Annotated in this window: 59 protein-coding genes (2 of these 59 only partly in view); 7 read left to right on the top strand and 52 right to left on the bottom strand. The window is 50.8% G+C overall.

Features of this window, described 5'->3' with window-relative positions; translation table 11 throughout:
- From recN to spoIIIAA, 19 genes are all read right to left on the bottom strand, one after another.
- Positions 1–504: the 5' end (the start) of a DNA repair protein RecN gene (recN, locus tag HJV72_RS00810; RefSeq protein ID WP_208067906.1), read on the bottom strand. 1,188 nt of this gene lie to the left of the window's left edge; only the first 504 of its 1,692 coding nucleotides appear in the window; the start codon lies at positions 502–504; its stop codon lies beyond the left edge, outside the window.
- A gap of 8 nt (positions 505–512) precedes the next feature.
- Entirely contained in the window at positions 513–962 is a 450-nt protein-coding gene (gene argR, locus HJV72_RS00805) for an arginine repressor (protein WP_066575736.1), read from the bottom strand.
- Between the two features lie 4 nt (positions 963–966).
- Positions 967–1,800 (bottom strand): NAD(+)/NADH kinase, encoded by an 834-nt coding sequence (locus tag HJV72_RS00800; RefSeq protein ID WP_208067904.1) that lies wholly within the window; start codon positions 1,798–1,800, stop codon positions 967–969.
- 23 nt (positions 1,801–1,823) lie between these two features.
- Positions 1,824–2,633 (bottom strand): TlyA family RNA methyltransferase, encoded by an 810-nt coding sequence (locus HJV72_RS00795; protein ID WP_208067902.1) that lies wholly within the window; start codon positions 2,631–2,633, stop codon positions 1,824–1,826.
- Positions 2,630–4,504, bottom strand: a complete 1,875-nt coding sequence (gene dxs / locus HJV72_RS00790) for a 1-deoxy-D-xylulose-5-phosphate synthase (protein ID WP_208067900.1) — start codon at positions 4,502–4,504, stop codon at positions 2,630–2,632. The genes HJV72_RS00795 and dxs overlap by 4 nt, the downstream gene beginning before the upstream one ends.
- A 15-nt stretch (positions 4,505–4,519) precedes the next feature.
- Positions 4,520–5,422, bottom strand: coding sequence for a polyprenyl synthetase family protein (locus HJV72_RS00785; protein WP_208067898.1), 903 nt, complete (start codon positions 5,420–5,422; stop codon positions 4,520–4,522).
- A complete protein-coding gene (gene xseB, locus HJV72_RS00780; protein ID WP_208067896.1) occupies positions 5,412–5,636 on the bottom strand; it encodes an exodeoxyribonuclease VII small subunit in 225 nt (74 codons plus the stop codon). The genes HJV72_RS00785 and xseB overlap by 11 nt, the downstream gene beginning before the upstream one ends.
- On the bottom strand, positions 5,629–6,837 hold the full coding sequence (gene xseA, locus HJV72_RS00775) for an exodeoxyribonuclease VII large subunit (RefSeq protein ID WP_208067894.1): 1,209 nt from the start codon (positions 6,835–6,837) through the stop codon (positions 5,629–5,631). Before xseA ends, xseB begins: the two co-directional genes overlap by 8 nt.
- A 17-nt stretch (positions 6,838–6,854) precedes the next feature.
- Positions 6,855–7,253 carry a transcription antitermination factor NusB gene (gene nusB / locus HJV72_RS00770; RefSeq protein ID WP_208067892.1) on the bottom strand — a complete coding sequence of 133 codons (399 nt, stop codon included), beginning with the start codon at positions 7,251–7,253 and terminating at the stop codon, positions 6,855–6,857.
- Entirely contained in the window at positions 7,254–7,637 is a 384-nt protein-coding gene (locus HJV72_RS00765) for an Asp23/Gls24 family envelope stress response protein (protein WP_208067890.1), read from the bottom strand.
- A gap of 100 nt (positions 7,638–7,737) precedes the next feature.
- Positions 7,738–9,339 (bottom strand): peptide chain release factor 3, encoded by a 1,602-nt coding sequence (locus HJV72_RS00760; RefSeq protein ID WP_208067889.1) that lies wholly within the window; start codon positions 9,337–9,339, stop codon positions 7,738–7,740.
- A 206-nt stretch (positions 9,340–9,545) separates the two neighbouring features.
- Complete coding sequence (locus HJV72_RS00755) at positions 9,546–10,184, bottom strand: SpoIIIAH-like family protein (RefSeq protein WP_066575694.1); 639 nt, start codon at positions 10,182–10,184, stop codon at positions 9,546–9,548.
- 28 nt (positions 10,185–10,212) lie between these two features.
- Positions 10,213–10,818 carry a stage III sporulation protein AG gene (locus HJV72_RS00750; RefSeq protein WP_208067887.1) on the bottom strand — a complete coding sequence of 202 codons (606 nt, stop codon included), beginning with the start codon at positions 10,816–10,818 and terminating at the stop codon, positions 10,213–10,215.
- Positions 10,805–11,164, bottom strand: coding sequence for a stage III sporulation protein AF (locus tag HJV72_RS00745; RefSeq protein ID WP_208067885.1), 360 nt, complete (start codon positions 11,162–11,164; stop codon positions 10,805–10,807). Before HJV72_RS00745 ends, HJV72_RS00750 begins: the two co-directional genes overlap by 14 nt.
- 9 nt (positions 11,165–11,173) lie before the next feature.
- Complete coding sequence (locus tag HJV72_RS00740) at positions 11,174–12,391, bottom strand: stage III sporulation protein AE (RefSeq protein WP_208067884.1); 1,218 nt, start codon at positions 12,389–12,391, stop codon at positions 11,174–11,176.
- Positions 12,388–12,774 (bottom strand): SpoIIIAC/SpoIIIAD family protein, encoded by a 387-nt coding sequence (locus HJV72_RS00735; protein WP_208067883.1) that lies wholly within the window; start codon positions 12,772–12,774, stop codon positions 12,388–12,390. Before HJV72_RS00735 ends, HJV72_RS00740 begins: the two co-directional genes overlap by 4 nt.
- A gap of 21 nt (positions 12,775–12,795) precedes the next feature.
- Entirely contained in the window at positions 12,796–12,990 is a 195-nt protein-coding gene (gene spoIIIAC / locus HJV72_RS00730; protein WP_208067882.1) for a stage III sporulation protein AC, read from the bottom strand.
- Between the two features lie 11 nt (positions 12,991–13,001).
- Complete coding sequence (locus tag HJV72_RS00725; protein WP_208067881.1) at positions 13,002–13,520, bottom strand: stage III sporulation protein AB; 519 nt, start codon at positions 13,518–13,520, stop codon at positions 13,002–13,004.
- 6 nt (positions 13,521–13,526) lie between these two features.
- Positions 13,527–14,477: a stage III sporulation protein AA gene (gene spoIIIAA / locus HJV72_RS00720; RefSeq protein WP_208067880.1), complete on the bottom strand. Its 951-nt coding sequence runs from the start codon at positions 14,475–14,477 to the stop codon at positions 13,527–13,529.
- 154 nt (positions 14,478–14,631) lie between these two features.
- Between spoIIIAA and HJV72_RS00715 the strand changes: the two genes are divergently transcribed.
- Positions 14,632–15,810 carry a metallophosphoesterase gene (locus tag HJV72_RS00715; protein ID WP_208067879.1) on the top strand — a complete coding sequence of 393 codons (1,179 nt, stop codon included), beginning with the start codon at positions 14,632–14,634 and terminating at the stop codon, positions 15,808–15,810.
- A 14-nt stretch (positions 15,811–15,824) separates the two neighbouring features.
- Here HJV72_RS00715 and HJV72_RS00710 read toward each other — a convergent pair whose 3' ends face one another.
- The 14 genes from HJV72_RS00710 to HJV72_RS00645 all read right to left on the bottom strand — a co-directional run bounded on the left by HJV72_RS00710 (position 15,825) and on the right by HJV72_RS00645 (position 33,018).
- On the bottom strand, positions 15,825–16,622 hold the full coding sequence (locus HJV72_RS00710) for an ABC transporter permease subunit (RefSeq protein ID WP_208067878.1): 798 nt from the start codon (positions 16,620–16,622) through the stop codon (positions 15,825–15,827).
- On the bottom strand, positions 16,619–17,518 hold the full coding sequence (locus HJV72_RS00705) for an ABC transporter ATP-binding protein (RefSeq protein ID WP_208067877.1): 900 nt from the start codon (positions 17,516–17,518) through the stop codon (positions 16,619–16,621). The genes HJV72_RS00710 and HJV72_RS00705 overlap by 4 nt, the downstream gene beginning before the upstream one ends.
- Positions 17,505–18,137 (bottom strand): TetR/AcrR family transcriptional regulator, encoded by a 633-nt coding sequence (locus tag HJV72_RS00700; RefSeq protein WP_208067875.1) that lies wholly within the window; start codon positions 18,135–18,137, stop codon positions 17,505–17,507. The genes HJV72_RS00705 and HJV72_RS00700 overlap by 14 nt, the downstream gene beginning before the upstream one ends.
- Before the next feature lie 203 nt (positions 18,138–18,340).
- Entirely contained in the window at positions 18,341–19,111 is a 771-nt protein-coding gene (phnX, locus tag HJV72_RS00695; RefSeq protein ID WP_208067874.1) for a phosphonoacetaldehyde hydrolase, read from the bottom strand.
- The gene (locus HJV72_RS00690) at positions 19,111–20,220 is read right to left on the bottom strand and encodes a 2-aminoethylphosphonate--pyruvate transaminase (RefSeq protein WP_208067871.1); all 1,110 of its coding nucleotides are present in this window, start codon (positions 20,218–20,220) and stop codon (positions 19,111–19,113) included. The genes phnX and HJV72_RS00690 overlap by 1 nt, the downstream gene beginning before the upstream one ends.
- 30 nt (positions 20,221–20,250) lie before the next feature.
- Positions 20,251–21,246, bottom strand: coding sequence for an extracellular solute-binding protein (locus HJV72_RS00685; protein ID WP_208067870.1), 996 nt, complete (start codon positions 21,244–21,246; stop codon positions 20,251–20,253).
- Positions 21,164–22,885, bottom strand: coding sequence for an ABC transporter permease subunit (locus tag HJV72_RS00680; protein ID WP_208067869.1), 1,722 nt, complete (start codon positions 22,883–22,885; stop codon positions 21,164–21,166). The genes HJV72_RS00685 and HJV72_RS00680 overlap by 83 nt, the downstream gene beginning before the upstream one ends.
- A gap of 3 nt (positions 22,886–22,888) precedes the next feature.
- Positions 22,889–23,665: an ABC transporter ATP-binding protein gene (locus HJV72_RS00675; protein ID WP_208067868.1), complete on the bottom strand. Its 777-nt coding sequence runs from the start codon at positions 23,663–23,665 to the stop codon at positions 22,889–22,891.
- 902 nt (positions 23,666–24,567) lie between these two features.
- Positions 24,568–25,563, bottom strand: a complete 996-nt coding sequence (locus HJV72_RS00670; RefSeq protein ID WP_208067867.1) for a glycosyltransferase — start codon at positions 25,561–25,563, stop codon at positions 24,568–24,570.
- A 36-nt stretch (positions 25,564–25,599) separates the two neighbouring features.
- Positions 25,600–26,499, bottom strand: a complete 900-nt coding sequence (locus tag HJV72_RS00665) for a ketopantoate reductase family protein (protein ID WP_208067866.1) — start codon at positions 26,497–26,499, stop codon at positions 25,600–25,602.
- Positions 26,500–26,606: 107 nt separating this feature from the next.
- Positions 26,607–28,694 carry a polyribonucleotide nucleotidyltransferase gene (locus tag HJV72_RS00660; RefSeq protein ID WP_208067865.1) on the bottom strand — a complete coding sequence of 696 codons (2,088 nt, stop codon included), beginning with the start codon at positions 28,692–28,694 and terminating at the stop codon, positions 26,607–26,609.
- Between the two features lie 266 nt (positions 28,695–28,960).
- Positions 28,961–30,643 carry a [FeFe] hydrogenase, group A gene (locus tag HJV72_RS00655; RefSeq protein WP_208067864.1) on the bottom strand — a complete coding sequence of 561 codons (1,683 nt, stop codon included), beginning with the start codon at positions 30,641–30,643 and terminating at the stop codon, positions 28,961–28,963.
- Positions 30,644–30,655: 12 nt separating this feature from the next.
- On the bottom strand, positions 30,656–32,542 hold the full coding sequence (nuoF, locus tag HJV72_RS00650) for an NADH-quinone oxidoreductase subunit NuoF (protein ID WP_208067863.1): 1,887 nt from the start codon (positions 32,540–32,542) through the stop codon (positions 30,656–30,658).
- 2 nt (positions 32,543–32,544) lie between these two features.
- Positions 32,545–33,018: a complex I 24 kDa subunit family protein gene (locus tag HJV72_RS00645; protein WP_208067861.1), complete on the bottom strand. Its 474-nt coding sequence runs from the start codon at positions 33,016–33,018 to the stop codon at positions 32,545–32,547.
- A 183-nt stretch (positions 33,019–33,201) separates the two neighbouring features.
- Here HJV72_RS00645 and HJV72_RS00640 point away from each other — a divergent pair, with 183 nt between their 5' ends.
- Together HJV72_RS00640 and HJV72_RS00635 are read left to right on the top strand one after the other, a co-directional pair.
- Positions 33,202–33,819, top strand: a complete 618-nt coding sequence (locus HJV72_RS00640; protein WP_208067859.1) for a helix-turn-helix domain-containing protein — start codon at positions 33,202–33,204, stop codon at positions 33,817–33,819.
- A 134-nt stretch (positions 33,820–33,953) separates the two neighbouring features.
- Positions 33,954–34,613, top strand: coding sequence for a phosphatase PAP2 family protein (locus HJV72_RS00635; RefSeq protein WP_208067857.1), 660 nt, complete (start codon positions 33,954–33,956; stop codon positions 34,611–34,613).
- A 73-nt stretch (positions 34,614–34,686) separates the two neighbouring features.
- On the opposite strand, the gene rpsO is transcribed toward HJV72_RS00635, so the two are convergent.
- The 15 genes from rpsO to gpr all read right to left on the bottom strand — a co-directional run bounded on the left by rpsO (position 34,687) and on the right by gpr (position 51,829).
- Positions 34,687–34,953, bottom strand: coding sequence for a 30S ribosomal protein S15 (gene rpsO, locus HJV72_RS00630; RefSeq protein ID WP_006444064.1), 267 nt, complete (start codon positions 34,951–34,953; stop codon positions 34,687–34,689).
- Positions 34,954–35,097: 144 nt separating this feature from the next.
- Positions 35,098–36,747, bottom strand: coding sequence for a Na/Pi cotransporter family protein (locus HJV72_RS00625; RefSeq protein WP_208067855.1), 1,650 nt, complete (start codon positions 36,745–36,747; stop codon positions 35,098–35,100).
- Between the two features lie 17 nt (positions 36,748–36,764).
- Positions 36,765–37,697, bottom strand: a complete 933-nt coding sequence (locus tag HJV72_RS00620; protein WP_208067853.1) for a bifunctional riboflavin kinase/FAD synthetase — start codon at positions 37,695–37,697, stop codon at positions 36,765–36,767.
- Positions 37,698–37,707: 10 nt separating this feature from the next.
- Complete coding sequence (gene truB / locus HJV72_RS00615) at positions 37,708–38,625, bottom strand: tRNA pseudouridine(55) synthase TruB (protein ID WP_208067851.1); 918 nt, start codon at positions 38,623–38,625, stop codon at positions 37,708–37,710.
- 30 nt (positions 38,626–38,655) lie between these two features.
- Entirely contained in the window at positions 38,656–39,597 is a 942-nt protein-coding gene (locus tag HJV72_RS00610) for a DHH family phosphoesterase (RefSeq protein WP_208067849.1), read from the bottom strand.
- The gene (rbfA, locus tag HJV72_RS00605) at positions 39,587–39,967 is read right to left on the bottom strand and encodes a 30S ribosome-binding factor RbfA (protein ID WP_132275097.1); all 381 of its coding nucleotides are present in this window, start codon (positions 39,965–39,967) and stop codon (positions 39,587–39,589) included. Before rbfA ends, HJV72_RS00610 begins: the two co-directional genes overlap by 11 nt.
- 34 nt (positions 39,968–40,001) lie before the next feature.
- Positions 40,002–42,782: a translation initiation factor IF-2 gene (gene infB, locus HJV72_RS00600; RefSeq protein ID WP_208067847.1), complete on the bottom strand. Its 2,781-nt coding sequence runs from the start codon at positions 42,780–42,782 to the stop codon at positions 40,002–40,004.
- 14 nt (positions 42,783–42,796) lie between these two features.
- Entirely contained in the window at positions 42,797–43,120 is a 324-nt protein-coding gene (locus tag HJV72_RS00595) for a L7Ae/L30e/S12e/Gadd45 family ribosomal protein (protein WP_208067846.1), read from the bottom strand.
- Entirely contained in the window at positions 43,107–43,361 is a 255-nt protein-coding gene (rnpM, locus tag HJV72_RS00590; protein ID WP_208067844.1) for an RNase P modulator RnpM, read from the bottom strand. The genes HJV72_RS00595 and rnpM overlap by 14 nt, the downstream gene beginning before the upstream one ends.
- A 33-nt stretch (positions 43,362–43,394) precedes the next feature.
- Positions 43,395–44,585 carry a transcription termination factor NusA gene (nusA, locus tag HJV72_RS00585; RefSeq protein ID WP_208067842.1) on the bottom strand — a complete coding sequence of 397 codons (1,191 nt, stop codon included), beginning with the start codon at positions 44,583–44,585 and terminating at the stop codon, positions 43,395–43,397.
- 21 nt (positions 44,586–44,606) lie between these two features.
- Positions 44,607–45,074 carry a ribosome maturation factor RimP gene (gene rimP / locus HJV72_RS00580; RefSeq protein WP_066575590.1) on the bottom strand — a complete coding sequence of 156 codons (468 nt, stop codon included), beginning with the start codon at positions 45,072–45,074 and terminating at the stop codon, positions 44,607–44,609.
- Positions 45,075–45,249: 175 nt separating this feature from the next.
- Positions 45,250–47,490 (bottom strand): DNA gyrase/topoisomerase IV subunit A, encoded by a 2,241-nt coding sequence (locus HJV72_RS00575; RefSeq protein WP_208067841.1) that lies wholly within the window; start codon positions 47,488–47,490, stop codon positions 45,250–45,252.
- A 14-nt stretch (positions 47,491–47,504) separates the two neighbouring features.
- The gene (locus tag HJV72_RS00570) at positions 47,505–49,427 is read right to left on the bottom strand and encodes a DNA gyrase/topoisomerase IV subunit B (RefSeq protein WP_208067839.1); all 1,923 of its coding nucleotides are present in this window, start codon (positions 49,425–49,427) and stop codon (positions 47,505–47,507) included.
- A gap of 110 nt (positions 49,428–49,537) precedes the next feature.
- Positions 49,538–50,725, bottom strand: coding sequence for a stage II sporulation protein P (gene spoIIP / locus HJV72_RS00565; protein ID WP_243765470.1), 1,188 nt, complete (start codon positions 50,723–50,725; stop codon positions 49,538–49,540).
- 150 nt (positions 50,726–50,875) lie between these two features.
- Entirely contained in the window at positions 50,876–51,829 is a 954-nt protein-coding gene (gene gpr, locus HJV72_RS00560) for a GPR endopeptidase (RefSeq protein ID WP_208067837.1), read from the bottom strand.
- 185 nt (positions 51,830–52,014) lie between these two features.
- On the opposite strand from gpr, the gene rpsT reads away from it, so the two are divergent.
- Positions 52,015–52,278, top strand: coding sequence for a 30S ribosomal protein S20 (gene rpsT, locus HJV72_RS00555; protein ID WP_132275076.1), 264 nt, complete (start codon positions 52,015–52,017; stop codon positions 52,276–52,278).
- Positions 52,279–52,426: 148 nt separating this feature from the next.
- Here the strand turns inward: rpsT and HJV72_RS00550 are convergent, their stop codons facing one another.
- From HJV72_RS00550 to ilvN, 4 genes are all read right to left on the bottom strand, one after another.
- Positions 52,427–53,068 (bottom strand): phosphoribosyltransferase, encoded by a 642-nt coding sequence (locus HJV72_RS00550; protein WP_208067835.1) that lies wholly within the window; start codon positions 53,066–53,068, stop codon positions 52,427–52,429.
- Positions 53,069–53,109: 41 nt separating this feature from the next.
- Positions 53,110–53,751: a phosphoribosyltransferase gene (locus HJV72_RS00545; RefSeq protein WP_208067833.1), complete on the bottom strand. Its 642-nt coding sequence runs from the start codon at positions 53,749–53,751 to the stop codon at positions 53,110–53,112.
- A 161-nt stretch (positions 53,752–53,912) separates the two neighbouring features.
- Positions 53,913–54,926, bottom strand: coding sequence for a ketol-acid reductoisomerase (gene ilvC / locus HJV72_RS00540; protein WP_208067832.1), 1,014 nt, complete (start codon positions 54,924–54,926; stop codon positions 53,913–53,915).
- 69 nt (positions 54,927–54,995) lie between these two features.
- A complete protein-coding gene (gene ilvN, locus HJV72_RS00535; RefSeq protein WP_049728187.1) occupies positions 54,996–55,493 on the bottom strand; it encodes an acetolactate synthase small subunit in 498 nt (165 codons plus the stop codon).
- 227 nt (positions 55,494–55,720) lie between these two features.
- On the opposite strand from ilvN, the gene HJV72_RS00530 reads away from it, so the two are divergent.
- The 3 genes from HJV72_RS00530 to HJV72_RS00520 form a co-directional block, all read left to right on the top strand.
- Positions 55,721–56,386, top strand: a complete 666-nt coding sequence (locus tag HJV72_RS00530; protein WP_208067830.1) for a response regulator transcription factor — start codon at positions 55,721–55,723, stop codon at positions 56,384–56,386.
- A 91-nt stretch (positions 56,387–56,477) separates the two neighbouring features.
- Entirely contained in the window at positions 56,478–57,392 is a 915-nt protein-coding gene (locus HJV72_RS00525; protein WP_208067829.1) for an ABC transporter ATP-binding protein, read from the top strand.
- Positions 57,385–57,512, top strand: the 5' portion of a protein-coding gene (locus tag HJV72_RS00520; RefSeq protein ID WP_208067828.1) for an ABC transporter permease subunit. The gene runs 706 nt beyond the window's last position; only the first 128 of its 834 coding nucleotides appear in the window; it begins with the start codon at positions 57,385–57,387; its stop codon lies off the right edge, out of view. The genes HJV72_RS00525 and HJV72_RS00520 overlap by 8 nt, the downstream gene beginning before the upstream one ends.

Here is a 57,512-nt window from a genome sequence, read left to right as displayed (position 1 = left end):
CTTGTAAGTATGATACGCCCGGGCCGTCTCGTCCTTCACAGAGCCGATATAGTCTCTTGCAAATGCGTCTACAATCTCCAGGTGATTCTTCTTGTAGAGCAGCGACTGGTGCTCGTGCTGCCCATGGATATCAATCAGGATAGAGGACACTTCCTTTAGAAGTCCCATCTGCACGGTCTCACCGTTGATTCTGCTCACGCTTCTCCCCGCCATGAGACGCCTGCTCAGCACGACCATTCCCTCCTCCGGAACTATGTCAAGCGCTTTCAGCTTTTCTGCCTGCCGCTCATTCTCCACAACAAACGCAAGCTCTACAAATCCATAATCCGCACCCGCACGTATGATGTCTTTCGTGTACCGGCCGCCGAGCGCAAGGCTTACAGACCCGAGAATAATAGACTTTCCGGCCCCAGTCTCTCCTGTAAGTATATTAAGCCCCTCTTTGAAGTCCACTTCAATCTCATCAATGAGGGCAAGGTTTTTCACATGTAAATTCTGTAACATACTGCCTCCTACAAGACAATCTTGCTTATTTTGTCCATAACACGGACCGTATCATCCACACTGCGGATTGCGCACATAATCGTGTCGTCTCCCGCGATGCTTCCCACCACCTCATTCCACTTCATCGCGTCAATGGCGGCACACACGGCCATCGCCATGCCGGCCACCGTCTTGATGACTAGAATGTTCTGTGCCATATCCATAGAGACATAGCCGTCTTTGAGCACACGCATATATTTTTCACTCATGCCGCTCTGGGCGCTCTGGTGGATTGCATAGCGCTGCTTTCCGTTCTCGGAGGGAACCTTGGTAAGCTTAAGGTCACGTATATCCCTGGAAACGGTAGCCTGCGTAACCTTGAAGCCCTCGTTCGTGAGGTAATCCGCCAGCTCTTCCTGTGTCTCGATATGGTATTTGTTGATAAGTTCAATAATCTTCGCATGTCTGTTTACTTTCATGATGTTAGTTTCCTTTCATCTTTCTGCGCAGCGTTTCTAAAAAACTCACCTGGCTCAGCTTTACAATCTGCGTGACAGCTTCCGACTTCCTGATTGTAACGCTGCTTCCTGTATCCAGATTCACCGTGTCCGCCCCGTCGAACGTGACGAACACTTCCTCTGTCGTATCATGCCTGCCCTTGCCGATCTCAATCACGATCTCATCTTCAGCGGACAGCACGATGCTTCTCGTATTAAGCGCGTGCGAGCATATCGGCGTAATCACGATCATAGAAGCCGTCGGCTCTACGATAGGCCCGCCGGCCGACAGATTATACGCAGTGGACCCCGTCGGCGTGGAGATAATCACACCGTCCGCCTCATAGGCATTGAGCAGCTCTCCGTTCACATACAACCTGAAATGGATGACCCTGAGCTCCCCTTTTCTGGATACGACAATATCATTGAGGGAGACATCGCTGCTCCCATCTTCAAATATTCCCTCCAGCATCATTCGTTCTTCTTTGGCATAGTCGCCCCGCAGAATCTGCCGCATCGCATCGTCCAGATGGCAGAGCTCTACTTCGGTAAGATATCCGAGCGTCCCCATGTTGATGCCGAGAACCGGTACATTCCGGTCTCTGAGTAGCCTCGCGACCTCAATGAGGCTTCCGTCTCCACCTATGACGACCGCACAGTCAATGGCATCCGGCACACTCTCCGGAATAATCACTTTCTGCTCATCTTTCTCACACAATATACAAGTCTTGCCGCCAGCTTCCAAAAGCCGTTTTACTTTTCCTGTAACATGGCGGTCCGGATCCTTTCCATCGTTCGTCACTATATAAAATCTGTCCATACGTACCCTCAAGTATTCTTATATTAACCTTTGGCCAGCAGGTCAAAAGCCTGTCCCACCGTCTTTTCAATATCTATCGTATCAGAAATCCGGTCTGTTTCCCCACACTTTTCCAGATGGACAAGATATTCAATATTGCCCTCCGGCCCCTTGATTGGAGAGAATTCCAGATTCAGCACTGCAAATCCTATGGCCATTGCATACCGGATTACTTTTCCAATCACCTCGATGTGCGTGTCAGGGTCTCTCACAACTCCCTTTTTCCCCACCTTATCTCTTCCCGCCTCAAACTGAGGCTTGATGAGGGCGACAATCTGCCCGTCATCCGTCAGATAATTACGAATCGGCTCCAGCACCTTTGTCAGAGAGATAAAAGACACATCGATGGAGGAGAACTCTACCGGCTCCCCGATGTCTTCCGGCGTTACATACCGGATGTTCGTCTTCTCCATGCATACGACCCTCGTATCCTGTCTGAGCTTCCAGTCGAGCTGCCCCCTTCCGACATCGATGGCATATACCTTCACCGCACCGTTTTGAAGCATGCAGTCTGTGAAGCCGCCTGTGGAGGACCCCACATCCGTACAGACCTTGCCGTCCACACTTACCTCAAAGTTCTGAAGCGCCTTCTCAAGCTTCAGCCCGCCCCTGCTCACATACGGAAGCGTGCTGCCCCTCACCTCTATCTGAACCTCTTCCGGAAATGTAGTGCCGGCCTTGTCTTCCCGCTGGCCCTCCACGAACACGCTGCCAGACATGATGACTGCCTTGGCCTTCTCCCTGGATGCCGCCAGATTCCTCTTTACAAGTAATACATCCAACCGTTCTTTCATATGCCTTCCACAACTTTCGTGTATGTTTCTATAATGCGTTCCGTTATCGACTGCCGGTCGATTCCCGTCTCTTTGCGCAGTACGTCTATATTGCCATGTTCCACATAATCGTCCGGCAGCGCAGCCGTCAGCACGTGAAGCGGAACCTTTCTTCTCGATACGTACTCGAGGACATGCTCGCCAAAGCCTCCGCTCTGCACATTTTCTTCTATCGTGACAAGCAGGCGGTGATTTCTGCCGAGCCGCTCCACCATCTCTTCATCCAGAGGCTTCACGAACCTGGCATTGGCAAGGGTGCACCGGTACCCCTTCTCTTTCAGCGACTTCCACACGCCCACCGCTTCCTCGAACATATGCCCCACGCTCAAGACTGCGATATCCTCTTCTTCATATATCATCTCACTCCTGCCATATACGACAGGCGCACGGAATTCTTCGTACCGGTCATAGGCTGTCCCCCGTGGGTAACGTACGGCTACAGGGCCGTCATATGCCACCGCAAAGCGCAGCATATCAGCCAGCTCCCACTTATGCTTCGGAGACATGACCACCATATTCGGTATGCTGCTCAGATAAGAAAGGTCAAATATCCCCTGATGCGTCTCACCGTCATTGCCGACCAGCCCCGCCCTGTCTACCGCAAATACGACCGGCAGGTTCTGGAGCGCGACATCGTGGATAATCTGGTCATAAGCTCTCTGAAGGAAGGAAGAATATACGGCAAATACCGGCTTTACCCCTCCCGCGGCCAAGCCAGCGGCAAATGTCACACCATGAGCTTCTGCGATACCCACGTCGAAGAACCTTTTCCGGAACATTCTCCGGAACCGGTCAAGCCCGGTGCCATCCGCCATGGCGGCCGTTATGGCAGCTACATCCGGATTATGTGCCGCTATGTCACAGATCACCTTTCCAAAGACATCCGTGTACGTATCTTTCCCCTTTTTCGACAGTGCATCTCCCGTCTCGATATCAAAAGGCCCGATTCCATGGAATTTCTCCGGAAATTCCTCTGCGGGACCATATCCCTTCCCCTTTTCCGTCAGGACGTGGAGCAGTACCGGGCCGTTAATCTTACCTGCTTCCTTAAACGCCTTGCACAAAAGAGGCAGGTTATGTCCCGGCACCGGCCCCAGATATGTAATCCCCATATCTTCAAAGAACATCCCCGGAACGACGAGCTGCTTGATGCTGCTCTTCGTCCTGCGGATCTTTTCAATCACAGAGTCCCCAACGACGGGCACTTTGTGAAGCGTGTTCGTAACCCCTCTCTTCAGTCCGGTATAGAAATCTGCCGTGCGCAGCTTGGCCAGATACTTGGACATGCCTCCGACATTTTCTGATATGGACATATGGTTGTCATTGAGCACGATAATAAAGTTCGTCTTCAGGTGGGACGCGTTGTTCAGCGCCTCATAGGCCATGCCCCCGGTAAGAGAGCCATCGCCGATAACAGATATGACGCTGTAGTCCTCCCCTCTGATATCCCTCGCCTCCACATAGCCGAGGCCCGCAGAGATGGACGTGGAGCTGTGGCCTGTGTCAAAGGCGTCACATTCACTTTCCTTCCGCTTCGGAAAACCGCTCATCCCGCCATATTTGCGCAAATCTTCAAAGCCGGCCTTCCGCCCGGTGAGAAGCTTATGCGTATAGGACTGGTGGCCGACATCCCAGATAATCTTGTCTTTTGGAAGGTCGAACATCAGATGCATGGCCATCGTAAGCTCCACCACCCCGAGATTGGACGCAAGATGTCCGCCCGTCTTGCTGATCTTCTCTATGAGAAACCGGCGGATCTCGCCGGACAGCTCATATAGTTCCTCTATATCAAGCTCTTTGATATCATTTTCTCTCTGTATGCGTTCTAACATAATCAGGCACCCTCTCTATTTGTCCCTGTGGATCAGCTGCATGAGCAGCTGCTCCAGATAGGCATTCTCGCCCGGAAGCTGATGCAGCAGGCCCACCGCCTTCTGTGACAGCTCTTCCACCGTCTTCGCCGCCTCCTTGATTCCAAGCAGCGTGACATACGTCGTCTTTTCATTCTTTTCATCACTGTGCACCGGCTTGCCGAGCACCTCGGATGAACTCACCACATCCAGGATATCGTCCTGAATCTGGAACGCGATTCCGACATTCCTCGCAATCTGTTCTACCGCTTTTACTTCTTCTTCCGAAGCTCCCCCCAGTATAGCGCCAATCATCATGGCGCTTTCGATCAGGGCGGCAGTCTTAAGCTCATATATCGTGTCGAGCACCTCTTTGGAGATCGCATGCCCCGTCTCTTTGACATCAATCACCTGTCCGCCGATCATCCCGTAGATGCCGGCCTTCTCCCCGAGCACGCCAAGCGCCCTTCCTATGAGCAGGCTGTCCTCCGGCTCTGTGACGAAAGCCTTGAATGCTGTCTCAAATGCGTAGTTGAGCAGAGCATCACCTGCCAGGATACCCATATCTTCCCCGTAGACTACATGGGTCGTCCTGCGTCCTCTCCGGTACTCGTCATTGTCCATGGCCGGCAGATCGTCATGCACGAGAGAATACGTGTGGATCATCTCGATCGATGCCATGAACGGCTCCAGCGCCTTCGACTTGCCGTCAAACAAGTCGTACGTCTCTTTCATGAGCATCGGACGGAGCCGTTTGCCACCCGCCAGAAGGCTGTAGGACATAGCCTCCATGATGATGCTCTGATACCCTTTCTGCTTCGGAAGGAAGTTCTGAAGCATCGTCTCTATCTCCTGCACCTTGCGTGTACTCTGTATATTAAAATCATTTTTAGAATTCATGCGTCTCTCCCTCTTCATCCAGTACGAGCATCTCTTTCTCAATCTTATCTACCTTGTCGCTGCACTTTCTGAGCATATCTATGCCGCTGTGATACAGGTGGAAGGAATCCTCAAGCGATACGTCTTCTGCTTCCAGACCTTTTATCACTTCTTCCAGCTCCCCGAAGATATCATTCAGCGACCGCTCCTTTGTCTCATTCTCTGCTTTAGCCATGTTCTTCCTCCTTCATCCCTTCTACCACCGCATATACGATTCCGTCCGTCACATAGACAGACAGCCTGTCCTCCTCTTCTACATCCCGGATACTCTTTACCGCCCTGCCTGATGCTCCCTGGACATACGAATAGCCCTGGTTCAGCTTACCGACAGGCGACAGTCCCTTCATCATCTCCACATATACGGCCAGCTTGTGCCGGGCGTCCATAAGCTTTCCTTCCATCCCCCCGCGAAGCCTGTCTTCCATATCAGAAAGCCTCTGCCTGAGATCTCTGAGCTTATGTTCCGGGTGCAGATACTTAAGCTTTGTCTGATATTCCCTCATCCGCAGCCTTTCCAACTGGATTTTCTGCCTCATAAGCCGGGACAGCCGCACCTTTGCCTCTGCAAGTTCCCCGCTCAGCTTCCCGTAATCATATACCGCAAGCTCTGCCGCGGCCGACGGGGTTGGTGCCCGCAGGTCCGCCACATAATCCGCAATCGTCGTATCCGTCTCATGCCCTACCGCAGATATGACCGGCACAGTGCAGTCGAAGATCGCCCGTGCCACTTCTTCTTCGTTGAATGCCCACAAGTCCTCGATAGAACCGCCGCCCCGGCCGACAATCATCACGTCCACTTCCGCCTGCTGCAGCATCCGGATGCCGCGCACGATGCTCTCCTTCGCTCCTTCTCCCTGCACCCTGGCAGGGTACAGGATAAGCTGTACGTATGGATTGCGCCGCCTGGCAATATTCATGATGTCCCTCACCGCAGCGCCGGTGGGCGCAGTGACGACGCCGATCCTCTGTGCATAGGCCGGAATCGGCTTCTTATATTCCAAAGCGAACATCCCCATCTCTTCCAGCTCACGCTTCAGCATCTGGAACTTCTCATACAGGACGCCCTCCCCGTCAAGCCGGATTTCCTTCGCATAGAGCTGATAGGAGCCGCTCCTCTCGTACACGTTCACGGCCCCCATCACGATAACCTGCTGACCTTCGCCCATACGAAAAGAGAGCCCGCCTCGCTGCCCTGCAAACATGACACAGGCAATCGTTCCAGACTCATCCTTTAACGAAAAATATATATGTCCCGAAGTGTGATATTTACAATTAGAGACTTCGCCCTTCACGTAGATGCGGCCGAGCATGTAGTCCTGGGTAAACATATTTTTAATGTATGCGTTCACTTGCTTTACTGTATATACATTCTGCATCGTCCACTTACTCCCGGTTAATCAGCCAGCTTCGCAAGCACGCCATTGACAAATGCGGGCCCATCTTCGCTGCTGTATTTCTTCGCAAGCTCTACTGCCTCATCGATGGCAACTCCAGTCGGTACATCCTCATCCCATTTCATCTCATATACGGCGAGACGGAGAATGGTAAGGTCAACCTTGTTCATCCTGCCCGTCTTCCAGCCCGTGGCATGCTCATTGATAAGCCTGTCGATCTCTTCTGTCCTTGCCGCAATCTTCTTCGATTTGCCACTGATGTATTCCAAGTCTTCCTCTCCGGCACTCTCAAGCTGCCCCGTATAGAGCGCAAGCTGTTCCGGCATCTCCTCTTCCGGGCAGAAATCCATACAGAACACCATCTTGAAGATATGCTCTCTCAACTGTGTTCTCTTCACTTATGCTTCCTCCGGCATCTGTACTCCGGCCACGCGGATATTCACATCAGCCACGTCAAGGCCTGTCATGTTTTCGATTGCGGTCTTAACCTTGTCCTGTACCTTGCCTGTAACATCTTTGATGCTGTAGCCGTACTTCAGGTTCAAGGCAAGGCTGACCGTCACGATGCCTTCCAGCACATCCACCTTCACACCTTTGGAAAGGGACTTCATGCCAAGCTTCCCTATCAGCTCTCTCGTGGCATTGCCCGCCATAGACGCCACGCCTTCCACTTCCATCGCTGCGAGGCCGGCGATGATAGCCACTACCTCGTCGGCAATCTTCACTTCGCCCAGATTCTCATCTGCTTTTATCGTATATGCATCTCTCTCTTCTTTTCCCATAATCCATAAACCTCCTGTCTGGTTTTACGCTTCTTTTTATTATAACAAATTTGCACTTATTTGCAAACTATATTGAACATTTACAGACGAACAAGTGAGTTTAGCGGCCAAATTCGGAAAGTACCAGCCCTTCGTTGCGCTCCTGTGTCATGCGGATGCTCCATTCATTGACGAACAGAAGCAGCGGCCGGTCTCTTAAGTCCTTGACTTTCTTCATGTCAGACGTTCCCGTAAGCTTCGCCATATCTATATCCTCATTTTCTATCCAGCGGATATATTCATATGGCAGGCTGTCCATGCGGATTTCTACATTGTACTCGTTCTCCAGCCTGTACTTGAGCACATCGAACTGCAGCACTCCAACGACCCCGACGATGATTTCTTCCATGCCCGTATTATATTCCTGGAATATCTGGATAGCGCCTTCCTGGGCTATCTGGCTGATTCCCTTGATAAACTGCTTGCGCTTCATTGTATCCACCTGCCGCACCCGTGCAAAATGTTCCGGCGCGAAGGTCGGTATGCCTTCATATGCAAACCGTTTTGCGGATGTAGTCAGCGTATCTCCGATAGAGAAGATACCCGGATCGAACACACCTATGATATCTCCCCCGTATGCTTTATCGATTATCTTGCGTTCGCTTGCCATCATCTGCTGTGGCTGGGACAGACGGACCTTCCGGCCTCCCTGCATATGGTATACTTCCATGCCTGCCTCGAACTCCCCGGAGCAGATACGCATAAATGCAATCCTGTCACGGTGCGCTTTATTCATATTCGCCTGGATCTTAAAGACAAACGCTGAGAAATCCGGCTCCTCCATCGGGTCTATCTCACCTTTGTCCGCATTCCTCGGAAGCGGAGATGATGTCATCTTCAGAAAATGCTGAAGAAATGTCTCGACACCGAAGTTCGTAAGGGCAGAACCGAAAAACACGGGGGAAAGCTCCCCCCGGCTTACAAGCTCCTGGTCAAATTCCGCGCCGGCACCGTCCTGCAGTTCCATCTCCTCTTCCAGCTGCACCCTCTGGGAATCTTCTATAAGCCATGCAATCTCTGGGTCATTGAACTTTACCTTCCGCACTTCCCCCTGTGTCGTCCCCTTCTTCGTGTCAGAGAACAGCTCCACTTCCTTTTCTGCGCGGTCATACACCCCTTTGAAGTTCTTTCCCGAGCCTATCGGCCAGTTGACCGGACATGTGGCGATTCCAAGCTCCTGCTCGATATCGTCCAGAAGCTCAAACGTATCCATGGCCTCCCGGTCCATCTTATTGATAAATGTAAATATCGGGATATGGCGCATCGTACAGACTTTGAACAGCTTTCTCGTCTGTGCCTCCACACCCTTTGACGCATCGATGACCATGACGGCCGAATCGGCGGCCATAAGCGTCCGGTAAGTGTCCTCGGAGAAATCCTGATGCCCCGGCGTATCAAGTATATTGATGCAGTACCCGTCGTAATTGAACTGGAGTACGGATGAGGTGACCGAGATTCCTCTCTCCTTCTCGATTTCCATCCAGTCAGAAACCGCATGTTTCGAGGTCGCTTTGCCTTTTACGCTCCCCGCCGTGTTAATTGCCCCGCCATACAGGAGGAACTTCTCCGTAAGCGTAGTCTTGCCCGCATCCGGATGTGAGATGATAGCGAACGTCCGCCTCTTCTTTATCTCGTTTTTGATTTCATTATTCATCTGTGGCATATCTACACTCCTAATTTTAATCCGTTCCAAATGGATATATCGTAAGTATATCCCAATCAAACACCATTAGTCAGTATAACATACCCGCTTTTGATCTACAATTGAAATTTTCCGCTGCTTTGCCGAAGATACGGACAGCAAAATGGCATAGTCATGGCCGACTATGCCTCATGCTGCAGCAATACTTCTTCTTACCATGCCACCGGCTATTTACCGTCAGAGCGTACCGGTGTAATCACTATGTTCTGCGCGTCTATTCCCGTCTTGCGGGATACTATGTCTTCAATCTGTGCCCTGTTCGCGTCGCTTAATTCTTCCGCATTGACGACGACATCAGCGCTTTCTGCCGTAAGGCTCACGACCGCCTCGTTGAAGCCTTTGGATGCCAGAAGGGTTTCTGCTGCCGCTTCTTTTTCTGTCAGGTCCGTCATCTGAACCATCTGGTTCACGGCATCTTTTTTCTGCTCGTCGCTCAGCTTGTCATTGTCGATAATCTCCATGAGAGATTCCTTGTTTTTGGCACGCACCTGTTCTCTTGTCACTTTTGCCTCGGCAACTACCGCGCTGGCATCTCCGTTTGTGAGTACAGCCTCGCCGGGAGTGCCGTCTACGCTGCCGTCTTTCCCTTCGCTGTCACTGTCCTGGCTTTGGATGTCTCCCGACGCGCTTGCCAGGTCCTCATCTGAGATGTCCAGAAGCTCTTTATTAGCCAGCTCTCCGCTCGTCTCAGTGGTCTTATCCTTGTCATTGAATAATCTGCCGGAATAGTTCAGATATCCCGCAGCGGCAATCATAACAGCAAGAGCAGCAATAATCACCTGGTTTTTCCTAAATATTCGTTTCACTGTTCACCCTCCTAATTCACCACTTCTTTTAATTCTTCTTCATTATCTTAATTTTATGCGTGTCTACGCCAAATAATGCTTGAACTGCCTCAGTTATATTCTGAACGACGACCGCATTATTCCCGCCGGATGCCAGCACCACCACCCCCTCCACCTGCGGGCTTATCTCTTTGCTTATATAAGGAGACCCGTCCTGGGCGCTGCCACCGTCATATACGGTCGTCTCACCGCGGGTCGAATTCTGCGTCGTCCTGCTGCCGCCCTGGCTGTCCGACTCTGTCACCGACTCTGACTCTCCCTCTACATCCTTCTCCACCACCTTCTCGGAAGATGATTTGAGCGTTATCATCACCGTCACATCGCCTACCCCCGCCATCTGCGACAGCACTTCCTCCAGGTGCGCCTCCATTTCGCGCGCGTAGGAATCTCGCGCGGCATCCGAACCGTACGATGCCGAATCTGCGCTTCCCGACCGGCTGCTGCTTTTGCCCGTGCTTCCCGAGCCGGACGGAATAGCGATGACGAGCAGCAGTATGCCGGCCAGGAGTATGATGAGAATCTGGTCTTTCTTAAGCTTCCCTCCTGGAATCAGTTCCTTGATCTTCACCATCCATTTCTTTTTATCTTCCAACATGAATCTCCTCCACTTCTACCGTCCCCTTTCCGGTCTCCTCGTCTTCATCCTCTTCCTCCCCAGTGCCAAGATACTCGGATGCATCCACGTCATTAAGATATGTTGTAGAATCTTCTATCCGCTCTATCTCTTCTTTATAGGCTTCATTGTCATATACGTCTGCCAGCCTCCCATCCATTCCAAAAAGCTTGAATATCGGTGTCGCAAGCATCAGTATGAGCACCAACCCTGTAAAGAACCGTATGTATTTTTTGTAGCCCGTATTAGGGAGCACCTGTACGGCTGCCATGACAAGCACCATATAAAAAGCGATATTCTGGATCCATTCATATAGATATTGAAACATAATGCCTCCTTACACTCCACTCGTCACTGCCGATACGATGGCTATCGTCAGAAGGAACAGAAGTCCGACCGTGAACACGACGCGCATCAGAATCTGGCACCCGTCCCCCACGCTCTCTACACACCCCACGATCCGTTTGTCGGACACCGGCTGGATCAGAGCCGCCACAAGCTTATACATGATGACGACGATGCCGGTCTGGATCAGAGGAGCGACGCAGAGCGCAATGCAGATGACTGCCCCTGTCATGCCGATGCCGTTCTTTACGAGGACTGCCGTTCCGAGCACGACTTCTGTCACGCCCCCTATGGCGTCTCCTATCCCGGGGATTGCCTCGGCTCCCCGCGTGACGACGCTCCTTTTTACCGTGTCGATGGCCGGGCTTATAAGTCCCTGTATCACATTCAGCCCTATGATGCACGCAAGCAATGTCTTGAGCGTCCACACGATGACAACCTGCAGCAGTTCTGCCAGCCTGCTCAGATAATCTTCGGAAGACAGATAATTTATTACCTTGACCATGATATATATATGGACTGCCGGCAGCAGAAAATTCACAATCACCATCTCAACGAGATATATGAGGAACAGGACAAGGTTGAAAAATGCGATGGACGTCACGCTCCCTTTGGCGATTGCGACCGCCAGAAAGTAAAGCGGACAGAATACGCCCATGAACGAGGTCAGATTATCGATGCCCCCCTCTACCCAGTCGATGACAATTTCAAACGAGTTCAGGCAGAGCGCGATTAACAGCAGATACAGCATATAAAAGCTCACCTCTGATATCTGCCTGTTCTGGAATACGTTAGAAAAGTTCGTGAACACGGCTGCGATAATGGCAATGAGCAGTATATGTATGAGATTCGACTTGTTGCTGCGCACTACATAGGTAAGCTGATCTGACACGAGCCTGTTCAGCAGGTCTGCCGACAGGGACATGTCCCCGGAGATGACAGCCATAAGCGTCTCTTTAAAGTCGAGCCGCTCTTCCGGAAACAGTTCTTTTAGGGAATCATCGATATCATCAAAATCAAACTGGCTGATAATCTGCTTCTCGACCGCACCCGGGTCATCCTGCCCCCCGCTGCCGTCCTCTTCCTTTTCCTTCTGATCCGTGCCTTCCTGGCTTTCCTGGGCCTGTACTTCTTTTATGCTGCCGGTGCCGGCAAGGCCGCAAGCTGACAGCAGCAGCACGGCGAAAACTATATATATACATTTTTTCATGACAGAAATTCCTTTATCGTCTCCAGAAGAGCCATCAGAACCGGCATGCTCAGCACGAGCACCGCCAGCTTCCCGAATATCTCAATCTGCACCGCAATCGTCTGGTAACCTGCATCCTTGCATATGCCGGAGGAAAACTCCGCTACATATGTGATGCCGAGCATCTTGATCAGCGTCCCGATATAGGCAGTGTCCATATTGATATAGCTGCTGATCGTGCGCATCATATCTACGATGATGTTCAGCCTGCTGATGATGCAGAAAAAGATGAACAGGCTCAGCACCACGCTGATATAGATGCCATATTCTGATTTGCCGCTTTTGAACTGTATGGCAAGCAGCGTCCCTACTACCCCTATGACTCCTATCTGAATCATATTCATATGGCAACCCCTCTTATATATTTAAAGTGAAAACAGCTTCTTGATCGACTCGAACAGGTCATAGATATACGGTATGATCCAGAACAGTACGAGAAGCAGTCCTGCCAGGCTTGTCAGAAAAGCCTGCTCTTCCCTTCCGCTGTGCTTCAATACCTGGCTCAGTACCGATACCAGTATCCCGACAGCCGCAATTTTAAATATCAGATTAACACTCATACACGCCTCCTCTATATAAGCAGGACTGTCAGAAATATGCCGCTCATGACTCCAAGGCAGCGGCATAATCTCATCTTCGTCCTCATTCCTTCTCTTTTTTCCGACATGGAGACAGCCAACTGTTCCTGATACAGTTCCAGCGTCTTGACCTGCATATCCATGTCTGCCGCCCCAAGCCTTCCCCCCAGGGCCGCCAGCCGTCTTCTCTCCTCCTGCGGAAGCCCGGATACCGACAGATATGCCTCCGTCTCCGTCTCCCATATATCGGAGAACATTCCGCCTTCTCTTTTGTCCATGCTCCGGCTCATCTGGAAAAGCCAGCCCGCGTACGGTTCCCGGACCTGTTCCTTGATATGGAGGAACGCCTCACCGAGATAAGCTCTGCTGTAACGTATCTCGCTCTGCAGCATATAGATGATCTGCTGCAGATACTGCATCTGCCTGTACTCATCCTGAATTCCGGACGCCGCTCTCATCCCCATCAGCGTCGTCCCCGCAATGAGCAGCAGCCCGCCAGCTATCTTCAACATATCCGCCTACACCCCTTGTCCCGCCGGCTGCTCTTCATACAGAAGGGACCCCCGGCCGTCATATATTCCTTCTATCTGTCCGGGATGCAGGTGGCTGCCAAGCACGATGTACCGCTCAAACCTTTTTTCCTGTACGAGCCTGCCAAGCAGCGGCTTCTTCCTTATCTCCTCCATAGACGCGCCGTGTATGCTGGCAAGCATCTTGCATCCGCAGTGCATGGCATATTCGACAGCATGTACATCTTCCGCGGCCCCGATCTCATCCACCGCCAGCACCTCCGGGCTCATGGACCGTATGAGCATTATCATGCCTTCTGCCTTTGGACAGCAGTCCAGTACGTCCGTGCGCATCCCGAGATGGTTCTGGGCCACCCCCATATAGCATCCCCCGATTTCAGAGCGTTCGTCCACCACTCCGACCGACATCCCCCTCACCCATGCATTTCCGTCCGATATCTGGCGTATCATATCTCTGAGAAGCGTCGTCTTGCCACACCTGGGCGGCGATATGACGAGCGTATGGCATAGCTGCCTGTTACAAGAGACATAAGGGAATACTGCATCCGCACATCCCAGCACTTCATGAGCGATCCGCAGGTTCACGGAAGATACGTATTTTATATTTTTTACTTTACCGTCTTCTATGATTGCCTGTCCGGTCATTCCCACCCTGTGTCCTCCTTCGATCGTTATGAATCCCTGTTTCATCTCCTGTTCATATGCATACAGCGAGTAATTGCTGATATATCCCATCATTTCCCTGATATCCTCCTTTGTAACGATGTAGGGTCTGCCACGTCCCGGCCCTGCCATAAGCTCATCTCCCCGGTAAACCATAAGAAGCGGCTTGCCTGTCCTCAGTCTGATCTCCTGCAGATAGTCGAACTGGAGCTGTTCTTCATCGATGAGCCGGCGCACCTTCATGGGCAGCACCTTCAATATCCTGTCTCTTTGCATCTTTGTCCACCTCTTTACACAATATATGTACAGCCTTTCAATTTATTCCCAAATATGTTACAATCTTAATGCCCTCAGATGGCAGAGTATCCGTACCCTTGCCGGCTGAGGGCATTCAGCGAAAGATAAAATGAGAAAGAGAGGTACGCATATCATGATTGCTGTTTTTCTTGCTCCGGTCTATATACTTCTGAACATATATGTATTTTGCTGGCTCATCCGCTGGATGGGTGCCTGCACCCGCCATTTCAAGAAACGTCCGGTCCGGGCGGCCGTGCTTGTCGTCTACAGCTTCTTTGCCCTTTCCATCCTCCTTTCCTTTTTCTGGCCCGTGAGATGGCTCAAGACGCTCACGAACATCTGGTTCGGAACCGTGTGCTACATCCTGCTGACCGTAGCGGCCGCCGATCTTATCCGCATCATTCTGAAATATGTTGTCAAGGTTGACCGGCAGCGGCTCTCATCCCGCCGCACCTTTGTCACGGCGGGTACCGTCTGCATCGCGGTCATACTGTCTGTCAGCGTATACGGCTTCTTAAATGGGAAACATATCCGTACGACGGAATATGACGTGGCGATTGATAAAGATGCCGGAGATATCCATTCCATGAAAGTCGTGCTGACCGCCGACCTGCATCTTGGATACAACACCGGTAATTATGAGATGGAGCAGATGGTGAAAAAGATAAACGCGCAAGATCCAGACCTCGTCGTCATTGCCGGCGACTTCTTCGACAATGACTTCGATGCCCTGGACGACCCGGATAAAATCGCTACGACACTACGGGGCATCAAAAGCTCTTATGGCGTATATGCCTGCTACGGGAATCACGATGTACAGGAGAAGATCCTCGCCGGCTTTACGTTCAACCATGACGAAAAGAAAGTGAGCGACCCCCGTATGGACCAGTTCCTGGCCGATTCTAACATCACCCTGCTCCGGGACGAAGGGGTGCTTGTCGAGGATTCCTTCTATCTGTATGGCAGGGCGGATGAAGAGCGGCCCGGCAGGGGAATTGACGAGCGCAGGACTGCCGTGGAACTGACAGAAGGCATGGATATGGACAAGCCCGTCATCGTCATCGATCATGAGCCGAAGGAGCTGGATGAGCTTGCACAGGCAGGGGTGGATCTGGATCTGTGCGGCCACACCCACGACGGACAGATGTTCCCCGGCAACGTGACGATAAAGCTTATGTGGGAAAATGCATATGGATACTTGAAGAAAGGGAAGATGCACAATTTCGTCACCTCCGGTGTCGGCGTATTCGGCCCGAATATGAGGGTCGGTACGAAAAGTGAGATATGTGCCATTGATGTGTCCTTCCGATAACAGAGACCTGCCGCTTAAAGCGGCAGGTCTCTTCTGCTGAATCTAGCTATGCCGGCGGTCATCAGTACGATTCCCGCCACATACAGGGCAGCACACATCAGCCATGCCTCGCCGTCACCGGCGCTCAGCCCGTCGATATCGAACAGTGTCAATGGGGTGGCATATTTCAGGCTTTCAAACTTCTCTCCCACCCTGGATATCATCTGCAGCAGAAGGGAATATACTACGACAGCCGTGCTTATGGCGGAAGCATTCTTCGATTCATTACAGAAGCAGGAAGCGCACATCCCCGCCCCGCCGAAGAATACGAGCAGGCCCAGGAGGCCCGTATTGAGCCGCAGGAATGCTTTCATATCCATCTCGCCGGGAAACAGTACTTCGCTGACTATAAGAATCAGCCCGGTCGCAAAGCCGACCATGATGACAAGGCACAGCAGAAGGAACAGCGCCTGTGTCAGCATAATCTTCCACCTTTTCACCGGTGCCGCCAGCAGGTATGCCATGGAGCCGTTGTCTACATAGCGTGCTGCCAGCCTGTTTGCCAGGATTATGATAAAGACGCCCGGAAAAGCGACATACAGTACGCCGTACAGATAGCTTGCCACGAACTCGAGCAGGGTGGCTCCCACATTCGTCATTCCGAATGCCGCGAACATGCCCGGCATACTGTCTGCCATCGCACGAAGGCCGTCTCCCATCTTCGGGTCGAACATCATGGTAATCATGCTGCCATACATGCTGAGCACCGCCAGAAAGATGACGAGAAGTATCCAGTTAGACTTTATTTCTTTTTTAAATAACGTTGTATTCATGATTCCATATCCCCCTCTCCGTAGAAATGCAGGAAGAATTCTTCCAGGCTCTGCGTACGCACGTTCAGGTCGGTCACCGTATACATGCCGGCCTTTTTTATAAAGGTATCCAGATTCCGGCCGACTCTCGCGGTCACTGTCCTGGATCCGTCCTGACAGGCGGCCTTTGGAAAACCGGACGCGAATTCTGCCGCCATCACTGGTTCCAGAAAGGTGATTTCCACCGTCTTCTGCCTGCCCTCTCTCAGCTTCTCCATATCTTCCACCGCGACGAGCCTGCCGTCCCGGATGATTGCCGCCCGGTCACAGGTACGCTCAACTTCCTCGAACATATGAGAAGACATGAGAATCGTCCTGCCCCGTTTCTTTTCGGCGAGTATCAGCTCCACGAACCGGTTCTGCATGAGCGGATCCAGCCCGCTCGTCGGCTCATCAAGAATCAGGATGTCTGCCTTCGTGTCCATGAAGGCGCAGACGATTCCTATCTTCTGCTTCATCCCCTTGGACATCTTTTTCAGCTTTCCCGACGCGTTCAGCTCGAACAGCTCCATCAGTTCGTGTGCCCGGTCCAGCCCTTTCATCTTTTTCATCTTCGCCACAAACCTTATGAACTCCATGCCGTTCATAGAATCTATGAATGCAATCTCTCCCGGAAGATATCCGATTGATTTCTGAATCTTATCTGCCTTTTTAAAACAGTCCATCCCCTGGATTGACAGGCTTCCGCTGTCAGGTTTGATGAACCCCATGAGCTGGCGGATCGTCGTAGTCTTGCCTGCCCCGTTAGGACCGAGAAAGCCGAGGACTTCACCTTTTTCTACGGAAAAGCTCACATCGAAGACGCCCCGCCCTTTTCCATAGTCTTTTGTTATATTGCTGATTTCAATCACGCCCATCCAAGTATTCCTCCTTATATACGAGCTTTTTAAACATATCCATCCATCGGTCGAACTCTTCTAGCAGCATATCTACATCCATCGGTTTCCCCGACATCCTAAGGTCGTGCAGGTAGCCATCCGCCATCCATATGAGCATCTTCATGACCGTGTACGGCTCTGCATCGTCTTTGAACTTATAGGCGTCGATATTGCCGAAATACATTTGATACATTACCTCTATCTGAGATAAGTTGATCTGCTTCAGGTCATCCGACACATCTTCCTTCTCTGAATAAAATGCACGCATGGCAAAGTCTGTTATGTACGGATTCTTGCGCAGCACTTTGACCTTCTTTTCGGACGCATAGGAAAGCAGCCCAAAGAAATCCGTTATCTCTTTAAACTTCTTATCTACGACTTGTTCTTTCATCACTTCCATCACATAGTCATACAAGTATAAGTACAGCTCTTTCTTATTATGGAAATAATAAAACAGCAACCCTTTGGACACGCCCGCCTTGGATGCAATCAGATCCGTCGACGCCCGTTTGTACTCATTCTGGGAGAACACTTCCATAGCCGCATTGATGATACTCTGCTGCTTTTCCTCTGGAAGCGTATAGAACTTCTCATTCATCGTCTCACCCCTTACATTATTCAGACCGGTTTGACCACATCGGTCATCCCTTATCTATACAATACCTGATTGACTATTTTTTACAACCCCCCTGCCGCAAAAGTTTCCAGATAAAGCAAGGGGGCCAGACCCCTGAGGTCTGTCCCCTTTGCTTTGGAGGGTCTGGCCCTTTTCGACAGGGGTCTGACCCCTATGCGATGCGCCTATGCGATGATATCGAGCAGCCCTCGTATATCTTTTATGACATAGTCTGCTCCTGCCTCTTCATATATGGCTTCCGCTCTTCTGCAGCGTTTAAGTCTTTCGCCGTCATCCAGCGCTTCGTACTCGTTCCGTGAGAGTCCCATGATGGAGCTCCCTTCCACGATGCCGACCGTCGTTACGCCTGCATTTTTCCCTTCTCTGATATCCGCCACCGTATCTCCTACTTTGATGACGCCGCATACAGATGATGCCTTGAGCATCTCCATATTGCGGAAAATCATATATGGGTACGGCCTTCCCATATTGTTGACGGAATTGGGACTCACCCACGTATCAGGCGCATAACCGCCTGATCTGGCCGCCGGGACGACGATTTCCATCATCTCGTCGGTATAGCCTGTCGTGGATCCGATCTTGATGCCTTGCGCCCTGAGCTCTCCCACTACCTCCGGAACGTATGGTTTGATATCGGAAAATTGAGGCAGGATTTCCAGCGTCCGGCGTTCCATGTTCTTGTAGATAGCCTCAACGTCCTCTTCGTTCCATCCCCGCCCCTGGCTTTCTTGGAAGAGTCCGCCTATCCTCGGCATCTCAAGCATCGTACGGATATGGTCTATCTTGAGCATTCCCATCGGCTTTCTCACTTCTTCCATCGTAGGTTCTATCCCATACGTCCGGAATGCTTCCACGAACGCCTGCACCGGTGCAAAGCATCCGTAGTCGACCGTCGTCCCGGCCCAGTCAAATATCACTAATTCAGTCCTCTGCATCAGTTTGTGCCCTCCAATCCATGTTCTTTAAAAAACTGGCGGAAGATATCCGTAAGCCTTAAGATGTCTTCTTCATATATCTCACCAATATTACCGATGCGGAACGTATCGGCCTCTGTCACCTTGCCCGGATAGATGGCATAGCCTCTCTCTTTGATATAATCATACATCTCCTGGAAGGAGAAGGTGCTGCTGTCCGGATAATAGAAGGTAGTGATTATAGGGCCCTGGTGCTTGTCATCTATGTAAGGCTTCACCCCGAACTCCTTCATCTTTTCAATCAGAAGCCGGTTGTTGTGTGCATAGCGCTTTGCCCTCGCGGATATGCCCCCTTCCTCGTCCAGCTCCTTTAGCGCCCTGGAGAATGCAAGCACCACATGGGTCGGCGATGTAAAGCGCCATTTCCCATCCTTATCCATCGTCAACCACTGGTCATACAGGTCAAGCGACAGGCTCCTCGCCTTGCCCCGGCTCTCCATGAGCTTATCCTTCCTGCAGATGACGAAGGAGAATCCCGGCACGCCCTGGATGCACTTGTTGGCGCTGCTCACGAGAAAATCTATCCCTTGCTCCTCTATATCCATATCTATGCCTCCAAAGCTTGACATGGCATCGACAATGAATGTTTTCCCTGCTGCTTTTACGACTTTTGCCACTGCTTCTATATCATTTAGTATGCCCGATGTCGTCTCGCTGTGGACCATGGCAACATGCGTGATGTCAGAGTCTTCCTCAAGCATCCTCTGAACGGTCTTTGCCGAAGGGATCTTGTCGTAATGCTGGCGGTACACCGTGTAAGATAACCTGCTGTGGCCAGCAATGTCCGTCATCCGCTCCCCGTAAGCTCCGTTGGCCACGATGAGCAGCTTATCGTCCTCACCGACGATGCTTGTCAGGACAGACTCTACCCCGAACGTGCCGCTCCCCTGCATAAGCACAGCCGTATAATCTTCATCCTCCACATGTGCCAGAGACAGCAGCTCTTTTCTGATCTCTAGCGTAATTTTTTTATAATCGTCATCCCATGTACAATGGTCAAACAGCATTTCTTCTTTCACCGACTCCGTCGTTGTGAGCGGACCTGGTGTCAAAAGTTTGTAATCCTTCATTTTCTTGTTCCTCTCTTTACTATCCTTTTTCTATTTGCATTCCTCAGAAAGTGCCTGATGCTTTTCCAGCAGGTCTACAGACAGCTTCTCGGAAAATACTTTTGGGTTGCCTGATTTGTTGGCAGCGTCGGCCTCTTCCCCGTCATATAGTGGAATCGGGTATGTCTTAAGCAGCTCTTCCCTTCCATTTTGGATGATACATTCTGCCATTTCCATCGCCAAATCTTTCTTGTCGTTGTCTTTCTCTACGACAGCAGCCGACTCCGTAAGCGTAAAGTTGCCCTCTGAGGGATCCACGTAATCGATAGGAAGCCCCTCTTCTTTATCCGCCACGGCCTGATGTCTGAGGCCAAATCCGATTGCCACTTCCCCAGCCCGAACCTTCTTGATAGGACCGGATCCGGAGTCTTCGATATGTGCTCCTGCATTGGCGTAGATATCCGTAAGAATATCCTTTGCCCCATCTTCGCCGTATTCACTGACGATTGCCTGAATCAGCAGCCATGCAGTAGAGGAACTCTGGATGTCTGTCACGGATATCATGTCTTTGTAGACCGGATTGGCAAGGTCTTTGATCGATGCTGGAACCGGCAGGCCATTTTCTTTCAAGACCTCGGTATTGTAGATAATCGCGCCTTCCTGTGCCGTAATCGGTGTATAATAGGCAGGGTAATCCTCCACTGCCCCTGTCTCAAATGTAAGATCTGCAAACATCGCGTGTTCCTCCTGTGCGCTTTCCAGGTAGAAAGAGCTCATGGTAATCAGGTCCGCCTCTATGTCTTTCCCCTCTGCCAGAAGCTTTCCGCCGAGTTCAGACGTACCGAAAGTCTGCACGATGTATTTTCCGTCATAGCCATTCTTATCGAGGGCATTCTTCATAGCATCTACAGCTTCGTCATCTGCGTTTGTATACAGCACGACCTGGTTGTCTGCTGCCTCAGCCTTATTTCTGCACCCCGTGAGCGCTGTACCGGACAAAAGCCCCAGTGCCAGTGCCACGATCAATATTCTTCTTATCTTCTTCATGTTTAACTCTCCTTCTCATTTTCCATTTTTGTCCTGCAAGCAGGCGTATTATCAGCTTGGCTGCCAGATTGGTAAACAATATAAGCAGCGATAGTACGAATATCTCGTTAAACTTTGCAAAATGCTGCAGTTCCTTAATCTTCGTCGTTATGACCATCGTCCTGGCGCCGGCAAGGAAGATTACTGCACTTACCGTCACCATGGCATTGATAAAATAGTAGCCGAAGACTTCTACCAGGGTGGACAAGGCATTTGGCGTCACAATCCTGGCAAGCGTCTTGATCCAGCTGTCTCCCATGAGCTTTGCCGTCTTCTCCCAGGACAGGTTCATCTTGGCCAGGGAATTCTTCATCATCATGTAAGGCGTGGCAAAGAAATGTATCAAGTTGCAGATAATCAATATGGCAAATGTACTCTGCAGGCTGCTCCCGGTAAAAGCCAGCATAAATGCTATGCCGAGCACCATGCCCGGTATCGTGTTCGTCACGGAGGCAATGCCCTCTATCACGCCTTTTGCTCCGGCTGATATCGTGCTTCTTGCCGTCACCACCGCCGCGCCATATGCAAGCAGCGTGCCGAGCACTGCTGTAGCCGCGGCTACATACAGGGAATTCCCGTACACTGCCGTCAGCGCGTCGTCCGCGAACACGTACCGTACATTGTCAAACGTAAGGCTCATATCATAAGGCCAGCCTTTGACAAATGGCACGATGAAGATTACTGCAAACACAGCGGCGATGAAAAGCAGGACGGCAGAGGAAGCAGCGCCGCACGCCGCGTCCCTCACTTTGTTCTTCTTAATCTCAATCTCCGTAATCTTGCTGTAACGTATATTGTAGCGTTCCAGATAATGAATAATCCATATGCTTACGATGGACGGCAGCAGCATTACCATCGCCACGACCGCTCCGTTCTGGAAGTTCGGTACGCTTCCGAGCATCTCTTTATACAGCACGCCTGCCACCACCTCGAACCGCCCTCCTACAGACGCCGGTATGCCAAAGTCTGTAAAGCAGAGGAAGAAGCATTGTATAAAGGATACGGCCAATGTTCCGACAAGAGGCCTCGCCACCGTGCCAAGGAAGGTGGACAGCGCATTGTCTCCCATCACACGGGATACGACCATGAATTTCCTGTCGATATACCCCATCGTATTGTGGATGAGCATAAATGCTACCGGCAGCGTATAGATTACATATCCGATAAGCAGCCCTGCTATGCCGTATATGTCGAACATCTGGCCGCCGAGCAGCCTCGTGAACAGCCCCTGCTTACCGAAGGAATAGATGATGGCAAAGCCATATGTGATTGTCGGCAGCAGCATGGGCAGCACAGCCAGCGTCCGCACCCCTTTCTTATATGTGCCGCTTACGTTCGTATAATTTACCGTATAGGCCAGCACGAACGCCAGACATGTCGTAATGACCGATCCCGCGGCAGATATGGCAAAGCTGTTGCGAAGCGCTCTGGCAAATCCTTTCGTCCCGAACACTTCCACATAGTTCTGGAAGGAAAGCCCGCTTTCCCCCTGAAACGATTCCACAAGAAGCAGGATGGCCGGAAATGCAAGAAACGCCGCAAACATTATACAAACCAATAGCCAGATGATCCTGGCTTCTGTATTCTTTTTCCTGACCATGGCCTACCCCGCCTGCCATGCCGGCTCAGAGACGAGAGGGCCGTCAAACAGAGAGAATATATTATTTCTTTTGATTTCGAGCTGGTTCAGTATGAATTCCTTCACAAAACTGTTGCCAGGACGGTTGATGATTTCTTCCGGCCTTCCATACTGCGAGATCGTCCCTTCATTGACTATGAGCACACGGTCCGACAAGGTCAGCGCTTCTTCCGGGTCATGGGTCACGATAATGGTCGTCAGATTATACTCTTTGGCAATCGTCTTGATTCTGTCTTTGATGGATTCTTTTATCACTCCATCCAATGCGCTGAGCGGCTCGTCCAGAAGCAGTATCTTCGGCTTCATCACCATCGTCCTTGCAAGAGCCACTCTTTGCTTCTGCCCTCCGGAGAGCTGGTCTATGCGTTTCTCCAGATGATCCCTCAGCCCGAGCAGGTCGATAAGCTCCTCGACTTCCTCCTTCGACGAGATGTCCGGCTTATTGCGCAGGCCATATGTAATGTTCTTGTACGCAGTCAGATGCGGAAACAGTGCATAGTCCTGAAATACGATGTTAAAGCCCCTCTCTTCCATCGGCGTTTTTGTAAGGTCATCCCCGTCATACACTATCTTGCCGCCGTCCGCGTCCGTAAGTCCAAGTATCAGGTTTAAAAGCGTCGTCTTTCCGCTGCCCGACGGACCGAGGATAGATACGATTTCACCCTTTTGGATATCCAGGCTGATATCTTTTAGTACCGGCACGCCGTCAAATGATTTGCTGATATTTTCTAATCTCAACATTACCTTTATTAACTCCTTTCATATGTCACTTAGCACATGGATAACATTACAGCATGAACCTCACTGATATGATGAGATCCAAGTTAAACTTACGTAAAAATGGGAGTTTAGTAAACTAAGACGCCGAAGGGGAGGTATGGGACAGATGCTGCGATGCGTCCGGGAACTGCAACTATCACACAGATTCCTAAGCCTGTGGAATGTTCGCCGACAGCGGCTCTCACCCCACAAGCCAAGAAATCTGGTGAGGATTCTCCGTCCCTTCCGCTTATACCTTCGCATCTGTCCCCTACCTCCCCAGCGGCTATCTACGTTACTGGCTCGGGCGAGGGCGGCTGTGTGGCGCTGTCGGCTAACGGTAGGGCTTTGCTATGTAAGCATAGTGATATAGGGCTTAGCAGGCTAAAGCCCTTTGACGAAAAGAAATCCTAATATAAGAAGAGCCGGTATCAGGTACGGGGATGTTATATGAGATAACATCCCCGTGCCTGATTCCGGCTCTTCTTGCAGCAACGGCGCGCACGCCTCACTGCAATTGCTTGACAACGAACATATTCTCCAGCCTGATTCGTCTGGACTAGCAAAACTCTTATCACTCATCTCACGCAACCAGCGGTCATCCGCTGGCCAGTAACGCCACACAGCCGTCCTCGCCCTTGTTAGTGAAGTAGATGGCGGGCGGGGAGCCGGGTGGGAGATGCGCAGGTGCAAGCGGAAGAGGCGGAGAATCCTTTCCGTATCCCTTATCCTGCGGGATGTAAGCCGCTATCGGCGCACATTCCGCAAGGTTAGGGATACGTGAAATAGTCAGAGCCTCGGACGCATCGGAGCAGATGCCACCCGGCTCCCTGTCCGCGGTCTGGCTTCATAGCATTCCTCGTATATAAAAGACTCGTAATCTTTTATGTCCCTTCCTGCATATCGCTGGCCGAAGTAGCCCACTGCAGGTCCAGCAGCCACTGCACCATCCATTCTTCGGGCCTGTCATCATCGGTAAATAAAGTATCCATGACATTCATGCCGCTTTCCAGCGGATCTGCCAGCATTCGGCATGCCGCCGCTACTATCCTGGGATTCTGGGGACGGCTTGCGAAAAAGTAGTTAAACACAGGCTTCTTGAAACCTATGAGCGTACTCTGGAACAGGTTCCAGTCCTCCTGGGTGATACCAGATCTGGCCAGTTCCGGGGGCATAGGTCCAAACCGGCCATCCCTTTTCTGCCGCTCATATGCCTGGCTGCTCTGCACCTGCACTCCTGCCAGCGGTATCGTACCGTCACTGTCGCGGTGGTACAGAGGTTCTGACAGGTCCACCGAACCGGCGCCGATATCCGTATCCATATATATGCCGCCATATAAGCTGACTGCCATAAGGCGCACCGTATCCGACAGAAACTTCAAATCTATGAACTCGGGATGCTCCTTATGCAAATCTTCCATGCTGCCTGCAACTCTTGCCATGTATCCAGGTCCAGCCATATCGGTTATCTTTGTCATGCCCGGCAGCAGTTCGCCTGCGTCCATGACCCTGACTCCACTTGCTCTCAGTCGTTCCAGCTGTCCCTCCAGCCCGTCTGCCCTCAACTGATTGATGTCCCTCACGGTCCAGAGAATTTGTTTCCATTTTTCCTTCCAGAGTTTCCGCCTGTCCGACTGGTTCTGGGCATTGATTCTTTCCTGCATTCCCATGATGTTCTCAAAGGATTGCCGGCTCATCGCTCCGCCGGCCCAGAACCTGTGTATGATCTTTGGAATATCACTGGAATGCGCGCGCCTCCCCCACACAAGATCGTATACTGCATCAAACTTATGTCTCTGGATAACAGGTTCCTGTCCCGCATGCACCTCCAGCCTTCTGCTTTTACCGGTGGGCCTGCTCTTCTGTTCGTATTGGTACATATCATCCGCCTCCAGCCGCTGCCTGCGGCCTAATTCCTATGCGTACTCTTCTTCTATTGCCTTCACCATCTCATACAGTGTCCTGTTGGCTGGTGCCGGTATGCCATGCCTCTCGCACACAGGGATGACGGTCCCTGCAAACATCTCTACTTCTGACGGCCGTCTTGCTACTCTGTCCTGTGCCATCGACGGATAGCCGTCGGGATCCAGCTTCTTCAGAAGGCCGACGTAGAACTCCAGGTCCTCTTCTCCAAGCGCTATCCCCTCGGCATTCGCGGCAGATATCACTTCCCGCATGGCCTGAAGCATCATGTCGTGGGCCTCCCCCGGCTTCAGCACGCCTTCATATGTCGTACCGTATGCCATGCAGGTCTGGTTCACACCGACATTCAGCATGAACTTGCCCCAGATTCTGTGCATGATGTCTTTATCTGCCGTATATGGCATACCGATGCTTTCAAAATAAGCTGCCACCTGCTCTACATTGTGTTCTTGTATCTTCTCCCTGCTCCCGATACACAGCTCGCCCATCTGCGTATATTTGAGCCTGTTTCCTGCTTTCATGGCATCCATGCCCTGGGCTACGGTATAGATCAGCTTTTCGCTTCCATATGTTTCGGCTATGATATCCTCGCTGCTTATTCCGTTCATGACAGACATGATAATCGTATCCTTCCCGATACAGTTCTTCATCGTCTGTATGGCAGGCTTGAGGCCATTGTACTTGACCGCCACGATTACAAGGTCTGCCGCATCTGCCTTTTCCTCATTCACCATAGAAAACACCTGTTCCCTGCCGTTACAGACAACCGGCTTATCCTGGTATCTTAAAAGCCGCTCCTCGTTCATGACGAATGACACGTCACCGCCGTGTTCCTTAATATAGTCTGCATACATGACGCCGAGGGCGCCCATCCCTACGATATATACTTTCATATTGCACATCCTCCTTCTGGATTATGATATCTGCTTATGGCAAGCAGGCCCTTTGTATAAAGAAAACCACAGAAACAGTTCCCTGTATTCTGTGGTTCTTCCTGCATCTATTTTGCGACATCTTTCATGCTGAAAGAGATACGTCCCATCTTGTCCTTGCCAAGGCACACGACCGTGACAATATCACCAAGTGTCAGTACGTCTTCTACATGATTGATCCTCTCTTTTGAAATCTTGGAAATATGAACCATGCCCTCTTTGCCCGGAGCAAATTCGAGGAATGCGCCAAACTCTTTGATGCTGACTACCTTTCCTTCGAGAATCTGTCCTGCCTCAAAGTCCGTGACGATGATTTCGACGAGCCTCTTCGCCTCAGCCATGCTGTCTGCCTCCACGCCGCAGATAGAGACTGCACCGTCATCCGTAATGTCAATCTTGACGCCTGTCTGCTCTATAATGGCATTGATTGTCTTACCGCGCTGGCCCACTACATCGCCTATCTTCTGCGGGTCGATCTGCATCTGGATAATCTTTGGCGCATATGGTCCGACCTCTGCTCTTGGTTCGGCAATCGTCTTATTCATCACTTCGTCCAGAATAAATGTTCTTGCTTTCTTCGTCGTCGTGATAGCTTCTTCGATTATCGGTCTTGTAAGGCCATGAATCTTGATGTCCATCTGGATGGCCGTGATACCCTTATGGGTTCCCGCAACCTTGAAGTCCATGTCGCCGAAAAAGTCCTCCAGCCCCTGGATATCGGTCAATACGAGATAGTCATCATCCGTATCCCCTGTCACAAGGCCTGCTGAGATGCCTGCAACTGCAGCCTTGATCGGGACGCCTGCAGCCATGAGGGACATCGAAGATGCACAGATGCTTGCCTGGGACGTGGAACCGTTCGATTCAAACGTCTCCGATACTGTACGGATTGCGTATGGGAATTCTGTCTCGCTCGGCAGCACAGGTATGAGTGCTCTCTCTGCCAGCGCCCCATGGCCGATTTCACGGCGTCCGGGTCCCCTTGACGGTCTTGTCTCTCCGACGGAGTAAGACGGGAAATTATAATGATGCATATATCTCTTGGATGTCTCTGCCTCATCCAGCCCGTCCAGCCTCTGCGCTTCCGCCAGCGGTGCCAGCGTCGTGACCGTGCAGATCTGCGTCTGTCCGCGTGTGAACATGGCAGAGCCATGCACTCTCGGAATCAGGTCGGTCTCTGCCGCCAGCGGCCTTATCTCATCGATGGCCCTGCCGTCGGGACGCTTGTGGTCTTTTAAAATCATCTTGCGGACCGTCTTCTTCTGATACTGGTATACTGCTTCACCGAGCACTTCCAGCCACTCTTCCTTGTCTGCAAATGCCGCTTCTAACTTATCTGTAATGACACGGATATTTTCCTCACGTGTCTGCTTGTCATCTGTAAATACTGCCTCTTCCATCTCCTGCGGCGGAACAAGTTCCTTTATCGCATCGAACAGCTCTTCCGGAACCGCGCAGCTTTCATACGTATGCTTCGGCTTTCCGCACTCAGCTACGATGGTGTCTATAAAAGCGATTACTTTCTGGTTCAGCTCATGTGCCGCAAAGATGGCTTCAATCATCTTGTCTTCCGGGACTTCATTGGCACCGGCTTCGATCATGATTACCTTATCTTTCGTGGACGCCACGGTGAGCGCCATGTCGGAAGCCTCTTTCTGGGCAGCGGTCGGGTTGAATACGAGCTCGCCTTCCACAAGTCCTACCTGTGTCGTAGATATCGGCCCGTCAAACGGAATATCCGAAATCGTCGTAGCGATCGCCGCACCGATCATGGCAGTCAGCTCCGGGCTGCAGTCCTGATCCACTGACATGACAAGGTTCTCAAGCGTCACGTCATTACGGTAATCCTTCGGAAATAACGGACGCATCGGCCTGTCGATGACACGGCAGGTAAGCACCGCATTTTCAGAAGCTTTTCCCTCTCTCTTGTTAAATCCTCCAGGAATCTTTCCTACGGAATATAATCTCTCATTGTATTCTACGCTTAACGGGAAGAAGTCAATCCCCTCCCTCGGCTTCTCAGAAGCCGTTGCCGTACAGAGTACCGTCGTGTCTCCGTAGTGCATGAACACTGCCCCGTTGGCCTGCTTCGCAACCCTGTCCACATCAACGCGGAGTGTCCTTCCGGCCAGTTCCATCTCAAATTTCTTATACATATCGTTCTCCTTCTGTCTCAAACATTTCTGTGTGACAGGAGACGCCGAAACTACTGAAAAACATACTTTCAGTCAAAAATATACTTTTCAGTGGTCTCGGATCTGTCAATCCTGTCCACAATCTATGATATTATATCACACTTGCTGTAATTACGCTACCGCTTTTTCTCTTTTCCGCAAATCAACTTTATCCAACTTTATTCTTTATTCGTGAAGCAAGGCAGGGCCTCCGGTCTCCGGCGCCCTGCCCGTCAATCTTGCACTTCTTATCTTTCGTTGTGGAGCAGCTTATGCTCTTTCCCTTTCAGCAGCCCGCTGTAGAGCGTCTGAATGATAGGGTTTTCGTTGGACAGCTTGATCTGTGCCACCGTGTCTATCTTATACAGCGCTTCCAGCCTTGCCTTCTTCGTCCGCGCCCCTATCGGCACCGGCTGTCCTCCGCCGGTGATACAGCCGCGCCTGCATGCCATGACTTCCACGAAGTCATAATATAATTCGCCGGACTGAATCTTGCCCATCACCTCGTCGGCACACTTGAGCCCGTTTACGACCGCAATCTTCACTTCCCGCTCTCCGAGTGCCACCGTTGCCTCTTTGATGCCCTCTATCCCCCGCACTCCGGTAAAGCTGATATCTTCAAGATCCTCCTGCCTGCTGCTTCCGACGAGCCTGCGCAGGACGGCCTCCGTCACGCCGCCGGTCACACCGAAGATAGCGCCCGCGCCCGAGGACAGCCCAAATGGCATATCCAGCGCCTCGGATGGCATCTGGGCAAGGTCGATTCCCGCCTCTTTTATCATACGCGTCACTTCTGTCGTCGTAAGGACATAGTCCACATCCTGCTCTCCGTCCGTGCTATGTTCCGGGCGCCGTATCTCAGCCTTCTTTGCCGTACAAGGCATGATGGATACGACGACGGTCTTCCTCTTCTCCTCTTTGTCCATGCGTGCTTCTTCTTTCAGCACGGCACCAAACATCTGCTGCGGAGAGCGGCACGTCGATATATGCTCCCGCAGGCCGGGATACTTGTTCTCGCAGAACTTCACCCATCCCGGACAGCAGGAAGTGAACAGAGGCAGGTTATCGCCTGACTCGAGACGCTCCAGCAATTCCTCAGACTCTTCCATCACGGTTAGGTCGGCCCCGAAGTTCGTGTCGTATATCTCGTCAAATCCCATACGCCGAAGCGCCGCCGCCAGTTTACCAAGCGAGTTCTCTCCCTTCGGTATGCCGAATTTGTCACCGACCGCAACGCGGACGGCAGGTGCTATCTGCACGATGACACGGGTATCCTTATCGGCAACCGCCTCCCACACCGGTCGTATGTTCTGCTTGATCGTGATAGCGCCGGTCGGGCAGACGGCCCTGCACTGTCCGCAGCCTACGCAATCCGTTTTCGCCAAGTCCTTATTGAAGGCCGGCATCACCTGCATCCTGGCTCCCCGGAACGCGAAGTCCAATACGCCAAGTCCCTGTATCTCATCACATGTACGGACACAGTCGCCGCAGAGGATGCATTTGTTCGGGTCACGTACGATGCAGTCCGAACTTTCATCCAGCGGAAGCTGTGGCTTGTTGTTCTCAAATCTGACATAGCTTACGCCGAGCTGCTGCGCCAGCTTCTGCAGCGTACAGACGCCGTTCTTGCGGCATGTCGTACAGTCTCTGCAGTGGGATGCAAGCAGCAGTTCCAGAATCATCTTCCGGTGATGCTGGAGCCTTGGGGTGTTCGTGTATATCACCATCCCCTCCCTCGGAGTCTCGGAGCAGGAGGCGAACACCTTCCCTCTGTCATCTTCCACCACGCACATCCTGCACGCGCCGTAGGTCGACAGTTCCGAATGATAGCAGAACGTAGGAAGATCGATTCCGGACTTCCGGATGACAGACAGTACATTCTTTTCATCATCGAACGCCACCTTCCGGTTGTTGATTGTCATATATTTCATGTCTCTTTCCTCCTATGCTTCTATATGGATTGCACCGAACGCACACGCACTCTCGCATGCGCCGCACTTGATACATCTCGAATCGTCGATGATATACGGCTCTTTGATCTTGCCGCTGATGGCCCCAACCGGACAGTTTCTGGCGCATTTGGAACATCCCTTGCACCGCTGTGGGCTGATGACAAATCTACGCAGAGCCGTACATGTATGGGATACGCACTTTTTTTCCGCCACATGCTCCATGTATTCCTCGCGGAACAGCTTAAGCGTGCTCATGACCGGCAGCGCCGCGCTCTTCCCAAGTCCACAGAGCGCCGTCTCGGTAATGGTCCTGGCAAGCTCGTCAAGGGTATCCAGATCCTCTTCCCTGCCGTTGCCCTGTACGATGCGTTCCAGTATTTCCAGCATCCGCTTCGTGCCCTCCCGGCACGGTACGCATTTGCCGCAGCTTTCGTTCTGGGTAAAGTTCATGAAGAAGCGTGCGACCTCTACCATGCATGTGTGATCATCCATGACGACAAGGCCTCCGGAACCTATCATGGCTCCCATCTTCTTCAGCGAGTCAAAATCCAGATTGACATCAAGATGCTGCGTAATCAGACAGCCGCCGGAAGGACCGCCTATCTGCACTGCCTTGAAGCCCCCGTCACCTTTGATGCCGCCACCGATATCAAAGATGACCTCACGCAGCGTCGTTCCCATCGGTACTTCGATAAGGCCCGTATTCTTTACGCTTCCTGTCAGGGCAAATGCCTTCGTTCCTGGACTGTTCTTTGGTCCGATCGTCTTGTACCAGTCCGCCCCTCTGCTTATGATCATAGGTACATTGGCAAAGGTCTCCACATTGTTCAGTACGGTCGGCTTGGCAAACAGCCCCTGTTCCACCGTGCGGGGAGGCTTTACCCTCGGCATGCCCCGGCTGCCCTCGATTGAGGCCGTAAGGGCGCTTCCCTCGCCGCACACGAATGCACCCGCACCCCGGTTGATATGGAGCCGGAAAGAGAAGCCGGAGCCAAGGATGTCTTCCCCGAGCAGCCCCCGCTCTTCTGCCTGCCTGATGGCAAGCTTCAGTCGGCTGATCGCAAGCGGGTACTCCGCCCGCACATAGATATATCCTTCCTGTGCGCCTACCGCGTATGCCGCAATCATCATACCCTCTATCATCTTGTGCGGGTCGCCTTCCATGATGCTTCTGTCCATGAACGCGCCAGGATCCCCCTCATCGCCGTTACAGACGACATACCTCGTCTTCTCCTTCTGTCTGGCCACCTGGCTCCACTTATATCCGGTCTGGAAGCCGCCGCCTCCCCTCCCTCTTAAGTTAGAGTCAAGTATCTCCTGCACCACTTCTTCCGGCCTCATGTCGAAGAGGACCTTGCCGAGCGCCTCGTATCCTCCGTGTGCTATGTATTCTTCGATGTGCTCCGCGTCGATATGTCCGCAGTGTTCCAGGACGAGCCTTGTCTGCCTCTTATAGAACGGTATCTCTTCCTGCCGCTGGTACTCTATGCCGTCTTGTTTATAGAGCAGATGCCGGATGACATCACCGTTCCTTATGGTCCTTTCAAAAATCGCTTCGCAGTCGTCCACAGACACTTTCGTATACAGTATCCCCATCGGCTCGATCCGCATGAGCGGACCCATCTCGCAGAATCCGTGGCAGCCGCTCTTTTTGATGCCTATGCCGTTCTCTCCATGGGCTATCTCAGGTCCGAACTCGACCTCCACGTCCGGGCATTCCCGCGCAAGGCTGCACATCTTGTCATATATTTCACCGGAACCGCCGGCCAGGCATCCGGTACCTGCACAAATCAGTATCCTGCACTTGCTCTGTGCGATGGCCGTCTTCGCAGTCTCCCTGACTTGTTGCAGCTTCTCTACATTTTCTATCTTCTGCATCTTTACGCTCCTCTCAATTCATGAATCAATTCCGCAGCCGCATCCGGCGTCATGGCCGGATATACCTTGTCATTTACCGTCAGCACCGGCGCCAGCCCACAGGCTCCAAGACAGGATACGGTCTCCAGCGTAAACAGCATGTCGTCCGTTGTCACTTTCTCTTTGGACAGCCCAAGCTCACTGTAGAGCCGCTCAAGAATCGGGATAGATTTTCTGACGTGACAGGCCGTCCCGTCACATACTTTAATGACATATTTTCCCTTTGGCTCGAATGAGAAATTCTCGTAGAATGTCGCCACGCTGTAGGCTTTCGCCTCTGTAATGCCGAGCTTATCCGCCACATAGCTCAAAAGTTCCGGAGGCAGATAACGGTATTCGCTCTGTATATCCTGGATAATAGGAATGAGCGACGCATGGCCTGAGCCGTGTGAGGCAATCACTTCATCCGCCTTGTCATAATAATGTTGTTCTAACATGTCATCCTCCTCTATTGGTTAATTTTTTATCAATCTGAGCTTATTATATTGAATAATTGTATAAATTGCAATAGAATTTTGTTATTTATTTAACAAAATATGCAGTTGATATTCTCTGCCCGGACAGGCATAATAGATGAAGTAAATCTGAATATCTGTCAGGCAAGTCTATGGAGGTCGCGAATGGAATTTAACGAAAAGCTGCAGCAGCTCAGAAAACAGAATAATATGACACAGGAACAGCTTGCAATAAAGCTGTATGTGTCAAGGACGGCAGTGTCAAAATGGGAAAGCGGGAAAGGCTGGCCGAATATCGAATCTCTGAAATGTATTTCCCGGGTCTTTTCCGTCTCTATCGATGAACTTCTATCGAGTGATGAGCTCATAACGATTGCCGAGTCGGAAAACCGTTCCGGCTTCCGAAAAATGTACCGGTATCTCTTTGGAATCATTGACGCCGCAGCAGTGGCCTTTATCGTTCTGCCGTTGTATGGACAGCCACGTGGTTCCCATATCTACGCAGTGGACCTGATGTCTTACACTGGTCAGACGAAGTATAATCTCCTGATATACTGGTCCGTATTTCTGGCCTTTATCATACTGGGGAGCGCTGAGCTTCTGCTCACCCGCCTGGAGAAAGAGGCCGCAGCCGGTATCGTATGCCGATGTTCTGCCGTGTTGGGCGGACTGGCCGTCTGCCTTTTTGCTGCGGCTAGGGAACCCTACGTGACGGTACTCTTGTTTTTCTTCTTTGCTTCAAAGGTCTTCCTGTTGGTAAGACAGGTGCCGGAAAAGCCCTGACACGGAACGTGTCGGGGCCCTTCTTTGATGTGACGGCCCGTTTCTTGTCCGTCACGGCATGTGTGTCCATAATGAAGATACAGCCGCTCGGCAGCTGTAATACTACAAAAGCATGCAAAGGAGACAAGTCTATCATGAAAAGAAAAAAGACAAAAATTCATCTTACCATGGCATCCATCCTCTTACTGACGTTCGCAATCTTTACCGTCCTTGTGAGAGTAGTGGATGTCAGGCCAGTGGGCCCGCAGCACACCCGTGTGGGCTTCGCCACCGTCAACCTATATGTGTCAGAGCTTACAGGTATCAATATGCTCTGGTACGACATCACCGACTGGCTCGGTGTCGCCGTAATCGCTGCTGCTCTTGGATTTTCGTTCCTTGGTCTGTACCAGCTCGTCAAAAGAAGAAGCATCAAAAAGGTAGACCCAGGGCTTTTGCTTCTCGGCGTATTTTACATTCTGGTCATCGCTATCTATATATTGTTCGAGTTAGTAGTTGTCAATTACAGGCCTGTCATTCTGTCTCAAAATCTGGAGCCGTCTTACCCGTCCTCCCATACGATGGCAGCCGTCTGCATCATGGCGACGGCGATGGTGCAGTACCGGCATCTGTTGTGTGGAAAAAGGCTGCTGCTCATCCTGCTGGATATATGGAGTGTCCTCATTATCGTGGTGACGGTAGTCGGACGGCTCTTATCCGGCGTCCACTGGCTTACAGATATCGTGGGCGGCCTTCTGCTCTCTTCTGCTCTCGTCATGCTGTATATCTCCGTGCTGGAATCTGTCAGCTCCTGAGGCGAATAAGAATCAAATAAAGGCGCCCTCCTCACGGAGAGCGCCCTGTAAACAGCACTTCATCGAAACCCGGTTATTTTCTCAATCCAAGTCTCTCAATCAAAGAACGGTATCTTGTGATATCTTTGTTCTTCAAGTAAGCAAGCAGACCTCTTCTCTGCCCTACCATCTTAAGAAGCCCTCTTCTTGAATGGTGGTCCTTAGGATTTGCTTTAAAATGATCTGTAAGATCATTGATTCTTGCCGTCAGGATGGCAATCTGTACTTCCGGAGAGCCTGTGTCTCCCTCACCTCTGCCATATTCGGCAATAATCTGTTCTTTCTGCTCTTTAGAAACCATTTGTTCTTCCTCCTATATTCTATATTGCACCGCCTGGCATTAAGCAATGGCTGGAGTCATCCAATTACCGAACACCGGCTGTTCATACCCATGTAGTATACCATAGAGAGACATGGAAGTAAAGCCGTATTTTCTCACATGGCTTTAATCTTCTTCGTCATCCTCCTCATTATCTTCTGGCTCCAGGATCGCAAACGCGATATTGGTGGCATGGTCCGCCACACGTTCCAGCCCGGATATCGTATCAGAAAATATCATGCCCGCCTCCGGCGTACATTTATTCTTCGTCAGCCGCTTTACGTGGGAGCGTTGCAGCTTCTTCTCCCTGTCGTCAATCTCATCTTCCAGATCCAGTATCTCCTGCATGTGCTCCTGGTTGCGGTTCGTAAACATATCCAGCGAATATTCCAGAATCTCTACGACCATGGCAGTCATGTCGTGGAGCTGCTTTTTCGCCTTATCGCTGAATTCCACTCCGTCGGCGATACGCATCCTTGCGGAATCGACGAAATTCTCTGCATGGTCCCCGATGCGTTCGATATCGTTCACCACATGGAACAGGCCCCCGATGAGCTTGGCATCTGCAAGGGGCAGTTCTATCTCATTGACGCGCACGAGATAATCCGTAATCTTCTTGTTCAGGAAATCAATATATTTTTCCCTGCCATATACCGTATTGATTTCTTCCTCGTTCAGGGAACAGAGGGCGTCCATACCTGTCTTGAGATTGGCGATTGCAATCTTGCCCATATGCTCTATTTCACGTATCCCGTCAACGACGGCAGTCGCCGGTGACACGATAGACCCTTCTCCGATAAACTGTAGTTCAAATCCATCCTCCGACGACACGTCTTTCCCCGGCACGATCTTATATGTAGCTTTTACAATCCAGTTCATGAACGGGAACAGAAGGATCACTTCACATATCTTGATTAAAGTATGGGCATTGGCTACGGCGCGGGCCGCGTTCCCTCCAGAGAGCTTAAGCAGCCCATCTGTAATCGGCGTGATGCCGATGAGCAGAACGATAAGTATGAAAGCCGAGCCGACGACATTGAACAGGAAATGTATCATGGCGGCACGCTTGGCATCTTTCTTCCCTCCAAGGCTGGCTATGAGAGCAGATACGCAGGAACCGATGTTGCATCCGAGAATGAGGAACGGACAGATGGCAAAAGCCAGCAGCCCCTGGGATGCCATCAGGATGACGATACCTACCGTGGCCGAAGAGCTCTGCAGGATCGCCGTGATGACAAAGCCTGTCAGAATCGCAGCGAACGGGTTCCTGAGCGATTTCAACAGTTCTACGATGTGAGGGGATTCCCGCAGGGAAGACATGGCATCTCCCATGATGCTCAGCCCCATAAAAAGGATACCAAATCCCAGTATCACTTCTCCTGCCCGCTTTATATTCAGCTTCTTGCAGAACATCACCATGATGACGCCGATGATGACAAACAGCGGAGCGATGTCGGACAGGTTGAAGGCAATCAGCTGTCCTGTGACCGTCGTACCGATGTTGGCGCCAAGGATGACTCCTGAAGCCTGAAGCAGGTTCATAAGTCCCGAATTGACGAAGCTTACTACCATGACCGTCGTCGCGCTGGACGATTGTACGACTGCCGTAAACAGAATGCCGACCAGCATCCCGACAAGCCTGTTCTTCGTAAAGAATTCCAGGATTCCTCTCATCTTAGCTCCCGCTGCTTTCTCAAGACCCTCGCTCATGAGCTTCATTCCGAAGAGGAACAGTCCAAGCCCCCCAAGCAGTAAGAAAAACGTTGTTATACTCATTTGTATTCTCCTCTAAACTAATCCACGGCCGTTATCCCAAAATACCTTCTTCCAAAGGCAATATCCCGGACCACGCATTCCTTCATCTCTTCCACATCTGCAAATTTCTGCTCCGGCCTGCAGAACTCAAGCAGTTCGATCTTCACTTCTTTGCCGTACGCATCACCGGAATAGTCAAAGAGATAGCTTTCTACGAGCATACGGTTCTCATCAGAGACGGTCGGCTTAATGCCGATATTGGCTATGCCCTCGTACCAGGTTCCGTCCACCTGTACCCGGTTCAGATATACGCCGTTTGGCGGCATGGCCTTTCCTACAGCGGGAGCGACATTGAACGTAGGAAATCCCAGTGTCCGTCCAAGCTTCCTGCCATGTTCTACAACACCCTGCAGTCCGTAAGGATATCCGAGCAGTTCCCGTGCAATCGGCATATTCCCCTTTTTTAACAGCTGTCTTATATACGTGCTGCTTATGACATGTCCTTCCCGCCGTTCCTTCTCAACGACGATGAGCTCATAATCGTATTTCCGGGCATATGCCTGGAGCATGTGGATATCCCCGCGCTTTTTGTGTCCGAAGTGAAAATCCGTTCCCACGACCACATAAGCGGCGCGGAATCTCTTCTGGATTACCTTTTCAATGAATGCCTCCGCCTCCATCTGGCTGAACGCTTCTGTAAACGGGCAGTCTACCAGAACGTCTACTTCTCCATCCAGGCGGCTTCTTCTCTCGTCCTTTGTCATCAGGACTTCCAGTCCGATTCCCTTCTTCTTATATAAAACACTCATGTCGAAGGCACATACGATGCTTTTTATATCGTCCTGTCTTCCATATTCTTTCACCATATCTATCAGCTTCTTATGCCCCAGGTGCAGCCCGTCGAACTTTCCAAGCGTCACCGCACTGCGGCCGTCCGCATGATATGCTTCCAGACCTTTTATATACTGCATAGCTTTTCCTCTATCTACTGTTTCTGTCAAAAAACATCTTTTTTACTTTGAACTTATCTTCTGCCATCCGGTATTCATAGACGCCAATAAAATGTCCCTCCCTGTCATAGACCCTGACATTCTCGCCGTCCTCAAAACAATCTGCCTTCTTTGATGCCTGTCTGCCCGGAAATGCATTTCCATTGTATGCAAGAGGTTCCTGTTCCTGATCGGCCACGACCTTCCTGTAATCTGAAAACATCTCGTCCACCGGCACGATGGCATCGGAAAGTGTTCCGTCATCCTTCATCTTCTCCACTTCGGACAGGCGGATGCTGCCATCTATCTGGAAACGTCCCACCTGCGTACGGGTCAGCTGTTCCATACAGCCTCCGCAGCCAAGGCTCTGCCCGATATCATGGCAGAGGGTACGGATGTACGTTCCTTTTGAACAGCGTATCTCCATCTTTACCCTCGGTAGCTGCATATCAAGAATGCTGATATGATGGATACGGACCTTCCTCGCCTTCCGTTCTACAACCTTCCCTTCTCTTGCCAGTTCGTACAGCTTCCTTCCACCTATTTTCACTGCTGAATACATAGGTGGTATCTGTGCATATTCACCGGTAAATCTAAGAACAGCCTCCTGTACCGCTTCCTCTGTCAGATGTGACGTACTCCGTTTCCTTACGATATCGCCGGAAGTATCCTGTGTGTCTGTTTCCATCCCAAGCAGCAGCACCGCTTCATATGTCTTGTCATTATCCGTGAGCATATCGCAGAGGCGGGTTGCCTTGCCAAGGCACACGGGAAGAACGCCCTCCGCATCCGGATCAAGCGTTCCTGTATGTCCTATCTTCTTTTGTTTCAGGATTCCTCTTAGTCTGGCTACTACGTCGTGTGAAGTGAAGCCTTTCTCCTTATACACATTGATTACTCCGTGTATCATATATTTACTGACCCCTCCATTGCTGTGCCTCTACAGTTGCAGCGCAATCTGTCTTATCACGTTGTTCATCACGTCATGGGGTGTACCTGCCATGCTGAAGCCGGCTGCCTTCTTATGGCCGCCCCCTCCAAAATACTGGGCAATTCTGCTCACATCGACCGTGTCTTTGGAGCGGAGGCTGACCTTGCAGACATTCGGCTCCAGCTCATACATGAACAGAGCCGTCTCTACCCCTTTCGTAACCCTCAGCTGACTCACGATGCCGTCCAGGTCTTTGGCATCCACGCCATAGAACTCCATCTGCTGTTTTGTAATATATGACGCGATACACCGGCCTTCTAAGAGCAGGATGCTCTCAAGAAGCGCACGGCCAAGCACCTGGTTCTGGGCATACGTCTTTTCATAAAACGTATCTTCAATAATCTTCGGGCCGTCGATCCCTTTCCTCAGAAGATCCGCGGCAGCCTCGAAGGTGGCCGGCGATGCGCAGGAATACTGGAACACTCCCGTATCATGCACGATGCCAAGGTAGAGCGCCTCCGCTACCTGCTTAGATATCCTGTCTTTGTCGATAAGATTATATATCAGCTCTGATGTGGAGCTGGCATCGGGGTATATATAATTTACATCTGCAAATTCACGGTTGCTCACATGATGGTCTACGCAGAACGTCCTTTTGGCGGATTGGAACAAAGGCAGTGAAAAGCCAAGCCTGTCCTCATCCCCGCAGTCGAGGCAGATGAAAAGGTCATATACCTTTTTGTCCACAATCTCATGCCGGATATCCTTTGTCGCCTCTATAAACTTGTGTACATCAGGGATGTCCTCCAGATATACATCCACCTCTTTATCCACATATATTTCCCGGATATACTGGTAAAGCCCCATACAGGAGCCTACACAATCTCCGTCAGGCCGTACGTGACCGCCGATTGCGATAGAATCTGCCTGAGCCAATAACTTATTCAGCATCTGTCTCATCCTTTACTGTTGTTTTTGTCACTTCATCAATCTTCTTCGACATGTTTACTCCATACTCTATCGACTGGTCAAGGATAAATCTTATCTCAGGAGTATTGCGCATGTTGAGAGTCCTCGCCAGTTCCCTGCGTATATATCCCTCTGCGCTCTGCAGCCCTTTTATCGTCTCCTTCTGAGCCTCTTCATCTCCAAGGACGCTGATATATGCCTTGCACGTCTTCAGGTCAGGAGCGACTTCAGCCGCTACCACAGAGGTCCAGGGCGCCACTCTTGGATCTTTGATGCCGCCCCTTATGATACTGCTCAGTTCCCTCTGTACTTCTGTATTAACCCTTGTATTCTTGATACTTCTTTTTTTCATTATTTACTCCTCTTTTCCAGAGCAGTCCCACGCATTATCTCGGTATTTCAACCATCTTGAAGGATTCTACCAGATCCCCTTCTTTGATATCATTGAAATTCTGGAATACAAATCCGCATTCATATCCTGCTCTTACTTCTTTCACATCGTCTTTAAAACGTTTCAGAGATGCAAGAGGCCCGTCAAAGATGACGATTCCGTCTCTTGTGATTCTTACGGAACAGTCGCGTTCGAACGTACCGTCCAGAACATAAGAACCGGCTATTGTTCCGACTCCGGATGCCTTGAACGTCTGTCGGACTTCGGCATGGCCGAGCACCTTTTCTTCGAATACCGGATCCAGCAGCCCCTTCATCGCCGCCTCTACATCTTCTATCGCATTGTAAATGACACGGTAGAGCCTCAGGTCTACACCTTCCCGTTCTGCCGTCTCTTTGGCTGTCGCGTCCGGACGTACGTTAAACCCGATGATGATTGCATTTGACGCGGACGCAAGGCTTACGTCAGATTCATTGATCGCACCTACGCCGCCATGGATTATCTTTACAACCACTTCATCATTCGAAAGCTTCAGAAGGCTTTGCTTCAACGCTTCCACGGATCCCTGGACGTCCGCCTTAACCACGATGCCAAGTTCCTTCAAGTTGCCTTCCTTAATCTGCGTGAACAGATCATCCAGCGACAGCTTTGCCTTTGTCTCGTCAAGCAGCTTCACCTTGCCCTGTGAGATGAATGTCTCCGCAAAGCTTCTTGCTTCTTTATCATTCGCGCAGCCTACGAATACTTCTCCGGCATTCGGCACATCATTCAGGCCGAGAATTTCTACCGGCACGGACGGGCCTGCCTCTTTGACACGTCTGCCCTTGTCATCCATCATGGCACGCACTTTTCCATAGGCACAGCCGGCTGCGATAGAGTCTCCTACATGAAGCGTTCCCTTCTGTACGAGTACTGTTGCCACCGGACCTTTGCCTTTGTCGAGTTCCGCCTCGATGATGAGCCCTCTGGCACGTCTGTTCGCATTCGCTTTCAGCTCCATGACTTCTGCCGTGAGGATGATCATCTCCATCAGCTCCGCAATTCCTTCACCTGACTTCGCAGATACCGGCACGAATACCGTGCTTCCGCCCCAGTCCTCCGGAATCAGCTCATATTCAGCCAGTTCCTGTTTTACCCTGTCTATGTTAGCACTCGGCTTATCTATCTTGTTGACCGCCACCACGATCTCGATGCCGGCAGCCTTGGCATGGTTGATGGCCTCCACTGTCTGCGGCATCACACCGTCATCAGCCGCGACCACGAGAATCGCGATATCTGTAGAGCTGGCGCCACGCATACGCATAGCCGTAAATGCCTCATGTCCCGGCGTGTCAAGGAACGTGATACGTTCTCCGTTAACCTCTACGACATAAGCCCCGATATGCTGCGTGATTCCTCCTGCCTCACGGTCTATTACATTGGTATGCCTTATGGCGTCCAGAAGGGACGTCTTGCCATGGTCGACATGGCCCATGACACATACGACCGGCGGACGTTTCTTCATCTTCTTCTCATCTTCGTCTTCCTCTTTCAGAAGCTCTTCGATTACATCAATCTGCTCTTCTTTTTCACAGAGTACATCAAACTCCAGCGCAATCTCTTCCGCAGTAGCGTAATCGATTTCCTGATTCACCGTGACTATCTTTCCCTGGAGGAACAGCTTTTTCACGATGACGGAAGGAACAATCTTCATCTTATCAGCCAGCTCTTTGATCGTAAGAACTTCCGGAATAATGATTGCCTTGATTTCTTCCTCCACCTTCACTACTTTCTGCTGTGGCTTCTGGATATCTTTCTTGATATCGGTCTTCTGCTTCTTGCCTTTATTTCTGTCGTCCTCGTTACGGCGGTAGTCTTTCTTCTTATAATCGTCTTTTCCCTTGCCCTTGCTGCGCTGCGGCTTCTGTCCTTCCAGTGCCGGAGAAGGACTGGATGTGTTCTTCTTATCGCCAGGACGGTCGTATCTCTCACCCGGTCTTCTGCTCTGGTTCCTGTCATTTTGATAAGCCGGCCTGTCACCACCCTGAGGGCGTCCTGTTCTGCTGCCCTGCGGCCTTCCATTTTGCGGACGGCCATTCTGTGGTCTGCTGCCCTGGCGTTCGCCACGACCGTTATTCCTGTCTGTTCCCTGTGACGGGCGGGAACCCTGGGGCCTGTCGTAATTCTGTGACGGACGGCTGCCCTGCGGTCTGTCCTGTCCCTGTGTCGGACGGGAACCCTGGGGCCTGTCGTGAGACTGCTGCGGGCGGGAACCCTGGGGTCTGTCGTGAGACTGTGGCGGACGCGCGTTCTGCGGCCTGTCTTGCCCCTGTGTCGGACGTGTGCCCTGTGGTCTGTCCTGGCTCTGTACCGGACGTGCGCCCTGTGGTCTGTCCTGGCTCTGTACCGGACGTGCACCCTGGGGTCTGTCCTGTCCCTGTGCCGGACGTGCACCTTGCTGCTTCGCCGGACGTCCATTGTTCACCTGCATCGGCCTTCCCTGGGGCTGTTGTCCTTGCTGCCCTTGTCTTCCGCCCTGCCGGTTTCCATGTCTGGCGGCATTCTGCGTGTTCTGCGGACGGAACACATGCACGATGTTTTTCTTTTTCGGCGCGGCTGCCTCTTTCTCCTGCGGCTCCGCCTTGCCCATACCCTTTTTCACCATATCCGCGTCTGTATCCTCCAGCGTGCTCATATGGCTCTTAACTTCTATATTTTTCTTGCCCAGGAACTCGATGATATCCTTACTGTGGACATCAAGTTCCTTTGCTAATTCATACACTTTGATTTTTGACATACTAACTACCTCCTTTATGCAATCGTATTATCTTCTGTATCCATATGTTTTCTGATCCCTTTTGCAAATCCCTCGTCAAGTACCGCAAGAGATGCCCGGAATTCTTTTCCCATTGCATGCCCCAAGGTATCTTTATCTTTATAAAAATAGATTGGCACTTTATAAAAGTCACACATGTTCTGAAATTTTTTCTTCGTGTTATCAGATGCATCCCCTGCCACGATCACCAGCGCGGCTCTCCCTGACTTTACTTCCTTCTCCGTACAGAATTCACCGCTTGCCGTCTTGCCGGCTTTCGTGGCGATGCCTATCAGAGACAATATCTTATTCTGGCCCAAGCGATTCCATCTCCTTTTCCAGTTTTTCGTATACTTCTCTTGGAATGGACTGTTTAAATGAACGTTCCAGGCCTTTATTCTTAACCGCCTTTTCAAGACAAGCTCTCGCCTTGCATACATAAGCGCCCCGTCCGTTCTTCTTGCCGGTTGCGTCCAGAAGAAATTCTCCATCTTCCGTACGGATAACCCGAATCATTTCTTTTTTACCCTTCATTTCCTGACAGCCTACGCATTTGCGCATAGGCACCTTCCTGCTGCTGCTCAAACAATCACCCTAATCCTCTGCTTCTGTAAATTCTATCTCTTCAGTGCCGTCCTCATAATCTTCCGGATATTCCTCGGTGTATTCGCCGTCGAATCCGTCCTCATACATCTCTTCTTCATAGACACCTTCGCTCAGTTCCATATAATTCTCAGGCAGCTCCCCTGATTCGATTGCCTGCGTCTCGCTCTTGATATCAATCTTATAGCCCGTAAGCCTGGCTGCGAGCCTGGCGTTCTGGCCCTCTTTGCCGATCGCCAGAGACAGCTGGTAATCCGGAACGATGACGCTTGCCGCCTTTTCGTCCGGATCCGCCATGACGGAGATGACCTTAGCGGGGCTTAAGGCATTCTCTATCAGAATAGCCGGATTGTCGCTCCAGTTGATGATGTCTATCTTCTCACCGCGGAGCTCGTTGACAATCGTATTCACCCTCGCCCCGTTCATGCCGACGCAGGCCCCTACCGGATCCACATCCGGATCATTGGACCACACGGCTATCTTCGTCCTGCTTCCGGCTTCTCTTGCAATGCTCTTGATCTCGACCGTGCCGTCCTTGACCTCCGTCACCTCAGACTCGAAGAGGCGCTTCACAAGCTCAGGATGTGTACGGGAGACAAGGATCTTCGGCCCCTTGGTCGTATTCTTCACTTCCACGACGTACAGCTTGATGCGTTCTGTCGGCTTGAACACTTCACCTTTTACCTGCTCGTTTTCCGTAAGCATGGCATCTGCTTTGCCGAGGTTAATGCTGATATTTTTACCTACATAGCGCTGTACGATACCTGTCACGATATCTTTTTCTTTTTCAAAATACTGGTCGTATACGACTTTTCTCTCTTCTTCCCTGATTTTCTGCAGGATGAGGTTCTTGGCATTCTGGGTGGCAATCCGTCCGAAAGACTTGGACTCTATCGGAATCTGCACGATATCTCCAAGCTCGAAGGTACTGTCGATCTCCCGCGCCTTCTCAAGGCTTATCTGCTCCAGATCGTCTTCCACCTCTTCCACTACAGTCTTCTCGGCAAATAATTTATAATCACATGTCTCTCTGTCCATGATGACTTTTATATTGTCCGCTTTTCCGAAATGGTTCTTACAAGCATTCAGCAATGAATTTTCAATCGCATCCAACAGTGTCTCTTTGCTGATATCCTTTTCTTTTTCCAAAATATTTAACGCTTCTAATAACTCTGTGTTCATTACTATTTCTCCTCCTAAAATCTAAAAATCGAACGCTAAGCGAATAAGCGCGATGTCGCTTTTGGCAAATGTTTTTAAGGTCTCATCTTCCTGCAATATTGTAACTGTACTGTCGTCATACTCTTTCAGAATCCCGAAAAATTCCTTTTGTTTATCCATCATGCGGTAGGTTCTTATCTCGACTTCCTCTCCAAGGCTCCTCCTGAAATCTTTTTCTTTCTTCAGCGGACGCCCGAGCCCCGGGGAACTTACTTCCATAATATAAGCGTCATCCATGTAATCCTTTTCATCCAGTATATCGGACAGCCTTCGGCTCACCTTCTCGCAGTCATCGATATTGATGCCTCCGGGCTTGTCGATGTACGCACGCAGATACCATGTGCTGCCTTCCTTTACATACTCGACATCCACCAGCTCAAACCCGTATTCTTCCACTATCGGGAGAAGGATCTCTTCCGTCTTCTGTTCGTATATTTCTCTCTTTGACAAATTCCAACTTCCTTTCCTACCAACAAAGAAGAGTGAACTTCCGTTCACTCTTCTGCCGTTTTCTTTATGTAACTGTTATTTAGTATAGCACCGTTTCTGCGGAAATGCAAGGAAATACGGGAAAAACTTTACTTTCAGGCAGCTTCCGGCACAGGGGAGGTGTCCCGTGCCGCTATTATCCTCTGTTTTTCACTCCCTGGGTGTCTCTCCTGCCTGGCCTGAGCCTGTTGAGCGACACTTCCTTTTCCTTGTACTCCACCTTCGTCTCTGTGCCCTCTTCAAAGAGATAGGCATGTTCCACTTCGTCTTTCCTCTGGAGCTTTATTCCCCTGACGCCGATAGCCCCCTTCTTCTTCTCCGACACCTCTGCGGCGGGGAAGCGCAGAAAATATCCGTCTGCCGTCTGCAGGACGATATTCTGGCTGTCATTTATCACCTGCACGCTTACGAGCTCGTCCCCGTCCTGGAGCTTCGTGGCCGCTATCGTACGCTTGGCGACCTGGAATTCCATGCCGTCCACCTTCTTGACCATCCCGGCTTTCGTCACGAACAGCAGCCTGGCAATCTGCATCTGCTGCGCATCGCACAGATAGACAATCGACTCCTGCGTACTGTCATAGTTGCTCACATTATCGATTGGCAGGCCTTTGTCCCGGAATTTGCCGTGAGGCAGGTCCAGCACTTTAATCTGGTGCATCCTGCCTGTATTGGTAAAGATACAGACCTTCCCTGTATTCATGCAGGAGAGCACATAGCGGTTCTCTGTATCGGCCGCTTCTTTGTTCCGTTCATACACCGTATGGTCTACCGTCTTTGCATAGCCAAAGCGGTCCATAAGGAACACGACCTCCTGCTCTTCTATCTTCTTTTCTTCAAATACGGCCGCCGCCGCATTTTCTACCGCTGTGCGCCGGGGACGTCCATATTCTTTCTTGATCCTGTCCAGATCTTCCATGATGACTTCTGACATGGAATCATAATTATTCAGGATATCTTCATATGAGGCAATATTCTTAAGCGTCTCTTCGTGCTCCTTCTGAAGCGCTTCTATTTCCAGTCCGATCAGCTTGTACAGCCGCATCTCCAGTATTGCGGACGCCTGGCGTTCGGTAAAGCGGAGCATGGCCGCCATCTTCCTTGATATGGACGTCTTGAACTTGATGTTCTCCGTCACGCCTTTTGTAAGACATGCTTTCGCATCCCTGACCGACTGGCTGCCCCTCAGTATCTCTATGATAAGGTCGATGACGTCGCAGGCTTTGATGAGCCCTTCCTGAATCTCTTTTCTGTCCAGCTCTTTCGCGAGAAGGTTCTTGTACTTGCGGGTGGCCAGCTCGAACTGGAAGTCCACGTGGTGTTCGATAATCTGCTTAAGCCCCATCGTCTCCGGCCTGCCTCCAGCGACTGCGAGCATATTGACGCCGAACGTGTCCTCCAGACGTGTCTTCTTGTAGAGCATATTCGTCAGATTCTCTACATCCGCGCCCTTCTTCAGCTCGATGACGATACGTATCCCTTCTTTTGACGACTGGTTCGAGATATCGACGATGTCATTCGTCTTCTTCGACTCCACAAGGGAGCATACGTCATTGAGGAACTTGCCGATTCCGGCTCCGATCATCGTATAAGGAATCTCTGTCACCACAAGCCGCTTCTTGCCGCCCTTCATATCCTCCGTCTCAACTTTTCCCCGGACTTTGATCTTGCCTGCCCCGCTCTCGTAGATGTCCGGCAGTTCGTCCTTATTGACCACAATTCCTCCGGTCGGGAAATCCGGCCCTTTTATATATCTCATAAGCTGCTTTGTGCTGATTTCATCATTTTTCATGTATGCCTTTACGGCATCGACCACTTCCCCCAGGTTATGGGTCGGAATACTTGTAGCCATACCTACCGCGATACCTTCCGCCCCGTTGATGAGCAGGTTGGGAACGCGCACGGGCAGCACCTCAGGCTCCTTCTCCGTCTCGTCAAAGTTTGGGACGAAGTCTACGATGTCCTTGTCTAGATCCGCCAGATATGCATCCTGCGTTAGCTTGGCCAGGCGTGCCTCCGTATACCTCATGGCGGCGGCGCCGTCTCCTTCGATGGATCCAAAGTTCCCATGGCCGTCTACAAGAATCATGCCTTTTTTAAACTCCTGCGCCATGACTACAAGCGCGTCATAGATGGAGCTGTCGCCGTGGGGGTGGTATTTACCCATCGTATCTCCCACGATACGGGCACATTTCCGGTATGGCCTGTCATAGCGGATACCGAGCTCATGCATATCGTAGAGCGTCCTCCTCTGTACCGGCTTCAGCCCGTCCCGTACATCAGGCAGGGCTCTGGCCACGATGACGCTCATCGCATAATCGATATATGATTTCTTCATCAGATCCGAGTATTCGGTTCTTATGATTTGTGAATCCTGCATCTTATCTTCTCCTCTTATATATCCAGTTCTGCCTCGGTGGCATTTTCATAGATGAATGTCCTTCTCGGAGGAACTTCCGTCCCCATGAGCATCTCCGTCACGCCGGACGCCATCCTGGCATCCTCAATCTCTATACGCTTCAGCAGCCGTGTCTCCGGATTCAGGGTCGTCTCCCAGAGCTGCTGTGCATCCATCTCGCCAAGGCCTTTGTAACGCTGCAGCGTAAACGGGCCGTCGTGTGACCTACGGTAGCGCTCCAATGCCTTGTCGTCGTACAGGTACTCTTCTTCCCCCTTCTTCGGTATGGCTTTGTAGAGCGGTGGCATAGCTACATATACATGGCCTTCGTAGATGAGTTCCGGCATGAAACGGTAGAACAAGGTCAGAAGCAGCGTGGAGATATGAGCGCCGTCCACATCGGCATCCGCCATGATGATGATCTTATCGTAGCGCAGGCCGCTGATGTCGAAATCATTGCCGTACCCTTCCGAAAATCCGCATCCGAATGCATTGATCATCGTCTTAATCTCCGCATTGGCAAGTATCTTGTCTATGCTCGCCTTCTCCACGTTAAGAATCTTACCTCGAATCGGGAGTATGGCCTGGAACATCCGGTCTCTCGCTGTCTTTGCGGAGCCTCCGGCGGAGTCTCCCTCCACGATGAAGATCTCGCACTTCCCGGCGTCCCGGCTCTCGCAGTTGGCCAGCTTTCCATTGCTGTCAAAGGAATATTTCTGCTTGGTCAGAAGGTTCGTCTTGGCCTTCTCTTCGGTTTTACGAATCTTGGCCGCCTTTTCCGCACATGAGATGACTTTCTTAAGGTTGTCCAGATTCCGGTCAAAATATCTTGTTATCTCGTCGCTTGACACCTTGCTGACTGCTTTGGCGGCATCGGGGTTGTCCAGCTTCGTCTTCGTCTGGCCTTCAAACCTCGGGTCCGGGTGCTTGATCGAGACGATAGCCGTCATGCCGTTACGTATATCCGCACCTGTAAAATTGGCATCCTTCTCCTTCAGTATACCGAGCTCCCGCGCATACTGGTTCATGACGGTCGTAAATGTCGTCTTAAATCCGGTCAGGTGGGTACCGCCCTCGGCATTGTATATATTGTTGCAGAAGCCGAGCACATTCTCATGGAACTCATTGACATACTGGAAAGCGGCTTCCACCTCGACGCCGTCAGCCGTCCCTTTGTAATACACCGGCTCGTGGATGGCTTCATTCTTCTGGTTCAGCTCCTTGATAAAGCCGAGGATGCCATCCGGCTCATGATATACGATATGCTCGGGAGCCTCTCCCCGCAGATCCTCAAAGATAATCGTAAGAGCGGGGTTCAGATAGGCAGTCTCATGCATCCGGCTCTTTACTTCTTCCGCACGGAACCTCGTCTTTTCAAATATGGTATCATCCGGAAGGAAATTCACCTTAGTGCCGGTCTTTCTCGTCTTTCCGATGGTCGGAAGAAGACCGTCCTTAAGCTCTATGACAGGCTTGCCGCGCTCGTAACGGTCATGGTGGATATATCCTTCCCTGCTCACCTGTACATCCATATAAGCAGAAAGAGCGTTAACGACAGAAGATCCCACGCCATGCAGACCTCCGCTCGTCTTGTACGAGGAATCGTCAAACTTGCCTCCTGCATGAAGCGTGGTATATACGATACGTTCTGCCGATACTCCTTTTGCGTGAAGCCCTATCGGGACGCCGCGGCCGTTGTCAGATATGGTAGCCGAACCGTCTTTTTCCAGCGTCACGCGTATCTCATCACAGCAGCCGGCCAGATGTTCATCCACCGCATTGTCTACAATCTCGTAAATCAGGTGGTTCAGCCCTTTCGTGGAGACACTTCCAATATACATGCCTGGCCGTTTCCGGACTGCCTCAAGCCCTTCCAATATAGAAATACTGTCAGCATCATATGTATTTTTCTTTGTCATTCCTTCTGGTTCCTTTCATGTGTATCTTCATCAATTTCCGCCTCCAAAACGGCAGAAAATTCCATGCTTTCATTATAGTAGCACAAAATATAGGGTTAATCAAACACATTTTACTTTGTCAGCACATTATCTAGTGTGTCTGCCAGGACTTCCATCGCATTCCTCATCTCTTCCACCGTATTTGTCTGCGCACCGGCCTCTATGAGCAGCGTCTTTGGCTTCAGGTGCATATTATAACGATAACCCCTCAGGTATATCCGTCTCGTGAATCCGGGGTATTTGTTAGCGGCGGAAACCTGCATCTGAAGTGAAAATGCCAGATTATCCTCTATGTACGGGTTTTTCAGGTAGTCTATGTTACCGTTGGCCTTTGTTCTGCTCAGACCGTTAAAGAACATTATCTGGGCCGTCGGCTTTCCGTTTACTTTCGTCACGAGATGCGTCCCTTCCGCCACGCCGTCCCGGTGCAGGTCGATGACAACTTCGATGCTCGGATTCTCCTCCAGTATCTTCTGAACCTCCGGCTCTGCCAGCTGATAAGCCTTGCTCCTGTCCAGCTTGCCGTCCACGAGATCATAGACGCCCTCATGGTGCATCGTCTGGATACCGTACTTGTCATTCAGAAGACTGGAGAGATAGTCGCCCATACCCATGATAGTCGTGCTCGTATCCCCATCCGTAGAATCCGCAAATGCTTCCTGGGAATGGGTATGGTAGATGAGGACCTTTGGACCGTCCGCCTTTTCGTCTATCTTCATATCTTTGGCCATCAGCTTCTCTGCATTCAGCTCATCGGCCGATGTCATCGTACCACCGTCAATCACATAGAAATTGCCGACGAGATACTCATAGTTCTTCAGTTTTTCTATGGATGTATCAATCTTCGTCCCCGACGTCTGTACGGCCTCTTCGTTCTGCGCTTTCTCGTCGTTCTGGATCAGCTTGCCGTTTTCATCGACTGCATTCTCATCGTTAGCCTGCTGTGCCAGTATCATCTCGTACGTCTCTTTATCTTCTACATCCGTATGTATGTTTGACTTTCCTTCTACATAAGTGCCGAGCGGCATCATATTCATGGCCGCCGTCGTCACCCAGTCTCTGAAGGAGCTTCCTCTGCTCCCCTGCGTATACGCAAATCCCGGGAGATATATCTGCTGTGATTCTTCCATGAGCATCTCGCTCAGTTCATACTTGACCTTGCCAGCCGGGTCTACATGCGTATGCATTCCGGCATAGACTGCCAGAATGCATACGGGCACTGCAATGACTATTTTATTGATCCGATGTCTTACTTTCAAAATTAAACCACGCACCTAATCTGATTACATTTTATTGCTGTTTTAACACTATATGATGCTGTCATCGTGATTATGTGCATGTCCTTCGCAATAAACCTCCATCTGGTCTGAAGCAGCTGATGTTCCCGCCGGCGGGCAGAGGTGCCGCCCTTATGCAAACAGCATGTTCAATGCCTCTGATATAGTAAAGCTAATCCGCTTGACCGTCTCATCGATGTCCTTGGGCGTCACGAACATCCCGTTCAGATGGGGGGAAATGAGTTCTTTTACGAGCTCATATTTTTCCGCGGCATTGTACCCCTGCATCACGACGCCCACTCCCCGAAGCGTCTCTGAAGTCTCCAGCGCGGCGATAAGATTTTCCATCGTATCGTTTACGATCGTGGCTGCATCTACTACAGTCGGAACGCCGATTGCTATGACCGGGACACCCACCGTCTCTTCTGTAATCGCGTTCCTGTGGTTCCCCACTCCGGAGCCCGGATTGATTCCTGTATCTGCAATCTGAATCGTACGGTTGAGCCGCTTCGAACTTCTTGCGGCGAGCGCGTCAATCGCGATGATAATGTCCGGTTCTGTCTCTTTGACTACGCCCCGGATGATTTCGACCGTCTCCATGCCGGTCTGGGCCATGACGCCAGGTACGATGGCGCTGATCAGATGTACCTCATCTTCCCCCATGGCATATTTCCCGTACTCTTTCACGATATGCCTTGTGATGTTGAGATTATCCGCCACATAAGGGCCAAGCGCATCCGGCGTGACCATACGGTTGCCGAGCCCTACCACAAGGACAGAATAGTCCTTTTTGTCCTTATCGATGAACTTCTGGAGGAACTTCATGAGCTCTTCGGACACTTCCTCGTGATACCCTTCATCCGGAACAGCCAGATTCGGCGCTTCCATCGTTATATAGGTTCCGACAGGCTTGCCCATCGTCTTGGCGCCCTTCTCTGTCTCAATCTTAACCGTGGTAATCCTTATCTCACGTTCTTCATCATAACTTTCTTCCAATACAACCCCTTGTACTTCAACATTATCTGACTCGAAACGTTCTTTCTGTTCCAATGCCAGGTCTGTTCTGATGCTATACTTCTCAATCATTTCCACACCCTCGCTTTAGTCGTCATTTAAGTGCTAGTTTTTACAAAATTTTGAGAAATATGTATTGACATTATGTATTCCTTGGAATAAAATGAATGAGTATGTTCCGTTAGAACGTCCGTGTCCGGATCTAACGAATATGAAATCGAAAAATAAGAATTTATAAGATATTGGAGGTGGACGAGTTGGCTAATATCAAATCTGCAAAGAAAAGAATTTTAGTAAACGAAACAAAAGCTGCTAGAAATAAGGCAATCAAATCTAAAGTTAAAACTTGCGTTAAGAAAGTCGAGACTGCTGTTGCTAATAAAGATGCGGCTGTAGCTGCAGACGCTCTCAAGACTGCAATCAGAGAAATCAACAAAGCAGGCGGCAAAGGCGTATATCACAAGAATACCTGCTCTAGAAAGATTTCCCGTTTAACAAAAGCTGTAAACACGATTGCTTAATTAGAATAGAGGATTTATAAAGAACAGCCATCCCGTCAGTGGCTGTTTTTTTTATGCCTCTCATTGATGTGAAGTCTATTCCTTATGGGAAAGGGACGGCAGATGACAATCTACCTTCCCTTTCCCATTTGTCTTTCTGCTCATGCTTTTACAGCTTGGAATAGCCGTAGCTGTTCACCAGCGCTTCGACTCGCTTTCCTTCCCTGCAGAGTGGGCAGTCGCCGGCGTCATATGCTCGGTAATCCGGGAGATCCCTGCTCATGAATATCGTCTTAATCTCCATGCCTGCTATCTTGTCCACCGCACTGAATATGGAACATATCCCGCAGACGGTTCCACCATAGTACAAAATCGAGTCTATAGCTCTGTGTATCGTCTTACCTGTCGTGACAGAAGCTGCCAGTATGAGCACCTGCTGATTCCGAATCATACGCTGCTTGTTGTCGCGGAACATAATCTGTCCATGCATATCGAATTCAGGCGTGATGACAGAAATATTATTGCCGGCGCTCAGCGACATGCTGCTTCCGTCGGCAAGCTGTTCTGCCATGAACGTCCCGATAACTTCCGTCTCATCGAGACAGACGATCGTATTCACCATCGTATTGTTGACATACTCGTTTGACAGTTCCTTTGCTGCCTCCCTTGCGTTGTTATGCCTCGTCTTGACGGTTGACATATCAATGTAAGTGTTCAGGTGAGAATTGCTCGTGGCAAAATGTCCCTTCATTATCTTGATACGCGCTTTTGGGTTCTTGGCTGAACGCAGATCTGTAAATCTTGAATCCATCGGTCTTACTCCTCCTTTTTATAATTGGCTGTTCAAAGCAGCTATAAACCAGAATATCCATAGCTGTTCACTATAGCATCGACTTTAATCCCCTGCCTGCATAGCGGGCAGTCATGATCCGGATACACCTGGTATCCAGGAATCTCCCTCATGGTAAAGATAGCATGGATATCAATGCCTGCAACTTTGGTTGCCGCACTGAACACGGCACACACGCCGCACACGTTTCCTCCGTAATAGACGACCGTGTCGATTGCCTGGAGCATCGTCCTGCCCGTGTTGATGGAACCGGCAAGAATCAGCACATGCTGTCCGCCTATCATCCGCTTCGTGTTGTCCCGGAACATCATCTGGCCGAGCTGGTTCTGCTCCGGCGCCACGACCGATATGTTGCTTCCGCCGTTGACCGATATCGAACCCGGCTCCATCAGCACTTCGGCCAGAAACGCTCCTACCGTCTCCATGCCGTCCAGACAGACGATCGTATCGACCTGTGTCGATGAAAGATACGGCTCCGCCAGCACCCGGGCAGCTTCCCTTGCATTGTTGCACCGGCATTTGACTGTAGATATGTCTATGTAAGTATTCACATGGGAATGGCTTCTCGCGAAATGCCCCTGCATAATCTTGATTCTCGCCTTGGGGTTCCTCTCCGAACGCAGATCCTGTAATTTAATATCCATGGCCCACTCTCCTTTCTGCCATGATTTGCAATATTCGAGATTTATTGGATAATTATATTTTAACATACCGGACAGAAAATTACAGTAAGTATTCTGAAAACGGGGGGAATTTTGAAAGGGGTCAGACCCCTGCATACGCAGGGGTCTGACCCCTTTCAAAATTAATTATTAATCAACTTGTCTTCGTCGCTCCAGCTATAGAGCTTTCTGATTTCTGCTCCTATCTTTTCTGACGAATGTTCGGTGGCCAGTTTCCTCATCGCTCTGAAATGTGGTGCACCACACGCATTTTCTGTCAGCCAGTCTTTGGCAAATGTGCCGTCCTGGATATCGCTTAAGATCTTCCTCATCGCTTTCTTCGTGTCTTCTGTGATAATCTTCGGCCCTGTTATGTAATCGCCGTACTCTGCCGTATTGGAGATGGAGTATCTCATTCCTTCGAATCCTGACTGGTAGATCAGATCCACAATCAGTTTCATCTCATGGATACACTCGAAGTATGCGTTTCTCGCGTCATATCCTGCCTCGCAAAGCGTCTCGAAGCCTGCCTGCATCAGTGCGCATACGCCGCCACACAATACGGCCTGCTCTCCGAAGAGGTCGGTCTCTGTCTCGGTTCTGAATGTCGTCTCCAGAACGCCTGCCCTTGCTCCGCCGATGCCGAGTGCATATGCAAGTGCTTTGTCAAGTGCTTTGCCGGAAGCGTCCTGCTCTACCGCAACGAGGCATGGAACACCTTTTCCTGCCTGATATTCGCTTCTTACCGTGTGCCCAGGTCCTTTAGGAGCAATCATCGTAACGTCTACATTCTTCGGTGCTACGATCTGTCCGAAATGAATTGCAAAGCCATGCGCGAACATGAGCATGTTGCCTTCTTCCAGATTTGGCTCGATGTCATTCTTATACATGGCAGCCTGCTTTTCATCATTGATAAGAATCATGATGATATCCGCCTTCTTTGCCGCTTCTGCCGCTGTAAACACCTCGAATCCCTGAGCCTCTGCTTTGGCCCATGACTTGCTTCCTTCATAAAGGCCGATGATCACATTGCATCCGGATTCCTTTAAGTTAAGGGCGTGTGCATGCCCCTGGCTGCCGTAGCCGATGACGGCAATCGTCTTTCCTTCTAATAAGGATAAATTACAGTCTTCCTGATAATAGATTTTTGCTGACATATGTATTCCTCCTGCTTTCATTACTTTTATCGTTAAAGGGTGATTCCTTTAGCTTCCTACTTGTTCATGCTACTCTATGATCGTCACATCTTTGATGCCGCGTGACAGTCCGGTTATTCCGGTTCTCGCCAGTTCCAGTATCTCGTATCCATCCAGCAGATTCAGGAAAGCCTCTAGCTTGGACTGGGTTCCGGTCAGTTCCACCATGAGAGACTCCTTCTCCACATCCACGATCTTCGCCCGGAAAATGTCAGCCAGCGACACGATCTCCGCCCGCTGTGCGGGATCTGCAAGTATCTTGACCATGATAAGCTCCCGGTAGACGGAATCCTCCGGCTTCAGAACCTTGATTTCAATCACATCCTCGAGCTTCCTTACCTGCTTCTCGATCTGGGACAGAATCAGCTCATCCCCGCTTGCCACTATCGTAATCCTCGTAAATCTCGGATCCGCAGTCACGCCTGCCGTGATGCTGTCGATACTGTAGCCGCGGCGGCTGAACAATCCGGCAATCCGGCTTAGCACACCTGGATTATTGTCTACCAGCAATGAATATACTCTCTGCATACTGCACCTCTTTTCTTCCATCACCAAAACAGAGTGCGTTCTGTTTTTTAATGATATCAATTTATTGTGTTTTTGTCAAGTGTCTCTTTTACGGAAAATATGGTTTATGTTCCTTATTCAGTTTACTTTATTTGACCTGCTAAAACAAGTATAGTATCCTTATATAGGAAATTATTTATGCAGGCCTGTCATGCCTGCAAGGTCTCGTACCGGATGGAGGAACCGCAATGAAACATATACTGATCATCGACGACGATATGCATATAGGAGCCATGCTCGAAGAGCTGCTGGACAGTGAGGGCTACCGTGTAACCCGCGCTTATTCCGGCACAGAGGCGCTGCTTCTTCTGTCTTCGTGCAGGCCGGACCTGATTCTCCTTGACCTGATGCTGCCAGGCCTGAGCGGCGAGGAAGTCCTGCCGCGGATCAAAGGGATACCTGTGATTATCATGAGTGCCAAAGCAGAGATTGAGGATAAGGTGTCTCTCCTGCTTAGCGGAGCTGCCGATTATATCACAAAGCCTTTTGACACGAAGGAACTGCTGGCGAGAATCACCGTACAGCTTAGAAACGCAGCTGCCACGGGCATGTCCCCGACCTTGGTATTTGACGATATAACCGTGGACACGGCATCCCACACGGTCGCCGTATGCGGGCGTCCGGTCAGGATGACACGGACGGAGTATGCCATCTTAAAGCTATTGATGCAGAATCCATCGCACGTATGTACCAAGTCTGCCATACTGGAACGCATAAGCGAGGACACGCCGGACTGCACTGAAAGTTCTCTGAAGGTACATATGAGCAATCTAAGGAAAAAGCTTCTGGATGCGGGCAGCAGAGACTGCATCGAATCTGTGTGGGGCATTGGCTTCAAAATGAAGGAATACTGATATCTTAACGATATCTTTACCGTTCTCTTAACCGCTTCCTTAACCATTATAAGCTAAACTGTCTGTATCAACAAAGAAGGAGGCTTAACATATGGATTATGTTCTTACTACAGATGCATTGAGCAAGCATTACAAACATTTCAAGGCGCTGGACCGCCTGACCATGCACGTGCCAAAAGGGGCTATATATGGATTCATAGGTAAAAACGGAGCCGGAAAGACTACCCTGATCCGGCTCATATGCGGACTGCAGCAATGTACATCAGGCGGATACCGGCTGTACGGCACCAAAGATACAGATAAAGAGATTGACAGGTGCAGAAGGAGGATGGGGGCCGTCGTGGAGACGCCGTCCATCTACCTTGATATGAGTGCTGAAGATAATATAAGGGAACAGTACCGTATCCTCGGCCTGCCGTCATTTGATGACATCCCGGAGCTTTTAAAGCTGGTCGGCCTTGAAGGCACAGGGAAAAAGAAAGCCAAGAACTTCTCTCTCGGCATGCGCCAGCGTCTCGGAATCGCAGTCGCCCTGGCCGGAAGCCCGGACTTCCTTGTGCTCGACGAGCCGGTCAACGGACTGGATCCACAGGGAATCATCGAGATACGCGAACTCATCCTGAAGCTGAACCGGGAACGGCAGATTACTGTTCTCATATCGAGCCATATCCTCGACGAGCTGTCCCGCCTGGCAACCCATTATGGCTTCATCGACCGGGGCTGCATGGTAAAGGAGATAAGCGCCCAGGAGCTCGATGCGGCGTGTAGGAAATGTACCCGCATGGAAGTCACTGACATCAACGTACTTACACGAATGCTGGACGATATGCATCTCGAATATCAGGTGCTGTCCGATACGAGCGCAGATATCTTTTCCGCCGTCGATATCACGGCCATCGTACTGGCGCTTGCGCAGGAACGCTGCCGCGTATCTGCCATACACCAGCACGATGAAACGCTGGAGAGTTATTATATCAGTCTGCTGGGAGGTAATAGATATGAATAGATTATTATGTGCTAACTTTGCACGTCTGAAAAAAGATAGAGTATTCTGGCTCGGTATCCTGTTTATGGCCGGTTACGGAGCTTTCATCATGTTTGGCAATTACATGGATTCCTTAAAATA

Origin of the sequence: Extibacter sp. GGCC_0201 (genome assembly GCF_017566055.1) — a bacterium.
Classification (GTDB): Bacteria; Bacillota; Clostridia; order Lachnospirales; family Lachnospiraceae; genus Extibacter.
Note: the sequence above shows the minus strand (reverse complement) of the source record. Positions and strands in the feature narration are given on the sequence as shown.

Excerpts from the sequence above, each read along its gene's own strand:
- HJV72_RS00680 (WP_208067869.1), bottom strand. The coding sequence starts at position 22,885 with ATGGTCAGGAAAAAGAATACAGAAGCCAGGATCATCTGGCTATTGGTT.
- HJV72_RS00715 (WP_208067879.1), top strand. The coding sequence starts at position 14,632 with ATGATTGCTGTTTTTCTTGCTCCGGTCTATATACTTCTGAACATATAT.
- argR (WP_066575736.1), bottom strand. The coding sequence starts at position 962 with ATGAAAGTAAACAGACATGCGAAGATTATTGAACTTATCAACAAATAC.
- rnpM (WP_208067844.1), bottom strand. The coding sequence starts at position 43,361 with ATGCGCAAATGCGTAGGCTGTCAGGAAATGAAGGGTAAAAAAGAAATG.
- HJV72_RS00705 (WP_208067877.1), bottom strand. The coding sequence starts at position 17,518 with ATGGGCGTGATTGAAATCAGCAATATAACAAAAGACTATGGAAAAGGG.
- ilvN (WP_049728187.1), bottom strand. The coding sequence starts at position 55,493 with ATGCAGAGAGTATATTCATTGCTGGTAGACAATAATCCAGGTGTGCTA.
- HJV72_RS00740 (WP_208067884.1), bottom strand. The coding sequence starts at position 12,391 with ATGAAAAAATGTATATATATAGTTTTCGCCGTGCTGCTGCTGTCAGCT.
- HJV72_RS00660 (WP_208067865.1), bottom strand. The coding sequence starts at position 28,694 with ATGTATAAGAAATTTGAGATGGAACTGGCCGGAAGGACACTCCGCGTT.
- HJV72_RS00785 (WP_208067898.1), bottom strand. The coding sequence starts at position 5,422 with ATGAATTCTAAAAATGATTTTAATATACAGAGTACACGCAAGGTGCAG.
- dxs (WP_208067900.1), bottom strand. The coding sequence starts at position 4,504 with ATGTTAGAACGCATACAGAGAGAAAATGATATCAAAGAGCTTGATATA.
- HJV72_RS00575 (WP_208067841.1), bottom strand. The coding sequence starts at position 47,490 with ATGCAGGATTCACAAATCATAAGAACCGAATACTCGGATCTGATGAAG.
- HJV72_RS00665 (WP_208067866.1), bottom strand. The coding sequence starts at position 26,499 with ATGAAAGTATATATCGTAGGGATGGGCGCCCTCGGCGTCATGTATGCA.
- HJV72_RS00570 (WP_208067839.1), bottom strand. The coding sequence starts at position 49,427 with ATGACAAAGAAAAATACATATGATGCTGACAGTATTTCTATATTGGAA.
- phnX (WP_208067874.1), bottom strand. The coding sequence starts at position 19,111 with ATGCAGAGGACTGAATTAGTGATATTTGACTGGGCCGGGACGACGGTC.
- HJV72_RS00610 (WP_208067849.1), bottom strand. The coding sequence starts at position 39,597 with ATGCTGAATAAGTTATTGGCTCAGGCAGATTCTATCGCAATCGGCGGT.
- HJV72_RS00530 (WP_208067830.1), top strand. The coding sequence starts at position 55,721 with ATGAAACATATACTGATCATCGACGACGATATGCATATAGGAGCCATG.
- infB (WP_208067847.1), bottom strand. The coding sequence starts at position 42,782 with ATGTCAAAAATCAAAGTGTATGAATTAGCAAAGGAACTTGATGTCCAC.
- truB (WP_208067851.1), bottom strand. The coding sequence starts at position 38,625 with ATGATACACGGAGTAATCAATGTGTATAAGGAGAAAGGCTTCACTTCA.
- HJV72_RS00620 (WP_208067853.1), bottom strand. The coding sequence starts at position 37,697 with ATGCAGTATATAAAAGGTCTGGAAGCATATCATGCGGACGGCCGCAGT.
- HJV72_RS00710 (WP_208067878.1), bottom strand. The coding sequence starts at position 16,622 with ATGAATACAACGTTATTTAAAAAAGAAATAAAGTCTAACTGGATACTT.
- HJV72_RS00655 (WP_208067864.1), bottom strand. The coding sequence starts at position 30,643 with ATGAAATATATGACAATCAACAACCGGAAGGTGGCGTTCGATGATGAA.
- HJV72_RS00795 (WP_208067902.1), bottom strand. The coding sequence starts at position 2,633 with ATGAAAGAACGGTTGGATGTATTACTTGTAAAGAGGAATCTGGCGGCA.
- HJV72_RS00625 (WP_208067855.1), bottom strand. The coding sequence starts at position 36,747 with ATGAGTATAACAACGTTTTTCTTACTGCTTGGGGGGCTTGGACTGTTC.
- HJV72_RS00675 (WP_208067868.1), bottom strand. The coding sequence starts at position 23,665 with ATGTTGAGATTAGAAAATATCAGCAAATCATTTGACGGCGTGCCGGTA.
- HJV72_RS00750 (WP_208067887.1), bottom strand. The coding sequence starts at position 10,818 with ATGTTGGAAGATAAAAAGAAATGGATGGTGAAGATCAAGGAACTGATT.
- HJV72_RS00545 (WP_208067833.1), bottom strand. The coding sequence starts at position 53,751 with ATGGATATTAAATTACAGGATCTGCGTTCGGAGAGGAACCCCAAGGCG.
- xseA (WP_208067894.1), bottom strand. The coding sequence starts at position 6,837 with ATGCAGAATGTATATACAGTAAAGCAAGTGAACGCATACATTAAAAAT.
- HJV72_RS00550 (WP_208067835.1), bottom strand. The coding sequence starts at position 53,068 with ATGGATTCAAGATTTACAGATCTGCGTTCAGCCAAGAACCCAAAAGCG.
- HJV72_RS00670 (WP_208067867.1), bottom strand. The coding sequence starts at position 25,563 with ATGTACCAATACGAACAGAAGAGCAGGCCCACCGGTAAAAGCAGAAGG.
- spoIIIAA (WP_208067880.1), bottom strand. The coding sequence starts at position 14,477 with ATGCAAAGAGACAGGATATTGAAGGTGCTGCCCATGAAGGTGCGCCGG.
- HJV72_RS00760 (WP_208067889.1), bottom strand. The coding sequence starts at position 9,339 with ATGCCACAGATGAATAATGAAATCAAAAACGAGATAAAGAAGAGGCGG.
- rbfA (WP_132275097.1), bottom strand. The coding sequence starts at position 39,967 with ATGAAAAAAAGAAGTATCAAGAATACAAGGGTTAATACAGAAGTACAG.
- nuoF (WP_208067863.1), bottom strand. The coding sequence starts at position 32,542 with ATGCAGAAGATAGAAAATGTAGAGAAGCTGCAACAAGTCAGGGAGACT.
- xseB (WP_208067896.1), bottom strand. The coding sequence starts at position 5,636 with ATGGCTAAAGCAGAGAATGAGACAAAGGAGCGGTCGCTGAATGATATC.
- HJV72_RS00635 (WP_208067857.1), top strand. The coding sequence starts at position 33,954 with ATGAAAAGAAAAAAGACAAAAATTCATCTTACCATGGCATCCATCCTC.
- nusA (WP_208067842.1), bottom strand. The coding sequence starts at position 44,585 with ATGAACACAGAGTTATTAGAAGCGTTAAATATTTTGGAAAAAGAAAAG.
- ilvC (WP_208067832.1), bottom strand. The coding sequence starts at position 54,926 with ATGTCAGCAAAAATCTATTATCAGGAAGACTGTAATTTATCCTTATTA.
- HJV72_RS00640 (WP_208067859.1), top strand. The coding sequence starts at position 33,202 with ATGGAATTTAACGAAAAGCTGCAGCAGCTCAGAAAACAGAATAATATG.
- HJV72_RS00645 (WP_208067861.1), bottom strand. The coding sequence starts at position 33,018 with ATGTTAGAACAACATTATTATGACAAGGCGGATGAAGTGATTGCCTCA.
- HJV72_RS00700 (WP_208067875.1), bottom strand. The coding sequence starts at position 18,137 with ATGAATGAGAAGTTCTATACGCTTCCAGAGGAAAAGCAGCAGAGTATC.
- HJV72_RS00690 (WP_208067871.1), bottom strand. The coding sequence starts at position 20,220 with ATGAAGGATTACAAACTTTTGACACCAGGTCCGCTCACAACGACGGAG.
- HJV72_RS00725 (WP_208067881.1), bottom strand. The coding sequence starts at position 13,520 with ATGTTGAAGATAGCTGGCGGGCTGCTGCTCATTGCGGGGACGACGCTG.
- HJV72_RS00525 (WP_208067829.1), top strand. The coding sequence starts at position 56,478 with ATGGATTATGTTCTTACTACAGATGCATTGAGCAAGCATTACAAACAT.
- rpsO (WP_006444064.1), bottom strand. The coding sequence starts at position 34,953 with ATGGTTTCTAAAGAGCAGAAAGAACAGATTATTGCCGAATATGGCAGA.
- HJV72_RS00685 (WP_208067870.1), bottom strand. The coding sequence starts at position 21,246 with ATGAAGAAGATAAGAAGAATATTGATCGTGGCACTGGCACTGGGGCTT.
- HJV72_RS00735 (WP_208067883.1), bottom strand. The coding sequence starts at position 12,774 with ATGAATATGATTCAGATAGGAGTCATAGGGGTAGTAGGGACGCTGCTT.
- gpr (WP_208067837.1), bottom strand. The coding sequence starts at position 51,829 with ATGATTGAGAAGTATAGCATCAGAACAGACCTGGCATTGGAACAGAAA.
- HJV72_RS00800 (WP_208067904.1), bottom strand. The coding sequence starts at position 1,800 with ATGGACAGATTTTATATAGTGACGAACGATGGAAAGGATCCGGACCGC.
- HJV72_RS00745 (WP_208067885.1), bottom strand. The coding sequence starts at position 11,164 with ATGTTTCAATATCTATATGAATGGATCCAGAATATCGCTTTTTATATG.
- HJV72_RS00765 (WP_208067890.1), bottom strand. The coding sequence starts at position 7,637 with ATGGGAAAAGAAGAGAGAGATGCATATACGATAAAAGCAGATGAGAAT.
- spoIIIAC (WP_208067882.1), bottom strand. The coding sequence starts at position 12,990 with ATGAGTGTTAATCTGATATTTAAAATTGCGGCTGTCGGGATACTGGTA.